General features: G+C 38.4%; 54 protein-coding genes and 1 riboswitch (1 of these 55 only partly in view). Of the genes, 28 read left to right on the forward strand and 26 right to left on the reverse strand.

The genetic code is table 11. The annotated features are described in order from the left end of the window. Positions 1-7: 7 nt before the first annotated feature. Together can and asnS are read right to left on the reverse strand one after the other, a co-directional pair. A complete protein-coding gene (can, locus tag HMPREF3263_RS00170) occupies positions 8-700 on the reverse strand; it encodes a carbonate dehydratase (protein WP_049366615.1) in 693 nt (230 codons plus the stop codon). Positions 701-827: 127 nt separating this feature from the next. Continuing rightward, complete coding sequence (gene asnS / locus HMPREF3263_RS00175; RefSeq protein WP_070852787.1) at positions 828-2,231, reverse strand: asparagine--tRNA ligase; 1,404 nt, start codon at positions 2,229-2,231, stop codon at positions 828-830. A gap of 141 nt (positions 2,232-2,372) precedes the next feature. Here asnS and sohB point away from each other — a divergent pair, with 141 nt between their 5' ends. Continuing rightward, positions 2,373-3,428, forward strand: coding sequence for a protease SohB (gene sohB, locus HMPREF3263_RS00180; protein WP_005697501.1), 1,056 nt, complete (start codon positions 2,373-2,375; stop codon positions 3,426-3,428). A gap of 201 nt (positions 3,429-3,629) precedes the next feature. Beyond that, positions 3,630-4,487: an OmpA family protein gene (locus tag HMPREF3263_RS00185; RefSeq protein WP_005697507.1), complete on the forward strand. Its 858-nt coding sequence runs from the start codon at positions 3,630-3,632 to the stop codon at positions 4,485-4,487. Between the two features lie 62 nt (positions 4,488-4,549). Here HMPREF3263_RS00185 and HMPREF3263_RS00190 read toward each other — a convergent pair whose 3' ends face one another. Then, the gene (locus tag HMPREF3263_RS00190) at positions 4,550-5,413 is read right to left on the reverse strand and encodes a fructosamine kinase family protein (RefSeq protein WP_005697503.1); all 864 of its coding nucleotides are present in this window, start codon (positions 5,411-5,413) and stop codon (positions 4,550-4,552) included. Positions 5,414-5,613: 200 nt separating this feature from the next. On the opposite strand from HMPREF3263_RS00190, the gene pheS reads away from it, so the two are divergent. The 4 genes from pheS (at position 5,614) to HMPREF3263_RS00210 (ending at position 9,915) form a co-directional block, all read left to right on the forward strand. Further along, complete coding sequence (gene pheS, locus HMPREF3263_RS00195) at positions 5,614-6,603, forward strand: phenylalanine--tRNA ligase subunit alpha (protein WP_005697515.1); 990 nt, start codon at positions 5,614-5,616, stop codon at positions 6,601-6,603. Between the two features lie 75 nt (positions 6,604-6,678). After that, positions 6,679-9,069 (forward strand): phenylalanine--tRNA ligase subunit beta, encoded by a 2,391-nt coding sequence (pheT, locus tag HMPREF3263_RS00200; RefSeq protein ID WP_005697474.1) that lies wholly within the window; start codon positions 6,679-6,681, stop codon positions 9,067-9,069. A 13-nt stretch (positions 9,070-9,082) separates the two neighbouring features. Beyond that, positions 9,083-9,382 (forward strand): integration host factor subunit alpha, encoded by a 300-nt coding sequence (locus tag HMPREF3263_RS00205; RefSeq protein ID WP_005697518.1) that lies wholly within the window; start codon positions 9,083-9,085, stop codon positions 9,380-9,382. Between the two features lie 47 nt (positions 9,383-9,429). After that, positions 9,430-9,915 (forward strand): C40 family peptidase, encoded by a 486-nt coding sequence (locus HMPREF3263_RS00210; protein WP_005696176.1) that lies wholly within the window; start codon positions 9,430-9,432, stop codon positions 9,913-9,915. 41 nt (positions 9,916-9,956) lie between these two features. Here the strand turns inward: HMPREF3263_RS00210 and metF are convergent, their stop codons facing one another. Then, positions 9,957-10,847 carry a methylenetetrahydrofolate reductase gene (gene metF, locus HMPREF3263_RS00215; protein WP_005697527.1) on the reverse strand — a complete coding sequence of 297 codons (891 nt, stop codon included), beginning with the start codon at positions 10,845-10,847 and terminating at the stop codon, positions 9,957-9,959. Between the two features lie 329 nt (positions 10,848-11,176). Between metF and rplM the strand changes: the two genes are divergently transcribed. The 4 genes from rplM to HMPREF3263_RS00235 all read left to right on the forward strand — a co-directional run bounded on the left by rplM (position 11,177) and on the right by HMPREF3263_RS00235 (position 13,329). Further along, entirely contained in the window at positions 11,177-11,605 is a 429-nt protein-coding gene (gene rplM, locus HMPREF3263_RS00220; protein WP_005628896.1) for a 50S ribosomal protein L13, read from the forward strand. A gap of 16 nt (positions 11,606-11,621) precedes the next feature. Beyond that, the gene (gene rpsI, locus HMPREF3263_RS00225) at positions 11,622-12,014 is read left to right on the forward strand and encodes a 30S ribosomal protein S9 (protein WP_005696173.1); all 393 of its coding nucleotides are present in this window, start codon (positions 11,622-11,624) and stop codon (positions 12,012-12,014) included. Positions 12,015-12,244: 230 nt separating this feature from the next. Then, on the forward strand, positions 12,245-12,883 hold the full coding sequence (gene sspA, locus HMPREF3263_RS00230; protein WP_005696172.1) for a stringent starvation protein SspA: 639 nt from the start codon (positions 12,245-12,247) through the stop codon (positions 12,881-12,883). Next, positions 12,883-13,329 (forward strand): ClpXP protease specificity-enhancing factor, encoded by a 447-nt coding sequence (locus tag HMPREF3263_RS00235; RefSeq protein ID WP_005697472.1) that lies wholly within the window; start codon positions 12,883-12,885, stop codon positions 13,327-13,329. The genes sspA and HMPREF3263_RS00235 overlap by 1 nt, the downstream gene beginning before the upstream one ends. A gap of 49 nt (positions 13,330-13,378) precedes the next feature. Here the strand turns inward: HMPREF3263_RS00235 and trpA are convergent, their stop codons facing one another. The 9 genes from trpA to HMPREF3263_RS00280 all read right to left on the reverse strand — a co-directional run bounded on the left by trpA (position 13,379) and on the right by HMPREF3263_RS00280 (position 21,995). Continuing rightward, a complete protein-coding gene (trpA, locus tag HMPREF3263_RS00240) occupies positions 13,379-14,185 on the reverse strand; it encodes a tryptophan synthase subunit alpha (protein ID WP_005697481.1) in 807 nt (268 codons plus the stop codon). Beyond that, the gene (trpB, locus tag HMPREF3263_RS00245) at positions 14,185-15,381 is read right to left on the reverse strand and encodes a tryptophan synthase subunit beta (protein ID WP_005697557.1); all 1,197 of its coding nucleotides are present in this window, start codon (positions 15,379-15,381) and stop codon (positions 14,185-14,187) included. Before trpB ends, trpA begins: the two co-directional genes overlap by 1 nt. 12 nt (positions 15,382-15,393) lie before the next feature. Continuing rightward, on the reverse strand, positions 15,394-16,152 hold the full coding sequence (locus HMPREF3263_RS00250) for an SDR family oxidoreductase (protein WP_005697555.1): 759 nt from the start codon (positions 16,150-16,152) through the stop codon (positions 15,394-15,396). Positions 16,153-16,175: 23 nt separating this feature from the next. Next, positions 16,176-17,612, reverse strand: a complete 1,437-nt coding sequence (gene trpCF / locus HMPREF3263_RS00255) for a bifunctional indole-3-glycerol-phosphate synthase TrpC/phosphoribosylanthranilate isomerase TrpF (RefSeq protein WP_005697508.1) — start codon at positions 17,610-17,612, stop codon at positions 16,176-16,178. Positions 17,613-17,653: 41 nt separating this feature from the next. Then, positions 17,654-18,655 carry an anthranilate phosphoribosyltransferase gene (trpD, locus tag HMPREF3263_RS00260; RefSeq protein WP_005697509.1) on the reverse strand — a complete coding sequence of 334 codons (1,002 nt, stop codon included), beginning with the start codon at positions 18,653-18,655 and terminating at the stop codon, positions 17,654-17,656. An 11-nt stretch (positions 18,656-18,666) separates the two neighbouring features. Then, entirely contained in the window at positions 18,667-19,053 is a 387-nt protein-coding gene (locus tag HMPREF3263_RS00265) for a tautomerase family protein (RefSeq protein ID WP_005629316.1), read from the reverse strand. 9 nt (positions 19,054-19,062) lie between these two features. Next, complete coding sequence (locus HMPREF3263_RS00270; protein WP_005697516.1) at positions 19,063-19,647, reverse strand: aminodeoxychorismate/anthranilate synthase component II; 585 nt, start codon at positions 19,645-19,647, stop codon at positions 19,063-19,065. A gap of 12 nt (positions 19,648-19,659) precedes the next feature. Continuing rightward, positions 19,660-21,210 carry an anthranilate synthase component I gene (gene trpE, locus HMPREF3263_RS00275; RefSeq protein WP_005697493.1) on the reverse strand — a complete coding sequence of 517 codons (1,551 nt, stop codon included), beginning with the start codon at positions 21,208-21,210 and terminating at the stop codon, positions 19,660-19,662. Positions 21,211-21,413: 203 nt separating this feature from the next. Further along, positions 21,414-21,995, reverse strand: a complete 582-nt coding sequence (locus tag HMPREF3263_RS00280) for an FMN-dependent NADH-azoreductase (RefSeq protein WP_005697480.1) — start codon at positions 21,993-21,995, stop codon at positions 21,414-21,416. 260 nt (positions 21,996-22,255) lie between these two features. Here HMPREF3263_RS00280 and thrS point away from each other — a divergent pair, with 260 nt between their 5' ends. From thrS to infC, 3 genes are all read left to right on the forward strand, one after another. Then, the gene (gene thrS, locus HMPREF3263_RS00285) at positions 22,256-24,187 is read left to right on the forward strand and encodes a threonine--tRNA ligase (RefSeq protein WP_005697543.1); all 1,932 of its coding nucleotides are present in this window, start codon (positions 22,256-22,258) and stop codon (positions 24,185-24,187) included. Positions 24,188-24,313: 126 nt separating this feature from the next. Then, positions 24,314-25,132: a D-hexose-6-phosphate mutarotase gene (locus HMPREF3263_RS00290; protein WP_005697500.1), complete on the forward strand. Its 819-nt coding sequence runs from the start codon at positions 24,314-24,316 to the stop codon at positions 25,130-25,132. 144 nt (positions 25,133-25,276) lie between these two features. Then, positions 25,277-25,819, forward strand: coding sequence for a translation initiation factor IF-3 (infC, locus tag HMPREF3263_RS00295; RefSeq protein ID WP_080351268.1), 543 nt, complete (start codon positions 25,277-25,279; stop codon positions 25,817-25,819). Positions 25,820-25,879: 60 nt separating this feature from the next. On the opposite strand, the gene HMPREF3263_RS00300 is transcribed toward infC, so the two are convergent. Further along, entirely contained in the window at positions 25,880-27,226 is a 1,347-nt protein-coding gene (locus HMPREF3263_RS00300) for a tetratricopeptide repeat protein (RefSeq protein WP_005697542.1), read from the reverse strand. A gap of 246 nt (positions 27,227-27,472) precedes the next feature. On the opposite strand from HMPREF3263_RS00300, the gene rpmI reads away from it, so the two are divergent. Both rpmI and rplT read left to right on the forward strand, forming a co-directional pair. Next, entirely contained in the window at positions 27,473-27,670 is a 198-nt protein-coding gene (gene rpmI / locus HMPREF3263_RS00305) for a 50S ribosomal protein L35 (RefSeq protein ID WP_005697478.1), read from the forward strand. Between the two features lie 66 nt (positions 27,671-27,736). Further along, positions 27,737-28,090, forward strand: coding sequence for a 50S ribosomal protein L20 (gene rplT, locus HMPREF3263_RS00310; protein ID WP_005596075.1), 354 nt, complete (start codon positions 27,737-27,739; stop codon positions 28,088-28,090). Between the two features lie 243 nt (positions 28,091-28,333). Here rplT and dxs read toward each other — a convergent pair whose 3' ends face one another. From dxs to xseB, 3 genes are all read right to left on the reverse strand, one after another. Further along, the gene (gene dxs / locus HMPREF3263_RS00315) at positions 28,334-30,187 is read right to left on the reverse strand and encodes a 1-deoxy-D-xylulose-5-phosphate synthase (RefSeq protein ID WP_005697482.1); all 1,854 of its coding nucleotides are present in this window, start codon (positions 30,185-30,187) and stop codon (positions 28,334-28,336) included. Between the two features lie 69 nt (positions 30,188-30,256). After that, positions 30,257-31,150, reverse strand: a complete 894-nt coding sequence (gene ispA / locus HMPREF3263_RS00320; protein ID WP_049380819.1) for a (2E,6E)-farnesyl diphosphate synthase — start codon at positions 31,148-31,150, stop codon at positions 30,257-30,259. Between the two features lie 3 nt (positions 31,151-31,153). Further along, entirely contained in the window at positions 31,154-31,396 is a 243-nt protein-coding gene (gene xseB, locus HMPREF3263_RS00325; RefSeq protein ID WP_005696153.1) for an exodeoxyribonuclease VII small subunit, read from the reverse strand. 167 nt (positions 31,397-31,563) lie between these two features. Between xseB and thiI the strand changes: the two genes are divergently transcribed. Continuing rightward, entirely contained in the window at positions 31,564-33,015 is a 1,452-nt protein-coding gene (thiI, locus tag HMPREF3263_RS00330) for a tRNA uracil 4-sulfurtransferase ThiI (protein WP_070852788.1), read from the forward strand. 34 nt (positions 33,016-33,049) lie between these two features. On the opposite strand, the gene yvcK is transcribed toward thiI, so the two are convergent. Continuing rightward, positions 33,050-33,994 carry a gluconeogenesis factor YvcK family protein gene (gene yvcK, locus HMPREF3263_RS00335; protein ID WP_070852789.1) on the reverse strand — a complete coding sequence of 315 codons (945 nt, stop codon included), beginning with the start codon at positions 33,992-33,994 and terminating at the stop codon, positions 33,050-33,052. Between the two features lie 157 nt (positions 33,995-34,151). Beyond that, a riboswitch (molybdenum cofactor riboswitch) is annotated at positions 34,152-34,293 on the forward strand. On the opposite strand from yvcK, the gene moaA reads away from it, so the two are divergent. The 4 genes from moaA (at position 34,282) to moaE (ending at position 36,565) form a co-directional block, all read left to right on the forward strand. After that, positions 34,282-35,295: a GTP 3',8-cyclase MoaA gene (moaA, locus tag HMPREF3263_RS00340; protein WP_005697539.1), complete on the forward strand. Its 1,014-nt coding sequence runs from the start codon at positions 34,282-34,284 to the stop codon at positions 35,293-35,295. (Overlaps the previous riboswitch by 12 nt.) Before the next feature lie 87 nt (positions 35,296-35,382). Beyond that, positions 35,383-35,865: a cyclic pyranopterin monophosphate synthase MoaC gene (gene moaC / locus HMPREF3263_RS00345; RefSeq protein WP_009499888.1), complete on the forward strand. Its 483-nt coding sequence runs from the start codon at positions 35,383-35,385 to the stop codon at positions 35,863-35,865. A gap of 1 nt (position 35,866) precedes the next feature. Beyond that, positions 35,867-36,112 (forward strand): molybdopterin synthase sulfur carrier subunit, encoded by a 246-nt coding sequence (gene moaD / locus HMPREF3263_RS00350; RefSeq protein WP_005697530.1) that lies wholly within the window; start codon positions 35,867-35,869, stop codon positions 36,110-36,112. Continuing rightward, on the forward strand, positions 36,113-36,565 hold the full coding sequence (gene moaE, locus HMPREF3263_RS00355) for a molybdopterin synthase catalytic subunit MoaE (protein ID WP_005631888.1): 453 nt from the start codon (positions 36,113-36,115) through the stop codon (positions 36,563-36,565). Between the two features lie 44 nt (positions 36,566-36,609). Here moaE and HMPREF3263_RS00360 read toward each other — a convergent pair whose 3' ends face one another. The 3 genes from HMPREF3263_RS00360 to purE form a co-directional block, all read right to left on the reverse strand. Then, positions 36,610-37,800, reverse strand: a complete 1,191-nt coding sequence (locus HMPREF3263_RS00360) for an amino acid aminotransferase (RefSeq protein ID WP_005697519.1) — start codon at positions 37,798-37,800, stop codon at positions 36,610-36,612. Positions 37,801-37,938: 138 nt separating this feature from the next. Further along, entirely contained in the window at positions 37,939-39,027 is a 1,089-nt protein-coding gene (gene purK / locus HMPREF3263_RS00365) for a 5-(carboxyamino)imidazole ribonucleotide synthase (RefSeq protein ID WP_005697549.1), read from the reverse strand. Between the two features lie 70 nt (positions 39,028-39,097). After that, on the reverse strand, positions 39,098-39,592 hold the full coding sequence (purE, locus tag HMPREF3263_RS00370; protein ID WP_032803953.1) for a 5-(carboxyamino)imidazole ribonucleotide mutase: 495 nt from the start codon (positions 39,590-39,592) through the stop codon (positions 39,098-39,100). A 162-nt stretch (positions 39,593-39,754) separates the two neighbouring features. Here purE and pepN point away from each other — a divergent pair, with 162 nt between their 5' ends. From pepN to HMPREF3263_RS00390, 4 genes are all read left to right on the forward strand, one after another. After that, positions 39,755-42,364 (forward strand): aminopeptidase N, encoded by a 2,610-nt coding sequence (gene pepN, locus HMPREF3263_RS00375; protein WP_005697536.1) that lies wholly within the window; start codon positions 39,755-39,757, stop codon positions 42,362-42,364. Between the two features lie 150 nt (positions 42,365-42,514). Beyond that, a complete protein-coding gene (locus HMPREF3263_RS00380) occupies positions 42,515-44,125 on the forward strand; it encodes an ABC transporter substrate-binding protein (RefSeq protein ID WP_005697537.1) in 1,611 nt (536 codons plus the stop codon). A 131-nt stretch (positions 44,126-44,256) separates the two neighbouring features. Further along, positions 44,257-45,276: a quinone-dependent dihydroorotate dehydrogenase gene (pyrD, locus tag HMPREF3263_RS00385; protein ID WP_070852790.1), complete on the forward strand. Its 1,020-nt coding sequence runs from the start codon at positions 44,257-44,259 to the stop codon at positions 45,274-45,276. Beyond that, positions 45,277-46,104: an RNase RNM gene (locus tag HMPREF3263_RS00390; protein WP_070852791.1), complete on the forward strand. Its 828-nt coding sequence runs from the start codon at positions 45,277-45,279 to the stop codon at positions 46,102-46,104. Positions 46,105-46,133: 29 nt separating this feature from the next. Here HMPREF3263_RS00390 and HMPREF3263_RS00395 read toward each other — a convergent pair whose 3' ends face one another. Next, positions 46,134-47,033, reverse strand: coding sequence for a LysR family transcriptional regulator (locus HMPREF3263_RS00395; RefSeq protein WP_005697553.1), 900 nt, complete (start codon positions 47,031-47,033; stop codon positions 46,134-46,136). 97 nt (positions 47,034-47,130) lie between these two features. Between HMPREF3263_RS00395 and topA the strand changes: the two genes are divergently transcribed. Further along, the gene (topA, locus tag HMPREF3263_RS00400; RefSeq protein ID WP_005697517.1) at positions 47,131-49,737 is read left to right on the forward strand and encodes a type I DNA topoisomerase; all 2,607 of its coding nucleotides are present in this window, start codon (positions 47,131-47,133) and stop codon (positions 49,735-49,737) included. Position 49,738: 1 nt separating this feature from the next. Continuing rightward, on the forward strand, positions 49,739-50,299 hold the full coding sequence (locus tag HMPREF3263_RS00405) for an LOG family protein (RefSeq protein ID WP_005697559.1): 561 nt from the start codon (positions 49,739-49,741) through the stop codon (positions 50,297-50,299). A gap of 37 nt (positions 50,300-50,336) precedes the next feature. On the opposite strand, the gene HMPREF3263_RS00410 is transcribed toward HMPREF3263_RS00405, so the two are convergent. The 4 genes from HMPREF3263_RS00410 to HMPREF3263_RS00425 form a co-directional block, all read right to left on the reverse strand. Then, positions 50,337-51,173, reverse strand: coding sequence for a DUF4198 domain-containing protein (locus tag HMPREF3263_RS00410; protein WP_005697486.1), 837 nt, complete (start codon positions 51,171-51,173; stop codon positions 50,337-50,339). 198 nt (positions 51,174-51,371) lie between these two features. Beyond that, positions 51,372-52,295, reverse strand: coding sequence for a universal stress protein UspE (gene uspE, locus HMPREF3263_RS00415; protein ID WP_005697484.1), 924 nt, complete (start codon positions 52,293-52,295; stop codon positions 51,372-51,374). Between the two features lie 136 nt (positions 52,296-52,431). Continuing rightward, the gene (locus HMPREF3263_RS00420) at positions 52,432-53,205 is read right to left on the reverse strand and encodes an FNR family transcription factor (RefSeq protein ID WP_005697545.1); all 774 of its coding nucleotides are present in this window, start codon (positions 53,203-53,205) and stop codon (positions 52,432-52,434) included. 277 nt (positions 53,206-53,482) lie between these two features. Next, positions 53,483-55,660, reverse strand: coding sequence for a YadA family autotransporter adhesin (locus HMPREF3263_RS00425; protein WP_005697531.1), 2,178 nt, complete (start codon positions 55,658-55,660; stop codon positions 53,483-53,485). A 448-nt stretch (positions 55,661-56,108) separates the two neighbouring features. Here HMPREF3263_RS00425 and mukF point away from each other — a divergent pair, with 448 nt between their 5' ends. After that, complete coding sequence (mukF, locus tag HMPREF3263_RS00430; RefSeq protein WP_005697524.1) at positions 56,109-57,443, forward strand: chromosome partition protein MukF; 1,335 nt, start codon at positions 56,109-56,111, stop codon at positions 57,441-57,443. Positions 57,444-57,489: 46 nt separating this feature from the next. Beyond that, positions 57,490-57,671 carry the beginning of a chromosome partition protein MukE gene (gene mukE, locus HMPREF3263_RS00435; RefSeq protein WP_005697499.1) on the forward strand. It continues 571 nt past the right edge of the window, so only the first 182 of its 753 coding nucleotides appear in the window; it begins with the start codon at positions 57,490-57,492; the stop codon falls past the right edge of the window.

The raw sequence follows: 57,671 nt of genomic DNA on the forward strand, positions 1-57,671 counted from the left end.
TTTTTTTTTATTCTTCGTTTTCTGGAAGTTCTTTTTTCAGGATATCTTCTTCCGCGAGGCTAGATAGGCGAGCAATCGCATTACGGTAAGAGATTTCAAGAGTTTCCCGACTGGTTGCAATAACACCTTGATCTACTAAGAATCCATCATTTACATCATATACCCAGCCATGTAGGGAGAGTTTTTGTCCACGTTCCCAAGCACTTTTTACAATAGATGTACGTCCTAGGTTATAAACTTGTTCCGCAACATTTAATTTAGTGAGCATATCTGAGCGTTTTTCGGCTGAAAGATTGCCTAATAGGTGCCCGTGTTTAAACCAAATATCACGAATATGGAGTAACCAGTTATTGATCAATCCAAGATCGTGATCTTGCATCGCTGCTTTGATACCACCACAATTGGTGTGGCCGCAAATAATAATATGTTCAATTTTGAGTACATCAACGGCATATTGCACAACTGAAAGGCAGTTAAAATCTGTATGAATAACTTGATTGGCTACATTACGATGTACAAATAACTCGCCTGGTTCAAGATTTGTTAATTTTTCAGCTGGAACACGGCTATCAGAGCAGCCAATCCAGAGGTAATGAGGTGTTTGGTGATCGGCAAGTTCTTTAAAATAAGTGGAATTTTCTTCCTTCATTCTTTGCGCCCAACTGTAGTTATTAGCAAAGAGTTGTTTAATTTTGTCCATTTTTACTTTCCTCAATACGATGTGCTAAAAGCTTGTTTTAAGCACAATAAATGAAATAGGGGATAAAATTATCGCCTAAAATGATAACCGCACTTTAAAGAAAGTGCGGTCAATTTAAACAATATATTTAGAAATTTGCATTTCTTGGTGCGCGAGGGAATGGAATCACATCGCGAATATTTTGTACGCCTGTTACATAAACAATTAAGCGTTCAAAACCAAGACCAAAGCCTGAATGTGGTACAGTACCATATTTACGAAGATCACGATACCACCAGTAATCTTCAGGGTTTAAGCCCATTTCTTCCATACGTTTATCTAAAATTTCTAAACGTTCTTCACGTTGAGAACCACCGATGATTTCACCAATTCCTGGGGCGAGAACATCCATTGCCGCAACGGTTTTACCATCGTCATTTAAACGCATATAGAAGGCTTTGATATCTTTCGGATAGTTTTTCACGACAACAGGTGATTTGAAATATTCTTCTGCTAAGAAACGTTCATGTTCAGAAGACAAATCGATCCCCCAAGAAACAGGGAATTCGAATTTCTTACCTGATTTTAATAACACGTCGATCGCATCGGTATAGTCGATTTGAGCAAAATCAGAGTTTACAAAGTTTTCTAAACGAGTAATAACATCTTTATCTACATGTTTTTCAAAGAATTTCAAGTCATCTTTACGTTCAGCAAGCACGGCGCGGAAAACGTATTTCAACATGTCTTCTGCTAATTTCGCATTATCAGCAAGTGTTGCAAATGCAACTTCAGGTTCAACCATCCAGAATTCTGCAAGGTGACGAGTTGTATTTGAATTTTCAGCACGAAATGTTGGACCGAAAGTATAGATTTTGCTTAATGCACACGCGTAAGTCTCACCGTTTAATTGGCCAGAAACCGTTAAAAATGATTCTTTCCCGAAGAAGTCTTGGCTGAAATCGACTTTACCATCTTCACCACGAGGAAGATTTTCTAAATCAAGTGTTGAAACACGGAACATTTCGCCCGCACCTTCAGTATCAGATGCCGTAATTAATGGAGTAGCAACCCAATAGAAGCCTTGTTCATGGAAGAAACGATGAATAGCTTGTGCTAAGCAGTGACGAACACGCGCCACGGCACCGATAATATTGGTACGAGGACGTAAGTGAGCTACTTCACGTAAGTATTCAATTGAGTGACGTTTTGCTGCCATTGGATAAGTATCAGGATCTTCTACAAACCCTGTCACTTCTACTTTTTCAGCTTGAAGTTCAACAGTTTGACCTTCAGCAGGTGACTCAACAATGATACCGGTTACGATAACAGAACAACCCGTTGTTAAGCGTAAGACTTCACTCTCATAATTTTCAATATCGTTATTAACAATTGCTTGAATAGGGTCAAAGCAAGAGCCGTCATAAACTGCAAGGAAAGAAAGACCAGCTTTAGAATCACGACGGGTACGAACCCAGCCACGTACGGTAACTTTTTCGCCAATAGCGACTTTACCTTGTAACACATCGACAACGGATGTAACTTTAGACATATTAAACCTCAGTAATTCATTATAAATTAGGCAATAAAACTGCGTTAGTTTACCTTAAATCGCAAAATTTTCCATAAAAAGTTAGTGTAAATCGGGCTTGCACAGTAAAATAACGCCTTCACTTTATTTTAGGAGGAAACTATGTGGTCTGATATTTTGACCGGTTATGGCATTTTTATTTTGGAGATTTTAACGATTTTACTTGTGATTGCGGCTATTGTTGCAATGATTATTTCAGCAAAACAGCGTAATGCAACACATCATGGTGAATTGGTCGTGACAGATCTCTCAGAAGAATTTAAGGAAACGGTAAAGCATTTACGCGATTTCCAGATTTCAGAAGAAGAACTTAAACAAGCAGAAAAAGCGGAGAAGAAAGCGAAAAAGCAAGAGGCAAAGGCGTTAAAAGAGAAGTTAAAAAATGGTGAGAAAGAAACGCCTAAACCTTGTGTTTATGTGCTCGATTTTAAAGGTGATATTTCTGCATCCGAAACGACCGCACTTCGAGAGGAAATTTCGGCGATTATTAATGTAGCAAAAGCCGATGATGAGGTCTTACTACGTTTAGAAAGCCCTGGTGGTGTTGTTCATGGTTATGGTCTGGCGGCCTCGCAGTTAGCTCGTTTAAAACAAAAAGGGATTAAATCAACTGTTGCAGTCGATAAGGTTGCTGCAAGTGGTGGGTATATGATGGCTTGTGTGGCAGATAGAATTGTTTCTGCGCCTTTTGCGATAATAGGTTCTATTGGTGTGGTTGCACAAATTCCCAATATTCATCGTTTGTTAAAAAAACATGATGTCGATGTTGATGTGATGACAGCAGGAGAATTTAAGCGCACGGTCACAGTATTAGGTGAAAATACTGAAAAAGGAAAACAAAAATTCCAAGCAGAACTTGAAGAAACACATCAATTATTTAAACAATTTGTGGCTCAAAATCGACCGCATTTAGATGTGGATAAAGTTGCAACTGGTGAGCATTGGTTTGGTCAGCAAGCTCTAGAGCTTAAGCTAGTCGATGAGTTAGCAACCAGTGATGATATTATTCTCGAAAAAATGAAAGATAAATCGGTTATCTCTGTGAAATATAAAGTGAAAAAGCCACTTTTACAAAAAATAGGTAAACAAGCTGAAGAGAGTATTGAGGGAATTATTCATCGATATTTAGCAAAAAATACACAAGATTTTGTGCAGTAGGGGAAATTTGTATATAGAACAACTCTTTACATTAATTTACAAAAAAGTTCCGTAAAAACAACAATTTTTATGTTTTTTTTATTTACAATTAAGTCATTTATGACTACCATACGTCGCGAAGCTTTTATAGTTTTATTTGGAAATTGATAAGGTTTAGTTGTGTTGTTTTTGTATAACAACGTCTTAACAAAAGGTAACAAAATGAAATTATCTCGTATTTTATTATCTGCAGTTGCTGTGGCAACAGTTTCTGCATGTGGTAACTTAAGTAAAGTTACCGAAGCTGGTACACCAGAATATAAAGAAGTAGATGGTCAGCAAGTGCCACAATTGGTATGGCCAAAAGTTGATAAGGCAGGCTTTAATCACGATGGTAGCCAGTTTGGTTCATGGCCAAATTGGGATAATGTACGAATGATTGAGCGTGGAATGAATAAAGACCAATTATATAATCTAATTGGTCGTCCGCACTTCTCTGAAGGTTTATTTGGTGTTGAAGAATGGGATTATGTGTTCAACTATCGTGAGAATGGTGTTCACAAAATCTGTCAATACAAAGTATTATTTGACAAAAACCATAATGCTCAAAGTTTCTTCTGGTATCCAAATGGCTGTAATGGGAATTCATCATTTGCGTTAAGCGGTGATTTCTTATTTGATTTCGATAAAGATACGCTAACAGCACGTGGTAAAGAAGTTGTTGACAGTGTGGCTGCGCAATTAAAAGAAACAGGCGCTAAAGATGTAAAAGTCGCAGGTTATACCGACCGTTTAGGTTCTGACGCTTATAACTTAGATTTGTCTCAACGTCGTGCAAACCGTGTTAAAGCTCGTTTGCTTCAAGATGGGGTGACATCAGAAATCACAGCTATTGGTTATGGTAAAAATCCACAAGTTAAAGCTTGTGACGGCTATAAACATGGAAGTAAAGCAGAAAAAGATTGTTTACGACCTAATCGCCGTGTAGAAATAAATGCTTCTGGTTCAGTTTTAAAATTGCAAGAAGGTAGCCAGGCTAATGGTGGTACTCAAGGTCCAGCAGTTCTTTATCAAAAATAATGTATAAACCTAAAAAGAGCGTAATATGATTACGCTCTTTTTTATTTTTGATTTTTAAGAAATTATTCAAGTAAAAGTTCTTCAATTAGCTTAGTGGTTAAGTTGATATAACTTCCATTGAAGCGATGGCTAAAATTTAATAGATAATAAAGTTGGTAAAGATGTTTTCTTTCTTCAAAACCTTCTTTATCAAGTGGAAAAGTGCACTCATAAAGTTCATAGAATTCAGCTGAGAAAGGTTGGAAAAGCTCACTGAATGCTAAATCACATTCTCTATCCCCCCAGTAGCATGCAGGATCATAAGTAAAGGTTTGATTACCTACGATAGCGGTATTCTCAACCCATAAGTTACCATGTAACAAAGAAGGTTTAGGATTATGTTTTGAAAGTTTGTGTTTAACCTTTTCAATAATTAAATCAATGTCGCCAAAGTCTAAACCTTTATCTTTACAAAGTTGTAATTGCCATCCAATACGTTGTTCTGCAAAAAATTTTGCCCAACTTCCATTCCATTTATTCGGTTGATACTCAGGACCAAGCCAAGTATCAAAGTCTAAGCCATAGTTTTTAGTGCCAGATACTTGATGGAGTTTTGCTAATTCTTCAGCAAAATGTGGCGTTGCATTGGTTTGTTGAGTAATAGGAAGCGCTTCTAATAATAAGAAACTATGGTTTTGGGAACAGCCTACGCCATACACTTGTGGAAGTCTGATAGTATTGGTTTTGCCCAGTAGGTTTAATTGATCAGCCTCAGCACGAAACATTGAACGATAAGATCGTTCATTTACTTTAACAAAGACAGGTTGGATTCCATCCGTAATAAGCCAAGTTTCATTTACTTCGCCACCAGGTACTTTGTTTTTTTCTTTGATGTTATAGTAAGCACCAAATTGATCAGCTAAGACTTGAGAAATTGATTTCCACATAATACGCCTCCTAGACATGCTCGATTCTTCTTCATTCTATCCAAAATGTTAAAAATTACTGTGATATATCTCAAAAAATAGCAAAAATCTTTGTCATTTTTCACCTGAAACATCAATTCACTAATAAACGCGTGATTTTTTAATGAGTTAGTATTATCATTAAGCGTATTTTTAGTTAGAAAAGATAATCAGGGGAAACTATGCAACATCTGAAAGATCTTGTTGAGAAAGCAAAATCAGCGATTGAACAAATCGAAAATAAAAGTTTAGCCACATTAGATGAAATTCGTGTGGAATATTTTGGTAAAAAAGGGCATTTCACCCAACTTATGCAGGAATTGCGTAATGTTGCTGCAGAAGAGCGTCCAGCAATGGGCGCTAAAATCAATGAGGCAAAACAAGCTGCGTTAGATTTTTTAAATGCTAAAAAAGCAGAATGGGAGCAAGCTGAACTCAATGCGAAATTAGAAAAAGAACGTATTGATGTGAGCCTTCCTGGTCGTAAAACAGAAGCGGGTGGTTTACACCCCGTTACCATTACCATCAATCGCGTAACAAAATTCTTTTCAGAGTTAGGTTTTTCTGTGGAAACTGGTCCCGAAATTGAAAGTGATTATTACAATTTCGATGCATTAAATATCCCTAAACATCACCCAGCACGTGCTGATCACGATACATTCTGGTTTAATCCTGAATTATTACTTCGTACACAAACCTCCGGTGTGCAAATTCGTACCATGGAAAAAATGCAGCCGCCTATTCGTATTATGGCGCCAGGTCGTGTATATCGTAACGACTACGATCAAACACATACACCAATGTTCCATCAAATTGAATTGCTTTATGTAGATAAAAAAGCAAACTTCACCGAGTTAAAAGGTTTATTACACGATTTCTTACGTGCATTTTTTGAAGAAGATTTACAAGTTCGCTTCCGTCCTTCTTATTTCCCATTCACCGAACCTTCTGCAGAAGTAGATGTAATGGGCAAAAACGGTAAATGGTTAGAAGTATTAGGTTGTGGTATGGTGCATCCTAATGTGTTACGTAACGTAGGTATTGATCCAAATGAATATTCTGGCTTCGCAGTAGGTATGGGGGTTGAGCGTTTAACCATGTTACGCTACAACGTCACAGATTTACGTTCATTCTTTGAAAACGACTTACGTTTTTTAAAACAATTTAAGTAATTAACCGCTGGGTTAAATTGACGATAATGATTAATTTAGAACGTAACACGTTCATCAATAAAGGATATAGAGATAATGAAATTTAGCGAAAATTGGGTGAGAGAATGGGTTAATCCATCAATTTCAACAGAGCAGTTATGTGATCAAATCACTATGCTTGGTTTAGAAGTTGACGGCGTTGAAAAAGTAGCTGGCGACTTTACCGGTGTGGTTGTAGGTGAAGTTGTTGAATGTGCACAACACCCAGATGCAGACAAATTACGAGTCACTAAAGTAAATGTTGGTGGCGACCGTTTATTAGATATCGTTTGTGGTGCACCAAATTGCCGTCAAGGTTTAAAAGTGGCATGTGCAACTGAAGGTGCTGTATTACCTGGTGATTTTAAAATTAAAAAAACTAAATTACGCGGTCAACCTTCAGAAGGGATGCTTTGCTCATTCTCTGAATTAGGCATTGATGTGGATGCAGATGGTATTATTGAGCTACCGTTAGATGCACCAGTAGGCAAAAATCTACGTGAATATTTAGATTTAGATGATAAAGCCATTGAAATTAGCTTAACGCCAAACCGTGCAGATTGTTTAAGCATTGCAGGTATTGCGCGTGAAGTTGGCGTGATTAATAAACAAGTTGTTAATCAACCGCACTTTGATGCTGTGCCTGCAACAATTTCAGATAAAGTTCAAATTGAATTAAAAGCGCCAGAAGCATGCCCACGTTATTTATTACGCGTGGTGAAAAATGTGAATGTTAAAGCGCCATCACCAATTTGGTTGCAAGAAAAATTACGTCGTTGTGGTATTCGTTCTATCGATCCTATTGTGGACATTACCAACTATGTTTTACTTGAATTAGGTCAACCAATGCATGCTTTTGATGCATCAAAAGTGACTCAACCTGTTCAAGTACGTTTAGCCAATAACGGCGAAGAACTTGTTCTATTAGATGGTACAACGGCAAAATTACAACCGAATACTTTAGTGATTGCAGACCAAACCGGTCCACTAGCAATGGCGGGTATCTTTGGTGGCCAAGCAAGCGGTGTTGATGCTGAAACAACAAAAGATGTAATTCTAGAAGCCGCATTCTTTGCACCACTAGCGATTGCGGGACGTGCAAGACAATACGGTTTACACACCGATTCTTCACATCGTTTTGAACGTGGTGTTGATTTTACGCTACAACGTCACGCAATGGAACGTGCAACAGCATTGCTACTTGACATTTGCGGTGGTGAAGCAGGCGAAATTTGTGAAGTGGTGAGCGAGCAATATTTACCAAAAGTCAATGAAGTCACTTTACGTCGTGAAAAATTAGATAGCTTATTAGGTCATCATATCGAAACTGAAACCGTGAACGAGATTTTTGAGCGTTTAGGTTTTGCGGTGAAATATGCTAATGATGTTTGGACCGTGACTTCAGCAAGCTGGCGTTTTGATATTGAAATCGAAGAAGATTTAATTGAAGAAATGGCACGTATTTATGGCTATAACAGCATTCCAAATAACGCACCATTAGCGCATCTTCGTATGCGTGAGCATAAAGAAGCCGATTTAGAATTGAGCCGAATTAAGACCGCACTTGTTGATGCAGATTATCAAGAAGCGATTACTTATAGCTTCGTTGATCCAAAAGTACAGACTTTACTTCATCCAGAAATTGAAGCGCTTGTATTGCCAAATCCAATTTCAGTTGAAATGTCAGCAATGCGCGTTTCGTTATTAAGTGGATTACTCGGTGCGGTGCTATACAACCAAAATCGCCAACAAAATCGCGTGCGTTTATTTGAAACGGGATTACGTTTTATTCCTGATGCCAATGCAGAATTTGGTGTACGCCAAGAATTTGTGCTTGCAGGTGTGATTACCGGTACAGCAAAATCAGAATGTTGGACAGGTAAAGCAGAAACGGTTGATTTCTTTGACCTTAAAGGTGATTTAGAAAGTATTCTTTCTCTCACCGAAGTGGGTAATCGAGTTAGATTCATGGCAAAAGCATACAGTGCCTTACACCCAGGTCAATCTGCAGCAATTGAATTAGATGGAAAAGAAATTGGTTTTATTGGAACTATTCATCCACTTATTGCTCAAAAACTAGGATTAAATGGCAAAGCGGTTGTTTTTGAAATTTTATGGGATGCCATTGCAAATCGTCGTGTGGTTCAAGCCAAAGAGATTTCAAAATTCCCAGCGAACCGTCGTGACTTAGCTTTAGTCGTTGCCGATAGTGTGCCAGCAGGCGATATTATCGAAGCATGTAAGCAAGCCGGCGGAGAAAAATTAACACAAGTCAATTTATTCGATGTATATCAAGGCATTGGCGTTGCTAGCGGACATAAGAGCTTAGCAATCAGTTTAACCATTCAAGATAATGAAAAAACGCTTGAAGATGATGAGATTAATGCGGTAATCTCTGCTGTATTAAACGAAGTTAAACAACGCTTTAATGCAGAGCTTAGAGACTAAACAGGAGACTAACATGGCAACGATTACAAAAATTGATATTACTGAATACTTATTAGATAAGTATCAATTACAAAAAGCTGAAGCTAAGGCATTAGTGGAAGACTTTTTTGAGGAAATTCGTTTATCGTTAGAATCTGGTGGCGAAGTGAAATTATCCGGTTTTGGTAATTTTGAACTTCGTAATAAAGCTTCCCGTCCAGGGCGTAATCCAAAAACAGGTGAAAGTATTCCTGTTTCTGCTCGCCGTGTAGTGGCATTCAAGCCAGGGCAAAAATTACGTGCTCGTGTGGAAAACACCAAGCCAAAACAATAATAAGAAAAGTGCGGTCGTTTTTGACCGCACTTTTGTCAGGATTGAACATGAATAAGATTAAATGTGCTTTTTTAGTCGCAGGAAGTTTTTTACTTTTTGCTTGTTCAAGTGGTGTTCGTGAAGAGTATGCCATGAACTATAAAGGTCAGATTGGTGATCCGATTATAGCCATTGCCATGTTAAGTGAACAACAATATGAATGGGCGGGGACTCCATATGTTTTAGGTGGGCAGTCTCGTGGTGGTATTGATTGTTCTGGTTTTGTGCAAAAGACCTTTATTGATCGTTTTAATATCAACCTTCCTCGAACAACGAAAGATCAAGCGGGTTACGGAAAACTTGTTCGTAAAGAAGATATCCAAACAGGCGATCTAATTTTCTTTAAAACCGGACGCGGACCAAATGGCTATCATGTTGGGATTTATGTGAAAGAAGATAAATTTTTACATGCTTCAACCAAAGGTGGCGTGATTTATTCTTCGATGAACAGTCCATATTGGAAGAAAGCTTTTTGGCAAGTTAGACGAGTATAGTGAAATAAAAAAGTGCGGTTAATTTTAACCGCACTTTTTCTTTATGGATTTGTTGTAGGGCGAATGCCTAATGTGTGGCAAATCGCATAAGTGAGTTCACTACGATTTAATGTGTAGAAGTGGAAGTCATTCACGCCTTCACGAGAAAGGATTTTTACCATATCCATTGCCACACTCGCCGCGACAAGATTACGAGTAGTTGGATCATCATCTAATCCTTCATATGCTTTAGCCAACCATGCTGGAATTTTTACATTCGTAAATGATGCCATTTTTTGAAGTTGTTTGAAGTTAGTGACAGGTAGAATACCCGGAACAATTTCAGCCTCAATACCAATGGATGCACAGCGGTCACGGAAGCGAAGATAACTATCAATATCAAAGAAGAATTGAGTAATGACATGATTAGCACCTGCGTCAATTTTACGTTTCAAATTGATTAAATCGGCTTGTGCTGATTTTGCTTCAGGATGAACCTCAGGGTATGCTGCAACCGAGATATCAAAATCAGCTACGGAGCGGAGCAGTTCAACTAAATCAGCCGCATAGAAAGGTTTTTTCGCATAGCCTTTTGGCTCATCACCGCGTAATGCCACAATGCGACGAATACCGCTATCCCAATAATCTTTTGCAATTTCTTTTAATTCTTCAGGTGTGGCATCAATACCTGTTAAATGTGGTGCAGCTTCTATGCCTGTTTCTGCTTTAATGGCTTTCACGATGCTATGCGTACGATCACGTTCGCCAGAGTTTGCGCCATAAGTGACGGAAACAAATTTAGGATTTAATACTTTTAAGCGGTGGATAGAATCCCAAAGCATGCTTTCCATTTTTTCATTTTTAGGAGGAAAGAACTCAAAGGAGACATTAATTTTTTTGTTAGTATCAGCAAGATGTTGATTTAATGTGTTAATTTCGTTTGCGTAGCTCATAGCATGCCTTCTTACATTTTTTATTAGAATGCGCTTATCATAAGATAAGAAGTAATATGCGTCAATTTCAATGATTTCATCAAAATAATGAATGAAATTAATGATTGTTTGTTGTGCGTTGTATTTTAAAAGAAAATCAATTTATTTGCACAAAAAGTTAGCATTTTTTCTAAAAATAGGTATAATACGCCGACCCTGTAAATGCACGGATTCCCACCGTGCATTATTTTATCGAGATCACACTCGAAGGGGTGGAGATTAAGATTAATGGTTGTGTTTCAATCAATATGGAACACTGGGTATCAAACTTATATTTTGGTAATTAATTAATGAAAACTTTTGTAGCAAAACCGGAAACAGTAAAACGTGACTGGTATGTGGTAGATGCGACAGGTAAAACTTTAGGTCGTTTAGCTACTGAATTAGCACGCCGTCTTCGTGGTAAACACAAGGCTGAGTACACTCCACACGTAGATACTGGTGATTACATCATCGTTATCAACGCAGACAAAGTGGCAGTAACTGGTCGTAAAGAAACAGATAAACTTTACTACTGGCACACTGGCTATGTAGGTGGTATCAAACAAGCGACTTTCAAAGAAATGATCGCTCGCCGTCCTGAAGCGGTGATTGAAATTGCGGTTAAAGGTATGTTGCCAAAAGGTCCATTAGGCCGTGCAATGTTCCGTAAATTAAAAGTGTATGCGGGTGCAGAACACCAACACGCAGCACAACAACCACAAGTATTAGACATTTAATCACGAGGTTTAGGAAATGGCAGAGAATCAAAACTACGGCACTGGTCGCCGCAAAAGCTCTTCAGCTCGTGTATTTATCAAACCGGGCAGTGGTAAAATCACTATCAACCAACGTGAATTAGACGTATATTTCGGTCGCGAAACAGCTCGTATGATCGTACGTCAACCGTTAGAATTAGTGGAATTAACTGATAAATTAGACCTATACATCACTGTTAAAGGTGGTGGTATTTCTGGTCAAGCGGGTGCAATCCGTCACGGTATCACTCGTGCATTAATGGAATATGATGAGACTTTACGTCCTGCTCTTCGTGCAGCTGGCTTCGTTACTCGTGACGCACGTCGCGTTGAACGTAAAAAAGTTGGTTTACACAAAGCACGTCGTCGTCCACAATACTCCAAACGTTAATTTTTTTATTATCGTTTCAAGAAAGCAGAGAGCAATCTCTGCTTTTTTTATGTCTGTAAAAACAAATTAATTAAAAATTGCCGTTCTTTGATTTCTTATTATACGTTTGTAATTATTTGATTTTAAAGTAAAAATAAGAAATTATTAGCAATTTAACTACTGGTTATGTTAAAATAATCGCCCATTTTTAGTAGAAGTATATAAGTTAGTTTGGATCTTCGGAGGAATAAATGTCCAATGCATCAAGTAAACGTTCAGTAATGACTCTTTTTTCAAATAAAAATGACATTTACTGCCATCAGGTAAAAATTGTTTTAGCTGAAAAAGGTGTCGCTTACGAAAACGAAGAAGTTGATCTGCAAGCATTATCAGAAGATTTAATGGAATTAAATCCTTACGGCACATTACCAACATTGGTGGATCGTGATTTAGTATTATTCAGCTCACGCATTATTATGGAATATCTTGATGAGCGTTTTCCACATCCTCCACTTATGCCAGTTTATCCCGTTTCTCGTGCAAAAAGCCGCCTTTTAATGTTACGTATCGAACAAGATTGGTACCCAACATTAGAGATTGCGGAGAAAGGCACAGAAGTTGAACGTGAAGAAGCATTAAAGCAGTTAAAAGAAGAATTGTTAGCGGTATCGGTTATCTTCCAACAAACCCCTTATTTTATGAGCGAAGAGTTTGGCTTGGTTGATTGCTATGTTGCACCATTATTATGGAAACTACGTAATATGGGCGTGGAATTCAGCGGTACAGGAAGCAAAGCAATCAAAGGCTATATGGATCGAGTATTTAGCCGTGATTCATTCTTACAATCTGTAGGTGAAGCTGCACCTAAAAATTTAATGGATGATAAATAATGACCCATACACCTTCTCCCAAACGCCCTTATTTACTAAGAGCCTATTATGATTGGCTAGTGGATAACGATTTTACCCCATATTTGGTGGTGGATGCCAATTATTATGGTACCAATGTACCTGTGGAATACGTGAAAGATGGGCAAATCGTCTTAAATCTTTCTGCTGGGGCGACAGGGAATTTGCAATTAACGAATGATTTTATTCAGTTTAATGCACGTTTCAAAGGTGTGGCTCGTGAGTTATATATTCCGATGGGCGCAGCTTTAGCTATTTATGCTCGTGAAAATGGTGATGGCGTGATGTTTGAGCCAGAAGATATTTACGATGACTTAAATCGTGAGCCAACATCAGAACAGCCATTAAGTTTTGCAGAAGCGGTAGATAAGCCTAAAGCTGAAAAGAAACCACAGAAATCAGCATCTCATTTACGAATTGTGGATTAATGAAAGAAAAACAAAAGTGCGGTTAATTTTAACCGCACTTTTTTATTTATTATTTTGTTGCTGCTTTCATATTGCGAACAAACTCGGTAAGTTCAGATAAGCATTGAGCCTGATTATCTAAGTTTCGCTCAATGATTTTTACTGTCGCGGATCCTGAAATTGCGCCTGCTGCACCCAGTTGAAGCGCTTCTTTCACTTGAGCAGGTTGAGCAATACCAAAACCTTGTAGAATTGGTGGAGCCTTATGGGCTTTAAGTTGTTCTACGAGTGTATCTAAGTTCGCAGCGTGAGCTTGGTTTTCCGCACTTGTTACACCTGCACGAGAAACTAAATAGGTATAACCTTCGCTATTTTCAGCAACGCCTTGTACCGTTTTGGCATCAGCATTTGGTGGGCAAATAAAGACAGGTTGAATGCCATGCTTTTTAGCGGCTTGAATATAGTCTTCTTTTGCCAATAGTGGAATATCTGCCACTAAAACCGCATCTACACCGACTTCTGCACAACGTTGATAGAAATTATCTAAGCCTTTTGCAAAAATTAAATTCGCACAAAGGAGTAAGCTAATCGGAATTTCTGGATATTTTGACCGCACTTTAGCGAGTAATTTAAAGCTGTCTTCAGTGCTATGGCCAGCATTGAGTGCACGGTTATTAGCTGCCTGGATAACGGGACCGTCTAATAGTGGATCAGAAAATGGAAAACCTAATTCCAACGCATCTGCGCCATTTTCGACTAACGTGCAAATAATCTCAAAAGAGCGATCAAATGTTGGATCGCATAATGTGACGAAAGGTACAAAAGCCCCTTCTTTTTTCGCTGCAAGTTCTGCAAATTTAGTTTCAAAACGGCTCATTATTGCATTCCTTTTTCTTTTAAAACTTTATCAACGGTGAAAATATCTTTATCACCACGACCAGAGAGATTCACCACTAAAATTTGTTCTTTATTCGGTTCTTGATGAATCATTTTTAATGCGTGTGCTAATGCATGTGAACTTTCCAATGCAGGAATAATCCCTTCATGTTTTGCTAATTCTTGGAAAGCGTTTAACGCTTCATCATCTGTAATACTTGGGTATTCGGCACGACCAATGCTTTGTAAATAAGCATGTTGAGGCCCTACAGAAGGGAAGTCTAATCCAGCAGAAATAGAGTAAGATTCTTCTACTTGGCCATCTTCAGTTTGCATTAAAGGTGATTTCATACCGAAATAAATACCGACTTTTGCATGACCTAATGGTGCACCATGTTCACCACTTTCAATGCCATGACCTGCAGGTTCCACACCAATTAAGCGTACACCTTTTTCATCAATAAAATCAGTAAACATACCAATCGCATTCGAACCACCACCGACTGCAGCAATGACAGCATCCGGTAGGCGCCCTTCTTTTTCTAAAATTTGACGTTTAGTTTCTTCACCAATCATTTTTTGGAATTCACGCACAATGGTTGGGAATGGATGAGGACCTGCCGCCGTACCCAATAAATAATGGGTGTTTTCATAATTGGCTGACCAATCACGCATTGCTTCACAACACGCATCTTTTAATGAGCAAGAACCTTTCTGTACAGGAATTACCTCTGCCCCCATCAAACGCATACGGAATACGTTTGGTGATTGACGTTCTACGTCTTTTGCGCCCATATAAACGCGGCAAGGCATATCTAGCATTGCACAAGCAAGGGCGGTCGCAACACCATGTTGGCCCGCACCGGTTTCGGCGATAATACGTGTTTTACCCATGCGTTTTGCTAATAAAATTTGACCTAACACTTGGTTGGTTTTATGGGCACCACCGTGAAGTAAATCTTCACGTTTTAAATAAATTTTTGCTTTAGTGCCTTTGGTCAAATTACGGCAAAGGGTAAGTGCAGTTGGTCTGCCCGCATAATTTTTAAGTAAATCTTGAAATTCACGTTGGAATTCAGGATCGTCTTTTGCTTCAACAAAGGCTTTTTCTAGCTGTTGTAGTACCAGTACGAGAATTTCCGGTACGTACATTCCGCCAAATTCACCGAAATAAGGATTTAAAAGGGTTTCTGACATAATATTTCCTTGTTATTTTTGAATTCTTGCGACATTAAGTGGTGCAAAGGTTTGTGCAGTAGGCATCACTTCAATGCGATTAATATTGACATGTTCAGGTTGTTGATTGAGCCATAGAACAATATTAGCAATATCTTGTGGACTGACATATTCCACATTTTCATAGAGTTTTTCTGCTCGGGCATCGTCACCTTTAAAGCGAACATTCGAAAATTCAGTTCCACCACAAAGACCTGGCTCAACATTGGTCACGCGAATCTGTGTGCCTGCAAGATCGGCTCGAAGATTTAAACTAAATTGTTTGATAAAAGCTTTAGTACCACCGTATATATTGCCACCAGGATAAGGATAAGTGCCTGCAATTGAGCCTAAATTAATAATGTGACCTGAATTGCGTTCTACCATTTGTGGTAACACAAGACGAGTGATGGTGACGAGACCTTTAATATTGGTATCAATCATTTGCATCCAATCGTCTAAATTCGCTTTATCTGCACTTTCTAAGCCTAATGCTAATCCTGCATTATTCACCAATAAATCAATGGATTGCCAACTAGCGGGAAGGGAATGGAATGCATCTTCTGTTGCCTGGCGATCTGAAATATCAAAGGCAAGAAAATGGAAATTTTCACCTAATTCTTGCTGTAATTGTTCTAAACGAGCTACACGGCGACCCGTGCCAATTACACGATAACCATTTTCAATGAGTGTGTGACAAATTGCCGCACCAAATCCGGCAGTTGCGCCGGTTAGTAATGCTGTTCTTTGCATAATGCTTCCCCTTAGCAATCAGATTAATTTGACAAAATCGTCTTAAAAACTGACCGCACTTTTTCGCTATCTTTCACGCCAGCGGCAGTTTCTACACCAGAATTGAGATCAACCCCTAAGCAACCTTGCTTAATAGCTTGTTCAATATTATCGGGTGAAATGCCACCAGCTAAAATAATTTTGTGTTTCAAGTTTTCAGGAATGAGTGACCAATTAAAGGCTTTTCCTGTACCACCTTGTTGATTAGCAGATTGGCTATCGAAAATATAGCGAGCAATATTTAAATTATCAGTAAAATCAACTGCACTTTGTGCCTCAGTACTCACCGAAATGGCTTTCCAAATTTGTATTTCTTCAGGCAGTTGGTGACGAAGTGCGGTAATAAATTCAGCGGTTTCTGAACCGTGTAGCTGAACAGCATAAAGCTGCAATTGTTTAGCGATTTTTACAATAAAATCAATTTCTTGATTCTGGAATACGCCCACAAAACGAAGTGGTGATGCTGTCACTAATTCTTGGGCTTGACGTAGGCTCACACAGCGTTTTGAATGTTCGACGAAAATTAAACCACCGTATAATGCCCCGTTTGCGTAAACCTCTTTGACATCTTGCGTGCGAGTTAAACCGCATACTTTATTTTCTCCAAAAATCACTTCACGCACAGCATTATTTAAATCTGCACTGCCCATTAGGCTACTGCCGATTAAAAAGCCATGTGCCACTTTTTGCAAATCACGAATTTGGCTGTGATTATAAATCCCTGATTCGCTGATAATACGTGCATCAGTAGGAATGCGATCGGCATATTTTTGTGTGAGTTCTACTACGCGGTTTAAATCAACAGTGAGATCGTGAAGATTACGATTGTTAACACCGATGATTTTTGCACCTAATGCAAGGGCTCGCTCAAACTCTTCTTCGTTGCTGGTTTCCGTCAATACGCCCATGCCAAGAGAATGCGCCAGATCAGCTAGTACTCGATAGGTTTCATCATTCACTACTGAAAGCATCAATAAAATAGCATCCGCTTGATAGTAGCGCGCAAGATAAACCTGATATTCGCTGATCATAAAATCTTTGCACAATACAGGTTGTGAGACAACGTCACGTACTTGCGGCAAATAGTCAAATTTACCTTGGAAGTATTTCTCATCCGTTAGCACAGAAACAGCTGATGCATAATGTTTATACACATTGGCGATTTCGTCTAAATTAAATTCATCACGAATTAATCCTTTAGAAGGGGACGCTTTCTTACATTCCAAAATATAAGCGGGCTTTTGATGTGTGCCTTTAGCCAACGCATCATAAAAAGAGCGGTCAGATTTTTGAATGTTTTCTTTAAATTGTGAAAGCGGAAATTCAGCTTCCTTTGCCTTAACCCATTGTGCTTTGTCTAAGACGATTTTTTGCAGTACTGTAGCAGAGTCAATTGGTTTAGTGAAATCTTGCGTGATCATAATCTTTCTTCTTATTATGGCTTATCAAATCAGCCTTTATCTTAATATCTTGTTAAATGTTGTAATGTCTCAAACGCTTTGCCTGATGCAAGATGAGCTAACACATTTTGAACATTTTGTTTTAAGTCATCATGACCAAATAATTTCAGCAATAATGCCACATTCGCCGCTACCGCATTAGCATGTTCCGCTTTGCCTTGACCTTGTAAAAGTGCGGTCAGATATTGGGCATTTTCTTGCGGTTCTCCACCACGTAAACTTTCTAAAGATTGTGTTTTTAAACCAAAATCTTCTGGGGTTAAAGTGAAGTAGTCAATTTTGCCGTTTTTAATTTCAGCGACTTGGGTTTCACCATGTAAGGCGACTTCATCTAGACCCGCACCATGCACAACAAAAGTATGTTGATGACCTAATGCAACAGCAGTTTCTGCATAGGTTTTCACTAATTCAGGGGCATACACGCCAAGCAAATGATAAGTTGGGCGAGCTGGATTGATTAATGGACCTAAAATATTAAAAAGCGTACGTGTTTTTAATGCCGCACGAACAGGGGCAACATGTTTAAAACCACTGTGGTATTGCTGAGCAAATAAGAAACATACCCCAATATCGTCAAGCGCTTGACGAGCTTGTTCTGGCGTGACATTCACATTTACACCGAGAGCAGTTAATACATCACTGGCACCTGATTTGCTTGATACGCTGCGATTACCATGTTTGGCTACTTTGGCTCCCATCGAGGCTGCAACAATAGCACTCGCCGTAGAAATATTAATTGTGTTTTGACCATCACCGCCTGTACCCACAATATCCGCAAAAGGGTAGTCAGGGCGAGGGAATGATTTGGCATTTTTCAAAGACGCAGATACCGCACCACTTAATTCATCAATAGTGGCACCACGTACTTTTAACGCAATCAGCATGGCAGCGATTTGTTCGTTATTCAGTTCGCCTTGCATAATAGCGTTAAAAATGACCGCACTTTCTTCTTTATTAAGTGTTTTTCCGCTGTAAAGTTGTTCTAATAATTGAGCCGTTTGCATAATCTCGTCCTTTATACGTAAATATCGTAATCTAAATCGCGTGCTTCATCGCCAGTCATACCACGGAAACCCCAACAATGCGCCGGTTGTTCTTTAATCGTAATTTCAACGTTGTGAGATTTAATCCCAATTTTGTATTCGAGTTCGCTGAAGAGCATTTTGATTAAACGTTTTTTTGTACCTTCCATACGACCTTGCATGAGGTTAATCTCAATAACGGTGTAATCATCGTTACGATCGATAGGATAAAGAAAATCTTCTTTATCTAAACATAAAAAACGAATTGCATGTTTTCCGCGAGGAATGTCTAAACCAAGGTTTAAACAGTTATAAATTACTTCAGCAATATCTTGACGACGAGGTGCAAGCACTTCTTTTAATCCATATACGGTAATCATTTTTCTTCCTTAATCTCTGTTTAATAACCATTCCACAGATTGTTGTAATAATTTCGAACCTTGTACAGTAAGAATGCTTTCTGGGTGGAATTGGAAAGCACAAATTGGCAAGGTTTTATGGCGAATCGCCATCACAATACCATTGTAATCTGCATTGACAATAAATTCGTCAGGTAGATTTTTACCCATTAAAGAGTGATAACGTGCCACAGGCATTGGGTTGGCAATATCTTTAAACATGGCTTGGTTATCGTGTTGAATGCGTGATACTTTACCATGTAATACTTCGCCTGCATGTACAACCTCTCCACCAAAGGCTTGAATAAGTGCTTGATGGCCCAAGCAAATCCCGATAATTGGCACATCATTTTTTAAACGTTCAATGAGCGGGAGTAAGATGCCAGCTTCTGCCGGAGTACCTGGTCCTGGAGAGAGCGCAAGAATCGTATCCGGTGTATTTAATGCCTCTTGCACCACTTGCTCTAAATTGGTGTCATTACGATAAATTTTTACGTTATGCCCAAGCACACGGAATTGATCCACTAAGTTATAAGTGAATGAATCAAAATTATCTAAAAAGAGAATATTAGCCATAATTTATCGTCCTTATTTTGCTTGGGTATTGATTTGTTTGATTGCTTTAAGCACCGCAGCCGCTTTATGGCGAGTTTCATCTGCTTCCATTTGAGGATCTGAATCTAATACTTCACCACAACCTGCTTGAATATGCGCAATGCCATTTTGTACAAAGGCAGAACGAATCACGATACAGGTATCAAAACGACCGTCAGAGGTGAGATAACCGACCGCACCACCGTAGCTATGACGTTTTTGTTGTTCAAATTGATAAATTAACTGCATCGCTTTAATTTTAGGCGCACCAGTTAAAGTGCCCATATTCATACAAGCTTGATAAGCGTGTAAGGCATCAAGTTCAGGACGAAGTTTACCCACCACGCGAGAAACCAAATGCATGATGTGCGAATAGCGATCCACTTGCATTAATTCGGCGACTTTACGTGTACCGCTTTGGCAAACACGAGCAATGTCATTACGTGCTAAATCTACCAACATTAAATGTTCAGCTTGTTCTTTATGATCAAGACGTAATTCTAATTCCAAGCGTGCATCCAATTCTGGGTCAATATTACCATGCGCATCAAAACCACGTGGGCGAGAACCTGCAATTGGGTAAATTTCTAATTGGCGATTGTCTGGCGCATATTTCAACGCACTTTCTGGTGATGCACCGAATAAAATGAAATCCTCATCGTTCATGTAGAACATATAAGGGCTTGGATTGTTATGTTTTAATTGTGCATAGCTCGCAAGGGTATTCGGGCAAGTTAATGAAAAACGGCGGGATGGCACGATTTGGAACACATCACCAATATTAATGTGATGTTTTAACGCTTTAACGATACCTGTAAATTCAGGATCTTCAAAGTTGGTACTGACATCATCACTTGCTGCTTTAATGGAAAGTACGCCATCAATATTTTTTAATTTTTGTGCAATAGAAAGTGCCGTTTTCGCGACTTCCACTTGTTCTTCTTGACTAAAACAGAAGCTTTTTAATGTGGCTTGTTGGCTTTGGTGATCGATGGTAATTAAGTTTTCCGCGAGATAGAAACTGTAATCCGGGCAGTGAATACCATCATCTTTTAATTCAACACCTTGCATTGGAATAAAATTTGCCACCAAATCATAAGCAAATAAACCACCTAAAAAGACTGGCGTACTGCTATGTTGATAATGGTTAGAAATTACACGAAGACCATCAAAGATTGTTGCAGATTGTAATTTACTGTCTTCATCTAATTGATTATCGAGCGGCGCAAATTGTACAGAAAATTCATTCTCAAAATTGACCGCACTTACAGTGCCGAGTTGGCTTAATACGGGATGAATTTCGTTTAACACTTGTTTTCCGTTCGAATTCAGTGCTCTAAAGGTCACCTGATTGCCTAAGCAAGTAATTTTAACGGCTGCATTAATTAGAATAAGACTTTGTAAGCTATTTTTGCTACCAATTTCTGCAGAGTCGAGGAGGAGAGAATTTGAGTTCTGTTGGCATAATGTATTAAAAATTGCGGTAGTATCGGCATGGTAGGGAACCGGTTGAGAGGTCACCGCAATAAATGGGGTGTTTTTCATAATGAATCCTTTATTCTGAACTTTTGCACTATTAAACTAGTACATAATGCATAAGTCAAGAAAATAATCAAAAAATTGGCGTAATTTTACAATATTTTTTTAATTTTTAACCAATAAGATTAGAAATAGAGATTTTCAATCAGAAAAAAAGCCATTTCGAGGCATATCTCAAAATGGCTTAATAGAGGGAGCTGATTCAGGAATTAGAGAGAAGCAACGATTTCATCAATTTTATTTCTTGCTGAACGTTGTGCGTTTTCAATTGCCTCAGCGCCTAATCCGATACCTTTTGCATAAGCAAACTGAACATCGGTAATACCAATAAAACCTAAAATCGCTTTTAAGTAATTTGTCACATTGTTATTTTCATCATACATGCCACCAAAGCTCGCTAATACAATCGCTTTTTTTCCTTGAAGTAAACCTTTAGGGCCATTTGCAGTGTATTGGAATGTCACACGAGGGCGAGCGATAAAATCAAAATAGGATTTAAGTTGTGTTGGGATGCCTAGGTTATACATTGGCGCACCAATGACGATGATATCTGCTGCTTTTAATTCAGCCACTAACTCATCTGATAAGGCTAAAAGCGCATTTTCTTCTGCTGTTTTAGGTTCGCCACGTACCGCAGTTGCTGCCGTTGCATCAAAATGGGGAAGGGGTTGTGCTGCTAAATCACGTACCACAATGTTGTGACCTTTTAATTTTTCAATGGTGTAATCGGCTAATTTATTGCTTTGAGAGTTATCTGCAAGGATGCTGGATTTTAATACTAATACGTTCATAGAGTTTCCTTTAATTTGTGTTTATCAAAAGTGCGGTCATTTTATCGGAAATTTTGAATCGATAAAGTAGTTATCAGGAAAATCATTGTTTACTCATTGGAAAGAATTCAGTGAGATATTAACAAGCGTGGTGGAAAGTGCTAAAATTCTCCGCCGCACTTGGTTTGCTCGATAGTGGGAGTGAATGAAAGTGCGGTTTGTTTTTAATCATTATTTGCATGTTGCCTTTCGTATGGGCGACCACTGTATAAGGAAAAATTATGCCTATTATTACTTTACCGGACGGTTCTAAACGTGAATTTGATCGTCCAGTTTCTGTGTTAGAAGTGGCTCAAGATATCGGAGCCGGTCTTGCCAAAGCAACTATCGCGGGCCGTGTAAACGGCGTACGTCATGATGCTTGTGACATCATCAATGAAGATGCCAACCTTGAAATTATTACAGCAAAAGATGAAGACGGTTTAGAAATTATTCGTCACTCTTGCGCACACTTGCTTGGTCACGCAATCAAACAATTATTCCCCGATGTCAAAATGGCAATCGGTCCAACGATTGAAAATGGCTTCTATTATGACGTGGATTTAGACCGTTCTTTAACGCAAGAAGACATTGATGCTATCGAAAAACGTATGCTTGAATTGGCGAAAACCAATTATGACGTCATCAAAACTCCGGTAAGCTGGCAAGAAGCAAGAGATACTTTTGAAAAACGCGGCGAGCCATACAAAATGGCTATCTTAGATGAAAATATCGAACGTACCGCAACGCCTGCGCTTTATCATCACGAAGAATACATTGATATGTGTCGTGGACCACATGTGCCAAATATGCGTTTCTGCCACAACTTCAAATTAATGAAAGTTGCAGGTGCTTACTGGCGTGGTGATAGCAAAAATAAAATGTTACAACGTATCTATGGTACGGCTTGGGCAGATAAAAAACAATTAGCGGAATACTTAACTCGCTTAGAAGAAGCAGCAAAACGTGACCACCGTAAAATCGGTAAAGCGTTAGATTTATATCATATGCAAGAAGAAGCACCTGGTATGGTGTTCTGGCATAACGATGGTTGGACAATTTTCCGTGAATTGGAAACCTTCGTTCGTACTAAATTAAAAGAATACGATTATCAAGAAGTGAAAGGTCCGTTTATGATGGACCGTGTGTTATGGGAAAAAACAGGTCACTGGCAAAACTACGGCGATTTGATGTTTACTACACAATCAGAAAACCGTGAATATGCGATTAAACCAATGAACTGTCCAGGTCACGTTCAAATCTTTAACCAAGGTTTAAAATCTTACCGTGATTTACCAATCCGCATGGCGGAATTTGGTTCTTGTCACCGTAATGAACCATCGGGTTCTTTACACGGTTTAATGCGTGTACGTGGTTTCACTCAAGATGATGCCCACATTTTCTGTACTGAAGATCAAATTGAAAGTGAAGTAACCAGCTGTATCAAAATGGTTTACGACATTTACAGCACTTTCGGTTTCCAAAATATTCAGGTGAAATTATCTACTCGTCCTGAAAAACGTATCGGTGCTGATGATATGTGGGATCGTGCAGAAGCAGGTCTTGCAGCAGCATTAGCGCATAACGGTCTTGAATATGAAATCCAAGAAGGTGAAGGTGCATTCTATGGTCCGAAAATTGAGTTTGCATTACGCGACTGTTTAGATCGTGAATGGCAATGCGGTACCATCCAATTAGACTTTGCATTACCAGGTCGTCTAAATGCGTCTTATGTGGCGGAAGACAATGATCGTCGTACACCGGTTATGATTCACCGTGCGATTTTAGGTTCGATTGAGCGTTTCATCGGTATTATTACTGAAGAATATGCGGGTTTCTTCCCAGCATGGTTAGCGCCAGTTCAAGCGGTTGTGATGAATATTACAGATAGCCAAGCAGACTACGTGCAAAAAGTCGTGAAACAACTTTCTGATGCTGGATTACGTGTTAAAGCAGATTTACGTAATGAGAAAGTCGGCTTTAAGATCCGCGAACACACCTTACGTCGCGTACCTTATATGCTCGTTTGCGGTGATAAAGAAATCGCAGAAGGAAAAGTGGCTGTACGTACTCGTAAAGGTGCAGATTTAGGTACTTTCACGATTGAAGAATTTGCTGAAATCTTAAAATCTCAAGTAAGACAACGTGAGTTGAAATTATTGGGTGAAGAGTAATTGACTCTTTAAAATCTTAATTAAAAATGACCGCACTTTGATGTGCGGTTTTTTATATTCACGGCATAAAAATAAACTCAAATATCCCTTTCTTCTATATAATAGCCTTATCACAAGGAGGCGAATATGACAGCTCAAATTCAACAATTAACATCAGAATTAACTTTAGAACGTATCAATGAAATCCCTGTTTTAACCTTAAATCACCCTGTGGGTTCAGCTCGAATTGCATTACAAGGGGCACAGCTATTAAATTGGCAGCCTAAAGGGGCTGAGCAGGATATCTTTTGGCTAAGTGAGATTGAACCTTTTACACAAGGTGTCGCGATTCGTGGCGGTGTACCGCTTTGTTACCCTTGGTTTGGTGGCGTAAAACAACCTTCACACGGTACAGCGCGTTTACGTTTGTGGAAATTGAGTGATTATGATCTGCAAGCGAATGAAGTGCGGTTAGAATTTTCGCTCTTTTCTGAATATGGTGTGATTGAAGCCAAAATGAAAATGGAATTTACCGATAAATGCACAATGACTTTAACGCATTTAGGCCAAGAACCAGCTCAAGCAGCATTACACAGTTATTTTAATATTGGTGATATTTCACAAATTGAAGTCCAACATTTACCAAACCATTGTTATGACTCATTACAAGGTAAACATACTGATGTTCCTTCAACTCGTAAAATTGAGCAGGGCGTCGATTGTATTTATACATTAGAGGAAGATAAAACATTCTTGGTTGATAAAGCATTTAATCGACGTATTCAAATTACCCATCATCATGCCGATTCAATAGTGCTATGGAATCCTTGGGAAAAAACACCAAGTGCAATGAAAGCGGATGGATATCGAAATATGGTGTGTATTGAAACTGCGAGATTAGAGAAATTACTTCAATTTGGTGAAAGTATTTCTGCTGAAATTAGTGCTTTATCCGCTGATATTTAAAGGAATAGAAATCCTTGTTGCATAAACGTGGCAAATACTATAAAATTTTGCCCGTTTTTTGTTTGTTTTTATAGCAAATGATTTAATAAATCTTCTGTTTGAAGACAGTCGATTTTTTCTTAAATAAATAGAAGGAATAACATTATCAAAACCGTAAAAAAAGCTCCGGCAGCTAACCGCCCGAATCGCATTAACGATGAAATTCGAGTAAAAGAAGTTCGTTTGATTGACCAAGATGGTGAACAAGCGGGGATTGTATCAATTCAACAAGCCTTAGACATGGCAGAACAAGCAGCGCTTGATTTAGTTGAGATCAGTCCGAATGCCGAACCACCGGTTTGTCGTATTATGAACTACGGCAAGTTCCTCTATGAGAAGAGCAAAACTGCAAAAGAACAGAAGAAAAAACAAAAAGTCGTACAAGTGAAGGAAATTAAATTCCGTCCAGGTACAGACGAAGGTGACTACCAAGTTAAATTACGTAGCTTAATCCGTTTCTTAGAAGATGGCGATAAAGCGAAAATTACCGTACGTTTCCGTGGTCGTGAAATGGCTCACCAAGATATCGGTTTAGACGTATTAGAACGCGTTAAAAACGATTTGGCTGATATTTCTGTGGTGGAATCAGCACCAGGTAAATTAGAGGGTCGCCAAGCAGTAATGGTGTTAGCACCAAAGAAGAAATAATAAACAATAAAAAAGCAACCTGAAGGTTGCTTTTTTTACGTTTTTTACTTGGCTATGTCTTTATTTTAGCTTTTTTAATGCCTCACAGCCTTCTTTCCTTCCCCATTCACAAGCTTTTTGATAATAAAATTTGGCTTTTTTATGATTATTTTCATCTTCATAAATTGCGCCTAAATTATAAGCCGCTACCGGGTGCTTATATTCAATTGCTTTTAAATACCATTCTTTTGCTTTAGCAACATTTTGTGGAACCTGATCACTTTCATAATAAATTAGTCCAGCCATAACTTGGCTATCGGTATCTCCTGCCTTGGCTAATTTTTCAAAGAGTTCTAAGGCTTTTTGATGTTCACCGTTATTAAAGTATTTTTCGGCGACACTAAAATACTGGTTAATATGTATTTGGTCAGAGGAATATGGCATTCTATATTTTTCTTCATAGAGTTTACGATAAAGTGCTTCTGCCTCTTCTGATTTTCGTTTTGTCTCCTGTTTTGTATCCATCATAATATGTAAGATTTCTAGTGCCATATCATGATCTTTTACTACGCCCTTGCCTTGATAATACATTAAGCCATAATAATAGGTTGCTTTGCCATATAATTCTTCAAACCCGACGATATCTCGAGAATTTTGTTGATGTGCGTTATCCAGTAAATACTTCGCTTTTTCCCAATTTTGTGTTGTTCCTTTGCCCTCTGCATATAGTATCCCCAGTAAAGGAGAAACCACTCTATAAAAATTATTTTTTGCTCCCTGTACTTCGTAGGATCTTCTTGCCCATTCAAAGGCTTTTTTATCATTTTTAGTGGTTAGTTTGCCATCATAATAGGCTTTGGCAAGTAAAAATTGTGCATAATATGAATCTGTTTGTTCAGCTGTTTGTTGCAACACTTGGAAGCTTGGGTAATCATACTCTGTCCTATAATACCAAGATTGACGCTCTAATGGATTTTGAGGTGCCCAATATTTTACATCCAGCCCACCATTCGTATTTTTCTCACCATAAAAATAGACTTTCTCACCTTCAACGGGAAGAGGACTTACACCACAATATACATCATTACTAAGTTGCACTTGGAGCACATCTTTCTTATCTTTTAAAAAAAACTCATCCATAATAAAGTGTTCGACTATTCCTGCTTCTCTGTAGGACGCCTCACCAGCCACCTTTAATTTTGTTCCTTTAGGAGATGATTTTGCTTGGTTAATAGTGGAAGTGGATAAATTAACATAAGGTGCTTTAACCTCCATCGCATTAAATTTTTCATCAGCAAAGCTACATTTTGCTTTGTTTATTGTGCCTATTGCGACACCAGCGCCCATCAAAATACCTGCACGAATAGGATCTGCTTGACTTGGTAGTGCAAATAATAGCCCCGCTACAATCATAAATTTAGTTTTCATAAACTGTACTCTCTATAAAGAAGAATCATCAAAATTATATTGAAAAAAAAAAACAACAAAGTATAATTTCACAGTTTTTCTTTGTAAATAAGAAAAACTAAAGCAAACAGGCAAACTCAGCAGCCTGAGTTGCTTTTTTAGATTGCGATGTAAATCGCAAAGTAGTGTAATCAGTGCTAGCAAGTAATTCGCAAGAATTCGCCTGATTATTCATTTAAACCAAAAACAATGCGGAGTTTTTTAACAATGCCTAAAATTAAAACAGTACGTGGTGCTGCTAAGCGTTTCAAAAAAACAGCTTCTGGCGGTTTCAAACGTAAACAATCTCACTTACGTCATATTTTGACTAAAAAGACAACTAAACGTAAACGTCATTTACGTCATAAATCAATGGTTGCGAAAGCTGACCAAATTTTAGTAGTAGCTTGCTTACCATACGCATAAGCCGTTATTTAAGCAAAACGTACGATTAGTTAAATTAGTTAAAAATATTACATAGGAGATTAAATAATGGCTCGTGTAAAACGTGGTGTTATTGCAAGAGCACGCCATAAGAAAGTTCTTAAGGCTGCTAAAGGTTATTATGGTGCACGTTCACGCGTGTATCGCGTTGCTTTCCAAGCGGTGATCAAAGCTGGTCAATACGCATATCGTGACCGTCGTCAACGTAAACGTCAATTCCGTCAATTATGGATTGCACGTATCAACGCTGCGGCTCGTCAAAATGGTTTATCTTACAGCAAATTCATCAACGGCTTGAAAAAAGCGTCTGTTGAAATCGACCGTAAGATCCTTGCTGATATCGCTGTATTCGACAAAGTGGCGTTCGCTGCATTAGTTGAAAAAGCAAAATCTGCACTTTAATTTTTTAAAGTTTAGATTCAAAAAATTAGGACGCTAAAAAGCGTCCTTTTTTATTACCACTAAAAAAGAAAAAACCGCTATTCAAAGCTTGAATAGCGGGGAGGTCTTAATTTATAAGAAACTTCAAAAGATAACTGCAATATGCAGTGCACTAGCAATGTATCAGACTGTGTATTTTTGAAATAGTTCGATATTTTTGAAAAAAATTTTAAAAATATCAAAATTAAACGAAAATGAATGAATTTAGCCCTTTATAAAGGCAATAATTTGCTCTTCAATCCCTTTTTCATCTAATTGAATTTCTGCAAGCGCTTCTTGTTGTGTGCCTTGAGGAATAAAAAAATCAGGTAAACCAAGTTGTAAAAGTGCAGTTGTTTTTCCATGAGAATTTAGTACTTCTGAAACCGCTGAACCTGCACCACCATGAATCGCATTTTCTTCTAATGTCACAATGACATCATGTGTATCCGCCATTTCAAGAATGCGAGCTTCATCAATTGGTTTCACAAAGCGCATATCGACAACAGTTGCATTGAGTTTTTCTGCCACAGATAAAGCGGCTGGTAAGAGTGTGCCAAAATTCAGAATCGCGACTTTTTCACCTTGACGAACCATTTTGGAACGGCCAATTTCTAATTCAGCAAGTGGGGTTAATTCTACGCCGATTGCATTTCCACGCGGATAACGTACCGCAGCCGGTTTACCACATTTATAACCAGTGTAAAGCATTTGGCGGCATTCATTTTCATCACTTGGTGTCATAATGATCATATTTGGAATGCAGCGCATAAAACTTAAATCAAAAGCACCTTGGTGAGTTTGACCATCAGCACCTACGATGCCAGCACGATCGATGGCAAAGAGAACAGGTAAGTTTTGAATAGCGACATCGTGAATAAGTTGATCATAAGCACGTTGTAAGAAGGTAGAGTAAATTGCCACAACCGGTTTATAACCGCCAATTGCAAGACCGGCTGCAAAGGTGACCGCATGTTGCTCAGCGATTGCCACATCAAAATATTGTTGCGGGAATCGTTCTGAAAATTCTACCATGCCAGAACCTTCACGCATTGCGGGAGTAATACCCACTAATTTATCGTCTTGTTCCGCCATTTCACATAACCAATCACCAAAGATTTTTGAATAGGTTGGTTTGGCGTTTGATTTAGGCAGTTGTCCACTGATTGGGTCAAATTTGGGTACACCATGGAAACCAATTGGGTCTTTTTCTGCAGGTTCGTAACCTTTTCCTTTCTTCGTTTTGATGTGTAAGAATTGCGGTCCTTTGAGATCACGCATATTGCTTAAGGTGGCAATTAATTCATCAATATTATGCCCGTCAATTGGTCCAATATAGTTAAAACCGAGTTCTTCAAACAGCGTACTTTCTGGCGAGAATATCACACCTTTCATGTGCTCTTCAGTTTTCTTCATAAAGTTTTTAACGGTCGGTACTTTATCTAAGATTTTTTTACTGCCGTCACGAACGGTTGAATATAATGAGCCCGAGAAAATACGCGCAAGGTGATTATTTAATGCTCCCACATTTTCAGAAATAGACATTTCATTATCATTTAAAATAACCAACATATCAGTATGCAAAGAACCCGCATGGTTTAAAGCTTCAAATGCCATACCCGCAGTGATTGCACCATCACCAATTACACAAACGGTTTTACGACCCGCATTTTCACGTTCAGCCGCAACAGCAATACCGAGCCCCGCACTGATAGAAGTAGAAGAGTGGCCAACACTTAATACATCAAATTCACTTTCTTCACGCCAAGGGAAAGGATGGATTCCGCCTTTTTGGCGAATGGTGGACATTTGATCGCGACGACCCGTCAAAATTTTGTGTGGGTAAGCTTGATGTCCCACATCCCAAATTAATTGATCAAAAGGAGTTTTAAAAATGTAGTGTAGCGCAACAGTCAATTCAACGGTACCAAGACCAGATGCCAAATGGCCACTGGTTTGACTAACGGATTCCAACAGATAACTTCGCAATTCCTGACAAAGTTGCGGGAGCTGATCTTTATTTAAAAGACGCAAATCTTCCGGCGAATTAATTAAGGATAAAAGAGGATAATTGTTCATATATTCCTTAGTCCTAAAATTTAAAAAAGTGACCGCACTTTGATAAATTAAAAATAAGCGGTGTTACCATTAACTTTTACGATTGACAATAAATTCAGCTAACTTGCGTAATGCGGTGGTATCAAAAGGTAAATTGTCTAATTCGTGTAAGGCGATTTGATAGAGTTCTTGTGTTTTTTGTTTCGCGCCCTCTAATCCTAACAGCTTTGGATAAGTGCTTTTATCTAAATCCAAATCAGATCCCACAGGTTTACCGATTTCCGCACTGTCGCCTTCAATATCTAAAATGTCATCTTGCACTTGGAAAGCTAGACCGATAGCTTGTGAATAACGTTCTAGTTGTTGCTCTAATTCTTTGTTTTCAAAGTGAGGAGAGCAGATAAAACCTAGTTTTAATGCAGCCGTTAGCAACGCACCAGTTTTATTGCGATGAATAAGTTCTAATTCATCTAAATTAACTTGTTTATGCTCAGAAATTAAATCTAAGCTTTGCCCTAAACACATGCCTTGTACGCCAGATGCTTGAGCCAATACTTTCACTAATTGCAATTTTTGTTCTGTAGAAAGAGAAGGAGCTTCAGTAAGAATTTCAAAGGCAAACGCTTGTAATGCATCACCAGCTAAAATAGCCGTCGCTTCATCAAAAGCGATATGACAAGTTGGTTGACCGCGACGAAGTTCATCGTTATCCATTGCAGGCAAATCATCATGAATTAAAGAATAAGCATGAATAGCTTCAATGGCTGCAGCCGCGTAATCTAAAGCAGTTGTTTCTGCACCCAGCATTTTACCCGTTGCATAGACAAGGAAAGGGCGAACGCGTTTGCCGCCTAGTAATAAGCCATATTTCATGGCATCACGCAAAGGGGCATTATAAGAGTCAATTTCTTCAAATTGATTGGCTAAAAACTGATTAATGCGATCTTGAACTTGTTTGAGTTCAGTGCCGAATTGATAACTCATGGATTATTCGTCCCCTTGATAATCACTTAATGGGGCAGTTTCGCTTTTTTGTAACAAAATTTGAATACGTTGTTCTGCTTGTTGTAAGCGTTCTTGGCCAAGTTGAGCCAATTTAATGCCATTTTCAAATTCTTTCAGCGCATCTTCCAATGGTAATTCACCACTTTCAAGTTTTGTCACAATGGTTTCTAATTGTGCAAGTGTTGTTTCAAAATCAGGTTCAGCATTTGCTGGTTTACGCGCCATTAAATTATCCTTTTCAGATGAATAAATTGCTCCGTATTGTACTTGATTTTTATAGGGATGTTAAAAACTTATTTCAAAGTGCGGTCAGTTTTTCGTGAGAATTTGAACTTTGTGGGATCTGGAATTTAGCGTACAATACGGCCATTTTTTATTATTCACAGATTATTATGAAATTTATCGTTAAACTTTTTCCTGAAATTATGATTAAAAGCGAAACCGTGCGTAAGCGTTTCGCGAAAATTTTGACCTCTAATATCCGCAATATTTTACAGAAGTATGATGAAGAAACAGCGGTTCTTCGTCATTGGGATTACATCGAAGTGCGCTCAAAAAATGAAGCCAATCGTGAAGAGTTGATTGCGCTTTTACAACGCATTCCAGGGATTCATCATTTTTTAGAAGTAGAAGAAAAACCGTTTACCGATTTACATCATATCTTTGAGTTGACTTTAGCGGATGTTGCTACTCAACTTGAAAACAAAACCTTTTGCGTGCGTGTAAAACGTAAAGGTAAACATGATTTCAGTTCCATTGAAGCAGAACGCTATATCGGTGGTGGCTTAAATCAGCATATTGAAAGTGCAAAAGTACGTTTAAAAAATCCTGATGTGACCGTTCGTATTGATATTGAAGATGACAAAATGATGCTGGTGAAAGCCCGTCATGTTGGCCTTGGTGGTTATCCAATTGGGACACAAGAAGACGTGCTTTCATTGATTTCAGGGGGCTTTGACTCTGGCGTATCCAGTTATATGCTTATTCGTCGTGGTTCACGTGTGCATTATTGTTTCTTCAATTTAGGTGGGGCAGCCCATGAAATTGGCGTGAAACAAATGGCTTACCATATTTGGAGCCGTTATAGCTCATCTCATAAAGTCCGCTTTATTGCCATTCCTTTTGAAGGCGTAGTGGGCGAGATTTTAGAGAAAGTTGATAATGGCCAAATGGGCGTCGTATTAAAACGAATGATGGTGCGCGCAGCAAGTAAAGTCGCACAACGTTTTGATATTCAAGCTATTGTTACGGGTGAGGCACTCGGGCAAGTATCTAGCCAAACTTTAACCAATTTACGTTTAATTGATGAAGCATCCGATGCATTAGTCTTACGTCCACTCATTACTCATGACAAAGAACAGATTATCGCGATGGCGAAAGAGATCGGTACGGATGATATTGCTAAATCAATGCCAGAGTTCTGTGGGGTGATTTCTAAAAATCCAACGATTAAAGCGGTACGTGAAAAAATTCTTGAAGAAGAAAATCACTTTGATTTTGATGTGTTAGAAAGTGCGGTTGAAAATGCACAATATTTAGATATTCGCCAAATTGCAGAAGAAACTGAGAAAGAAGTGGTAGAAGTAGATACCATTTCAGTGCTTGGTGAAAACGATATTATTTTAGATATTCGTAGCCCTGAAGAGACAGATGAAAATCCTTTTGAATCAGACGAGCATCAAGTGATGCAATTACCATTTTACAAATTATCTTCGCAATTCGGTTCATTAGATCAAAGTAAAAATTATGTGCTTTATTGTGAGCGAGGCGTGATGAGTAAACTGCAAGCGCTTTATTTAAAAGAAAATGGTTTCACGAATGTGAGAGTTTTCGGGAAAAAATAAGCAAAAAATGACCGCACTTTAACGTGCGGTTTTTTTATTCGTAATCTAATTCACCCACTAATTCATCGATAGCTTTGGCAAGTAATGTTCGGTCATGACGATAGCTGATATCATCTGCATTCAAGCGTTTAGCTAAGATTTTAACAGAAGAAATGGCAGACAAATCGACCGCACTTTTTTCACGATAAGGGGTAATGACACCGTCAATGACGGGTTCGCCAACAATTTCATGAATTTTCTGAATGCGATCAGACAAGGAAAGCTGAGAGGCAGCGCCAATTTCTACCCCTAAATTATCAATAAAAATCACTTTCGCTTTGCTATTACGCAGGGCAGTCGCTAATTCAGGTAGCAATAGCGGCGGCATAATGCTCGTCATGAAACTTCCTGGACCAAGTAAAATGACTTCTGCTTGCTCCAATGCTTGGATGGCTTCTTGTGCGGCTTTAACCATGGGCACTAAGAAAAGTGATTGAGGTAATTCTGTTAAATTATCAATGCTCACTTCACCTACAATACTGGAGCCTGAGCCTAAACTCGCGGCAAGATGAACTGGTTCTTCTGACATGGGGATAATGTGAGATTTTACTTTGAGTAATTCACGAATTAAGTTAATGGCTTCAATAGGGCGAATATGCATATCTTCTAAGGCTTTTAGCATTAAATTGCCTAAATTATGCCCAGAAAGTTCACCTTCGCCAGTAAAGCGGTATTCAAATAATGCGGAGGCCGTGCTTGGCTCAATGATGATCTGGTTTAAGCAATTACGTAGATCTCCCCATGCAATACCACCTTGTTCTTGACGGATTCGACCCGTTGAACCGCCGTTATCTGTGGTGGTGACAATACCGGTTAAACGCTCTTTCATAAAACTAAGTGCCGATAATACACGCCCTAATCCATGACCACCACCAATGGCAACAATATGTTTGATTTCGTCTAAATGTTCATGACGGCTGTGACGAGATAAATCAGACATTTTCCTTCCTTTTTTACCTATAAATAATTATAAAAAATAATGCTATATATTTTTTTATATAAGTTAGTGCTGTTATTTTTATCAATATAGTCGGGTTATTTTACCAAATTATTGCTATTAACCGCTTGCTTTTATTACAATACCAACACAATTTATTTTTAACGCATAACTCCGAGCTTGTTTAGCCTAAGTTTCACAAGAAATATGGTGGCAAGCCAATAACGCGGTACGTTATTCAGGGATACGCTGGAAACGGTTTATCCTCTCCATATTTAGAAAGGTGTAAAATGCAATCCATTCCTATCAAGAACGTAGGAGAGTCTCGCTTAGTCGATCCTTTCCAACGCCAATATTACTATCTACGACTGTCGATTACCGATCAGTGTAATTTTCGTTGTACCTATTGCTTGCCTGATGGTTATCAACCTGAAGCTAACAAGCCAAGTTTCTTAACGTTAAAAGAAATTACCCATCTTGCTCAAGCGTTTGCTGAAATGGGCACAGAAAAAATCCGTTTAACGGGTGGCGAACCGACTTTACGCAAAGATTTTATTTCTATTGCAGAAAGCATCGCTAACATTGATGGCATTCGTCAATTAGCTGTTACAACAAACGGTTATCGCATGGCAAAAGATGTGGCTGATTGGAAAAAAGCAGGGATTACATCTATTAACGTCAGTGTTGATAGCTTAGATCCGAAAATGTTCCATCAAATTACAGGCATCAATAAATTTGATGACGTGATGCGTGGTATCGATCGTGCATTTGAAGTAGGCTACAACAAAGTTAAAGTCAATTCAGTTTTGATGAAAAATTTGAATGACAAAGAGTTTGAGCAATTCCTTGTTTGGGTGAAAGATCGCCCAATTCAAATGCGCTTTATCGAACTCATGCAAACGGGCGAAATGGATAGTTTCTTTGATAAATTCCATCTTTCAGGACTGGTATTAGCGGATAAATTGCTGCAAAACGGTTGGCAATTACAACACAAATCTCATACTGATGGTCCGGCTAAAGTATTCACGCATCCTGATTATGCTGGCGAAATTGGCTTAATTATGCCTTATGAGAAGAATTTCTGCGCAAGCTGTAATCGCCTCAGAGTGTCAGCAAAGGGCAAACTTCATCTTTGCTTGTTCGGCGAAGAAGGCATTGAATTACGTGATTTATTACAATCCCACGAACAGCAAGATATTTTGCAAGCCCGTATTTTCGCTGCACTTCAAGGTAAACGTGAACATCATTATTTACATATCGGTGATAGTGGCGTAAGAAATCATTTGGCCTCTATAGGTGGCTAAAAGTAAATAAGTGAATAAACTATTCACTTATTTTGCTTTTGTCACACATGTAAAACATTCAATATTTTAACCGCACTTTATTTTATTATGACTACATTTACGCATATCAATTCTCAAGGCGAAGCCAATATGGTGGATGTTTCTGCAAAGGCAGAAACTGTTCGTGAAGCTCGAGCTGAAGCCATTGTGACTATGTCAAAAGAAACGCTTTCCATGATCGTGGAAGGCAAACATCACAAAGGCGATGTATTTGCTACAGCACGTATTGCAGGTATTCAGGCCGCGAAACGTACTTGGGAACTTATCCCGCTTTGTCATCCCTTATTACTTTCTAAAGTGGAAGTAAATTTAGAACCGTTACTTGAAACCAATCAAGTTCGTATTCAATCCCTTTGTAAATTAACCGGAAAAACCGGCGTAGAAATGGAAGCATTAACTGCAGCAAGCGTAGCAGCCTTAACCATTTACGATATGTGTAAAGCCGTACAAAAAGACATGGTGATTGAGCACGTTCGCCTGTTAGAAAAGAGCGGTGGAAAATCTGGTCATTTTATTGCGGAGGAAAAATAAGATGTTAAATATTTTATTTTTTGCTCAAACTCGCGAATTAATTGGGGAAGATTCTATTCAGCTTGAAGGCGATTTTGCGACAGCAGAAGCGGTGCGTGAACATCTTGCTCAAAAAGGTGATAGATGGGCGTTAGCGTTAGAAAAAGGGAAGCTTTTAGTCGCTATCAATCAAACTTTGATGCCATTAGAAAGTGCGGTCAAAAATGGTGATGAAATTGCGTTTTTCCCACCAGTAACAGGGGGCTAAATGACGGATATTCAGATTTCAGTACAAGAACAGCCTTTCGATCAAAATGCCGTTTACCAATGGCTTTCCGAACAACATTCAGTTGGTGCAACGGTAATTTTTGTGGGTAAAGTGCGCGATCTTAATTTAGGCGATGAGGTATCCAGCTTATACTTAGAACATTATCCCGCCATGACAGAAAAAGCCTTACGTGAAATTGTAGAACAGGCGAAAGCCCGTTGGGATATCCAACGAGTGTCGGTGATTCATCGTGTGGGACTTTTACATACTGGCGATGAAATTGTTTTAGTCGGCATCAGTTCTGCTCACCGAGGTGATGCCTATCATGCCAATGAATTTATTATGGACTTCTTAAAATCCAAAGCGCCGTTCTGGAAAAAAGAACAAACCAATCAAGGTGAACGTTGGATTGAAGCAAGAGAGAGCGATAAAGAAGCGTTAGAGAAGTGGTAATAAAAAGTGCGGTCAAATTTAACCGCACTTTTGCTTTTTATGAATTAAAGTACTTTCACAATACTTTCACACAAATAACGAATATTATCTTCAGTGATACCGGCCACATTGATACGACCAGAACGAACAGCGTAAATCGCAAATTCTTCTTTTAAGCGGTCAACTTGTTCAGGCGATAAGCCGCTGAAAGAGAACATACCGTTTTGTTCCATGATAAAGCTGAAATCTTGCTCTGCACCGTATTCTTTTAATAACTGAACAAATAAATGACGCATTTTTTTGATGCGTTCACGCATTTCAGTTAATTCATTTTCCCATTCTTGACGAAGTTGAGGATCATTTAACACCGTTGCTACGGTCGCCCCACCGTGAGATGCTGGGTTAGAGTAGAGGGTACGAATAATTGATTTTACTTGTGTTAATGCGGTTGAAGCAATTTCCGCATTTTCAGCTACAAGGGTAAAGGCACCTACACGCTCATTGTATAAACCAAAGTTTTTAGAGAATGAACTCGCCACTAATAATTCCTTATGATTTGCCGCAAATGCACGTAAACCGTAAGCATCTTGCTCTAAGCCATTTGCTAAGCCTTGATAAGCAAAGTCAAAGAGTGGTAACCAGCCATTTTTCGCTGAAAGTGCGGCTAATTCTTGCCATTGTTCAGGGGTTGGGTCAATACCAGTGGGATTATGGCAGCAACCGTGTAACAGCACCACATCCCCTTCGTTTGCTTGGCTTAAATCTTCAAGTAAATGTTCCCAGTCAAGGGCTTTGAGTTCAGCATCATAATAACGATATTCACGAATCGTCATGCCTACCGCATTGAAAATTGCATTGTGGTTTGGCCATGTTGGCGTACTGATCCACACATTTTGAGCCTTGGTTTGGCGTTTAATGAATTCCGCAGCAATGCGTAATGCACCTGTGCCGCCTAAGCTTTGTACCGTTCTTGCACGATTCGCTTTAATGACTTCTGAATCTTTACCGAAAAGGAGTTCTTTTGTACGTTCGTTATAATCAGCAATACCATCGATAGTGAGATAGTTTTTCGTTTTTTCGTTATCAAATAAGCGTTTTTCGGCTTCTTTTACCGCACGCATAATTGGCGTTGTACCTTGTGCATCTTTATAAACGCCAATACCTAAGTTGATTTTATTTTCACGCGTTTCAGATTTGAATGCTTCGCCTAAGCCTAAGATAGGATCGGCCGGAGCAGCTTTGATATGTTCAAACATAGCTTTTCCTTATGTATGTGTTGTGAGATGAGTAATTTTATACTTCAGTCGATGGATTTTATCAAGAAGAACCTAATAAAAATCAACCGCACTTTGATGTTTTTAGATATTCATCAAAAAGTACGGTTGTTTTTTCAATTATTTTAATTTTTCAATCGCCCAATTTAAACCAGATTGATAGTCTTCAGGGAGTTCGTGACGAAGTTTTTCGAGCTGTTGAATAATGACCGTTTTATCAGGATGCGTAATATTGATATGACCTAATTTCCGACCTGGACGAACTTCCTTACCATACCAATGTAACTGGGAGAAAGGCGTATTCAACCATTGCGGATTATGTTCTGTACCAATTAAATTAACCATGACACTTGGTGCAATAGGTTGCAATGACGGTGTGGGTAAATCTAATAAAGCACGTAGATGCAATTCAAATTGACTAATGGCACAACCTAGTTGTGTCCAATGGCCACTGTTATGCACACGAGGGGCAAGTTCATTAATTAATAATTTATCGCCCACCACAAAGCATTCCATTGCCATTACACCCACATATTCAAGTTTATCCATGATTTTCCCAAGCATAGATTCAGCCTGAATTTGTTGGCTTTCTTGTTGTGGAAATGAAATGTCTGTCACACTGTAACGTAAAATGCCATTTTGCTGTAGGTTATGTGTCACCGGATAGAAACGTTTTTCACCGTTTTTAAATCTTGCGCCTACGATAGACACTTCATAATCAAAAGGAATGAATTTCTCTGCGATAACTTCACCGAATAAATCGTCTGTAATATCATTTTGATTACTTTCAGTGATAATCCATTGGCCGCGACCGTCATAACCACCAGTACGACGTTTTACCACGACTTTTTCACCTACGTTTTTAAATACTTCAGTCCACTGATTCTTATCTTTCAATAAACACCATGGCGAGGTAGAGAGATTAAGTTCATCCAGTAAAGATTTTTGGGTAAAACGATCAGCCAATAAGCCAAAAACATTCTGATTAACGAAATTTTTATGATGACCTAATAATTCGGTTAAAGGTGTTTTTTCCCAACGTTCAATTTCTGCGGTGATGATGGCATCTTTAGGTAAATCAAATACAGGCGCATTAAACTCAAGCGGTTGAACATGAATGTCTAATGGTGCACCAGCGTAACGTAACATTCTGCCGAGTTGACCATTACCGAGTACATAAACAGTAGGATATAGGGTAGAGTTTTGCATAAAATTTCTCATCAAATCTAGCTAAAAAAACAACCGCACTTTGAAAAGTGCGGTCAAATTTTAAGGTATTTTATGTACGTGGATCAGGATTATCCAATACCATATTAGTTTGATTTTCGCGGAATACTTGTAGGCGAGCGAATAACGCATCATCCCAACCAGCAAGAATTTGTGCGGCGAGTAATCCTGCATTCGCTGCGCCAGCAGGGCCAATTGCTAAGGTACCAACAGGAATACCTTTAGGCATTTGTACGATAGAATAGAGACTATCTACACCGCTTAATATAGAGCTTTTAACAGGTACCCCAAGTACTGGCACAAGTGTTTTGGCTGCAATCATACCCGGTAAATGCGCTGCACCACCGGCACCCGCAATAATTACTTTATAACCATTCTTTTGTGCATTTTCGGCAAATTCAAACAGTTTGTCGGGGGTTCGATGTGCGGAAACCACTTCAACGTGATATGCCACATTGAGTTCATCTAAAATTTGAGTTGCTTCTTGCATGGTTGCCCAATCGCTTTTTGAGCCCATAACAATGGCAATTTGTGCGGTATTTGACATATTTTCAAAAAATTTATCTGATAAAAAACGATGCGTAGAATAGCATATTTGCATACTTTTAGGCAATCGTTTGCTATATGGTAAAGACTGAAAATTACATTGCAAGTTTTGTCATAAAATTTTATCCTAATAGAAGTTTTTTTCTTAGAAATAGAGCAGATTATGTTAGCTAAAGCGAAATATAGAAAAGATTACAAACAACCTGATTTTACAGTTACGGATATTTTCCTTGATTTTCAATTAGATCCTAACTATACCGTTGTCACTGCAAAAACAACCTTCCAACGTTTAAACGACGAAGCAACACACCTACGATTAGATGGTCATGGTTTCCAATTTGCTTCCATCAAATTTAATGGCGAAGATTTTAAACATTATCATCAAGACCACGAAAGTTTAACGTTAGATTTAACCAATCAAAGTGCGGTCAATTTTGAACTTGAAATTGTGACGAATCTAGAGCCTGCACAAAACACCTCTTTACAAGGGCTTTATCAATCTGGTGAGGGTATTTGTACACAATGTGAAGCAGAAGGTTTCCGTCAAATCACCTATATGCTTGATCGTCCAGATGTATTGGCGCGCTATACAACCAAAATTACTGCAGATAAAACTAAATATCCTTACTTGCTTTCTAATGGTAACCGCATTGCAAGTGGCGAGTTAGAGGACGGTCGTCATTGGGTTGAATGGAATGACCCATTCCCGAAACCAAGCTATTTATTTGCTTTAGTGGCTGGTGATTTTGATTTATTACAAGATACCTTTACGACAAAAAGTGGTCGTGAAGTGACTTTAGAGCTTTATGTTGACCGTGGCAATCTTGATCGTGCCTCTTGGGCAATGGAAAGTCTGAAAAAAGCGATGAAATGGGATGAAGAGCGTTTCAATTTAGAATATGACTTAGATATTTACATGATTGTTGCTGTGGACTTCTTCAATATGGGTGCCATGGAAAATAAAGGGTTGAATATTTTTAACTCTAAATTTGTGTTGGCAAATCCACAAACAGCAACCGATGATGATTATCTCGCCATTGAAAGCGTGATTGCACACGAATATTTCCATAACTGGACAGGAAACCGTGTAACTTGCCGAGATTGGTTCCAATTAAGTTTGAAAGAAGGTTTAACGGTTTTCCGTGATCAAGAATTTTCATCTGATACGGGTTCTCGAGCTGTCAATCGTATTAATAACGTGAAATTCTTACGTACGGTACAATTTGCCGAAGATGCAAGCCCAATGTCACACCCAATTCGCCCTGAAAAAGTTATTGAAATGAATAACTTCTATACCGTGACTGTATATGAAAAAGGGGCAGAAGTGATTCGTATGTTGCACACCTTATTAGGTGAACAAGGTTTCCAAAAAGGGATGCAACTTTATATTGCAGAAAATGACGGTAAAGCAGCAACTTGTGAAGATTTTGTGTCTGCAATGGAATGTGCAAATGACGTTGATTTAGCACAATTCCGTCGTTGGTATAGCCAATCAGGTACACCAGAATTATTGATTAGTGATGCCTATGATGAACAAACTCATACTTATTGTTTAACCGTTTCGCAATCTACACCGCCAACTGCGGACCAAATGGAAAAAGTAAACTTACATATTCCATTAAAAATTGCGCTTTATGATGCTAAAGGCACCAAACAAATGTTACAGCATAACGGTGAATTGTTAAGTGATGTGTTAAATGTAACAGAAAAAGACCAAGTGTTTGAGTTCCACGGCATTTATGGTCGCCCAATTCCTGCATTATTATGTGATTTCTCTGCGCCGGTGAAACTCGATTATGATTACACTACAGAGCAGTTATTGGGTTTACTTAAATTTGCAGATAATCAATTTGCTCGTTGGGATGCAGCACAAATGCTGTTTACTCAAGAGTTGCGTCGTAATGTGGCTCATTTCCAACAAGGTGAAGCTTTTGAAATTTCACCTGATGTTTTAACCGCACTTGCGTATATATTGGAAAATTACGAACAAGATATCGAATTATCCACATTAATTCTGACTTTGCCAAAAGACATTGAGTTTGCAGAAAGCTTTAAAACGATTGATCCAGATGGCATTGCAGCCACAAGAGAATTTATGTTGGTGCAAATTGCAGAATACTTGAAAGAAGATTTATTGCGTATTTATACCCATATTCGTCTTGAAGATTATCGAGTGACGCAAGAAGATATTGCCTTACGAGCAATGCGTAATCTTTGTTTAAGTTATTTGGCTTACACCAATCTAGGCAACAATGTTGTTCAAAAACATTACAATAATGCCAATAATATGACAGATACGTTGGCTGCATTAAATATGGCAACCAAAGCGGCATTACCTTGTCGTGATGCTTTGTTAGCGGATTTTGAACAAAAATGGCAACATGATGGCTTGGTCATGGATAAATGGTTTGCTTTACAAGCAACCCGTCCAGATGAAAACGTATTGGAAATTGTACAAGTATTAATGGATCACCCAAGTTTTAACTTCAACAATCCAAACCGTTTACGTTCATTAGTGGGTAGCTTTGCAAATCACAACTTAAAAGCATTCCATCATATTAGTGGTTCTGGCTATCGTTTCTTAACGGACGTCTTAATTCGTTTAAACGAAAGCAATCCACAAGTGGCTGCACGTTTAATTGAGCCATTAATTCGTTTCTCTCGTTTTGATGCGCAACGTCAAACGCTAATGAAACGCGCCTTAGAACGTTTAAGTGCAGTTGAAGATCTCTCAAAAGATTTATTTGAGAAGATTGAAAAAGCCTTGCAATAATCGCGATACAAATACTTTATAAATTCAATACGGGATGTCTAAGACATTCCGTATTTTTTTCAAATTTGTTAACTATATCAATCTTTTCTTTTATTGCCTTTGATAGAATGATTAATGGCATTTCGCCGTGTTAGTTAATAAGGATTTTATATGAAAACATACAAAACATCAGTGCTGGTCAGTATGATGCTTGGCATTTTTTCAACAACAGCATTTTCAGCCACTGTGCCTGCTGGTACAACACTTTCTGAAACACAGATTTTCCGTCAAAATACACATAGTGATCCCGGGTCACTTGATCCTCAATTGGTGCAAGAAAATACAGCTGCACAAATTGCGATTGATTTATTTGAAGGATTAATTTGGTTAGATGAAAATGGACAAGTACAGCCAGCGCAGGCAGAGAAATGGACAGTCTCTGACGATGGTAAGATTTATACTTTTTCATTACGTGATGCAAAATGGTCAGATGGTACACCGGTAACGGCTCAAGATTTCGTGCTAGGTTGGCAACGAGCAGTTGATCCTAAGTTTGGTAGTCCAAATGCCAGTTATTTGTCTAAAGCACATATTTTAAATGCAGAAGATGTGATGCAAGGTAAACAGCCTATAAGTGCGTTGGGCATTAAGGCGATTAATGATAAACAACTTGAAATCAAACTAACCCAAGCCACACCTTACTTCTTACAGCTACTAGCATATCCTACAACATTTCCTGTTCCCCATCATAAATTAGCGCAATTTGGCGATAAATGGACTACCCCTCAAAATATCGTGAGTAATGGTGCTTATAAATTAAAGCAATGGACAATTAACGAGAAAATTACAGCAGAACGTAACCCAGTCTATTGGAATAATAAAAATACGCGCATTAATACTTCAGAATATCTATTTCAAGAAGGTTTGTCTTCGGCATATCAACGTTACCAAGCTAAAGAATTGGATTTAACCTGGATACCAGTGGAGCAAATTCCGCACATTCAGAAAAATACACCGAATGCGCTAATTGTGGTGCCTAGACTAACGACTGAATTCTATACTTTTAATGTGGCGAAACCACCGTTTGATAACGAAAAGGTTCGAAAAGCGCTATATCTTACGTTAGATCGACCACTAATAGCAGAACATATTATTGGGTTACGTAAACCTGCAGCAACATTGACACCACCAGAAGTTGATGATTTTAGTGCACCGAACATCGCTGAATTAAATCGACCGTTAACGGATAGAGTGAAACAAGCTAAAAAATTATTAAATGATGCAGGATATAATAAAAAACATCCGCTCCAGTTTGAGATTTTTTATAACAAGTATGCAACACATGAAAAAGTTGCGTTAGCGTTAGCTTCAGAATGGAAAAAACAATTAGGTGCAGATGTGAAATTACGTACGATGGAATGGAAAACCTATTTGGGAGAACGTAATATAGGAAATTTCCAATTGTCACGTATGTCAATTGATGCGGAATATAATGAACCATCAGCATTTCTTAATTCATTAGTTTCAACATCTCCAGAAAATGTAGGGCATTGGAAGAATGAGAAATTTGATCAAATCATGAAAGAAGCACAAACTACTTTGAATGACAAGGCGCGTGCCGCATTATATCGACAAGCAGAGCTAATTATTGCGGAAGAAGCGCCTCTAATTCCAATATTTTATTCACCGTTGATTAAAGTTCTCAATCCTGCAGTAGGCGGATTCCCAATGCATAATCCACAGGATTATGTTTATACCAAGGAGCTTTATATTCGTAAGTAGAGTTATCTCTGTACCTTTCGTTGCATGTATTTTACTTTCATTTTAAAATGCAACATAACTTTTCAACAAAAGTGCGGTAAAATTAACCGCACTTTCCATTTACAGTGAACTATCCTGAGAGATAAAAGAGTATGTATTCTTTGATCCGTAAAGCCATCTTTTCCCTTGACCCTGAAACCGCTCATGATTTAGTGATTAAATCATTGCACGTAGCGGGTAAATCACCTTGTCAATTTTTATTGAAACAGCTCTTGGCTTGTCCACAAGGTACGCCTAAGCAAGTGATGGGCATTACCTTTAAAAATCCTATTGGGTTAGCAGCGGGCGCAGATAAAAATGCCGAAGCCATTGATGGATTTGGTGCGATGGGATTTGGTTTTATTGAGGTGGGGACGGTTACGCCTTTGGCGCAAGAGGGAAATGCGAAACCTCGTCAATTCCGTTTAGTGGAAGCGGAAGGGATTATTAACCGTAATGGATTCAATAATTATGGCATTGATTATGCGATTGAGAATGTTAAAAAGGCAAAATTTGATGGCGTAATTGGGATTAATATTGGCAAAAATAAAGTCACACCGCTTGAAAAGGGTAAAGATGATTACTTATTTTGCTTAAACAAAGCTTATAACTATGCGGATTATATTACGGTAAATATTTCATCACCGAATACTCCAGATTTACGCCAATTACAGTATGGTGATTACTTTGATGATTTATTGCAAAGTATAAAACAGCGTCAAGAAGTATTAGCTGAGCAATATAACAAATATGTACCGATTGCAGTAAAAATCGCACCTGATTTATCCGAGAGCGAGCTGGTTCAAATTGCAGATACCTTACTTCGTCATCAAATGGATGGGGTAATTGCGACTAATACGACGATTTCACGTGATAACGTCGCAGGTTTGAAAAATGCTGAGCAACAAGGTGGCTTAAGTGGAAAACCGTTACAGCATAAAAGCACAGAAATTATTCGAAGATTGCATCAAGAACTGAAAGGACAAATCCCGATTATTGGGAGTGGTGGTATTGATGGTGTACAAAATGCACAAGAGAAGATTGAGGCAGGGGCAGAATTGCTACAAGTTTATTCGGGTTTGATTTACCACGGTCCAAGCTTAGTTAAAGAATTAGTGAAAGCGATTAAATAAATGACAAAAAAATATGATTTACATTGCCATAGTACGGCTTCAGATGGTGTTTTAACGCCTACAGAGCTTGTGCAACGAGCTCATGAAAAAGGGGTTAATGTGCTTGCTTTATGTGATCACGACACCGTGATGGGCATTGATGAAGCTAAACACGAAGCAGATAAATTAGGTATTGAGCTGATTAATGGCGTGGAAATTTCAACGAATTGGGAAGGTCGTGGCATCCATATTGTTGGATTAAATTTTGATAAAACACATCCTAAAATGACCGCACTTTTAGCTGAACAAAAATCACTGAGAGAAAAAAGAGCGGTCGAAATTGGCCATAAATTAGAAAAAGCAGGCATTCCAAATGCCTATGAAGGCGCAAAAGCGTTAGCCAATGGGGAAGTAACTCGTGCTCATTATGCGCGCTATTTGGTACAAATCGGAAAGGTTTCAAATGATGGGCAAGCCTTTAAGTGTTATCTAGGCGGTGGCAAATCGTGTTTTGTCAAAGCTGAATGGGTGGATATTCCAACAGCGATTGATACGATTCATGCAGCAGGTGGAGTTGCTGTCATAGCTCATCCTATGCGTTATAACATGACAGGAAAATGGATTCGTCGATTAATTGTTGATTTCAAACAATGGGGTGGTGATGGTATGGAAGTCTCGGATAGTGGACAAACTAAAGATCAGCGTCAATATCTTGCGCGTTTAGCCAATGAATATGACTTAGCCGCCTCTTTAGGCTCGGATTTTCATTTTCCTTGCGGATGGATTGAATTAGGAAAGAATTTGTTTTTACCTGAAGAGGTTAAACCGATTTGGACGTTATTTGAATGATAAAGGGCGGTTAAATCCGCCCTTATTTTTTATATTTGGCTGTTTTCACACAAACCAAGACTCGCGAGAAATTCAATAAATGCGCGAACTTTTGCCGGTAAATGACGACGATTAGGGTAAACCACATAAATATCTAAAGGTTTTTGTTTATATTCAGACAAAATTTCAACTAATTCACCTGAAGCAAGCGCATCTTTTACAAAGAAATCCGGTGCATTACTGATGCCTAAACCCGCTTTCGTCATTTCTAACAACGCCATACCATTATTAGAAACCACTTTAGATTGAATCTTATAACGTTGAATTTGATTGGCTTTTGTTGATTGCCAATGCACTTGATTCAACGACGATTTATAAAGTAAACCTTGGTGATATTCTAAATCGTCAGGTGTAAGTGGTGTGCCTCGTGCTTCTAAATAACTTGAAGAAGCAACAAAATGCATAGGGGCGCTGCTAATTTTACGCGCAACAAGCGAGCTGTCTTGCATATAGCCAATCCGTAATGCTAAGTCGTAGCCCTCAGCAACAAGATCAACACGTTTATCTTCAAACTCAATTTCAACGTGTAAATTGGGATGAAGTTCAATAAATTTAGGTAAGTTAGGCGAGATATAAAGTAAGCCAAAATCACGTGGTACAGAGATTAATAAATTACCTTGTAAGCTGGTCGACATATTACTAATGCTAGAATCAGCCTCGCTTAAATCTAATAAAATAGCTTGGCAACGTTGATAATAAAGCATACCAGCTTCAGTTGGCACAATTTTTCGTGTTGTACGTTGTAATAATCGTGTTTTTAAATGTTCTTCTAATTGTGAAACTAGTTTACTCGCCATCGCCACAGAAATATTCTGTTGGTTTGCGGCTTGTGTAAAACTTTGCGTTTCGATTACTTTACAGAAAACCGAAATTGCATTGAGTTTATCCATTTATAAATCCTTTTTGAAAAAAAGCTTGATTTTATCGGCGTAAGTTTGCAGTATATCGCCAATTTTAAAGAATTCTAGTTATATTTTAGGTAAGCAAATGAGCAAATCTTTAGTGATTGTGGAGTCGCCAGCCAAAGCGAAAACCATCAATAAATATTTAGGTAGCCAGTATGTGGTGAAATCCAGCGTAGGGCATATTTGTGATTTGCCTACTGCAGGGAGTGGCACAGGCGAGAAGGCTAAACCAGTTTCCACTAAAGGATTAAGTGCGGAAGAAAAAAACAAAATTAAAGCAGAAAAAGACCGTGCGGCCTTAGTGAAACGTATGGGGATTGACCCCTATGACGATTGGAAAGCCAATTACCAAATTCTACCAGGTAAAGAAAAAGTGGTAGCCGAATTAAAATCTCTCGCTAAAAAATCAGATCATATTTATCTCGCCACCGACTTGGATAGAGAAGGAGAGGCTATCGCGTGGCATTTACGCGAAGTCATTGGTGGCGATGATAGTCGTTTTAGTCGCGTTGTATTTAATGAGATTACTAAAAAAGCGATTGAAAAAGCGTTTCAGCATCCTGCGCACATTAATATGGACCAGGTTAATGCTCAGCAAACCCGTCGTTTCTTAGACCGCGTGGTAGGCTTTATGGTGTCGCCATTATTATGGAAAAAAGTGGCGCGAGGTCTATCTGCCGGACGAGTGCAATCTGTTGCCGTGAAATTGGTGGTAGAGCGTGAACGTGAAATCAAAGCATTTCAACCGGAAGAATTTTGGGAAATTGAAGCGCTAACCCAAACGAGTAAGAAAGAAGACTTACGTTTGGATGTGGTGCAGTATAAAGGCAAGAAATTTGAGCCGAAAACTGAAAAAGAAGCACAAAGTGCGGTCGATTTCTTAAATAAATCACATTACGTTGTCACAGATTTAGAAACAAAACCAACAGGTTCTAAACCAAGAGCCCCATTTATTACTTCAACCTTACAACAAACTGCAAGCACGCGTTTAGGTTTTGGGGTGAAGAAAACCATGATGTTAGCACAACGTTTATATGAAGCCGGTTACATTACTTATATGCGTACTGACTCTACCAACTTGAGCCAAGATGCGTTAAATATGGCACGCTCTTATATCGAAAGCCATTTCGGTAAAGATTATTTGCCAGCTAAACCGAATTTCTACTCGAGTAAAGAAAACGCTCAAGAAGCGCACGAAGCGATTCGTCCTTCTGATGTAAAAACGCTCGCAGATCATTTAAGTGGCATGGATAAAGATGCTGTGCGCTTGTATGATTTAATCTGGCGTCAATTTGTAGCCTGCCAAATGCCGGCTGCACAATATGACAGCACAACGGTTACCGTAATGGCTGGCGATTATGAATTGAAAGCTAAAGGCCGTATTTTACGTTTTGATGGTTGGACAAAAGTGTTGCCACAAGTAGGTAAAAATCCGGAAGACCAAATTTTACCTGCTGTGAGTTTGAATGAAACATTGGCACTAAAAACGGTTTCGCCAAGCCAACACTTCACTAAACCGCCCGCTCGTTTTACCGAAGCTGCATTGGTTAAAGAATTGGAGAAACGTGGTATTGGTCGTCCTTCTACTTATGCGGCAATTATTTCAACTATCCAAGAACGTGGTTATGTGCGCATTGAAAATCGTCGTTTCTATGCCGAGAAAATGGGCGAAATAGTTACTGATCGCTTAAATCAATCCTTTACTGATTTGATGAGCTACGATTTCACTGCCAACATGGAAAACGTATTAGACCAAATAGCATCAGGTGAGAAAAATTGGAAGGCTGAGTTAAATCAATTCTTCAAAGATTTTTCTACTCAACTTTCTACGGCTGAATTGGATGAATTAGAAGGTGGAATGAAGCCGAATAGCCTTGTACTCACCAATATTGATTGTCCGACTTGTAGCCGAAAAATGGCCATTCGCACAGCAAGTACAGGTGTATTTCTTGGTTGTTCTGGTTATGCTTTACCACCGAAAGAGCGTTGTAAAACGACGATTAATCTCATTCCAGAAGCAGAATTACTTAATGTATTGGATGAGGCTTCTGAAACTAAAGCCTTAATGGATCGTAAACGTTGTCCGAAATGTGGTACAGCGATGGACAGTTACATCATTGACCCTCATCGTAAATTGCATATTTGTGGTAATAATCCAAATTGTGATGGTTATTTGGTTGAACAAGGCCAATTCAAAATTAAAGGCTATGACGGTCCGATTGTAGAATGCGACAAGTGTGGTGCTGATATGCACTTGAAACTCGGTCGTTTTGGGAAATACATGGGCTGTACCAATTGTGATAACACCCGTAAGATTTTGAAAAACGGCGAGGTTGCACCACCAAAAGAAGAGCCAGTTCATTTCCCTGAATTGAAATGTGAAAAATCTGATGCGTATTTTGTATTACGTGATGGTGCAAGTGGCGTGTTTATGTCAGCACATAACTTCCCTAAATCACGTGAAACACGACCGGCAAAAGTGGCTGAATTAGCGCTTTATCGTGATCGTTTACCAGAAAAATTACGTTATTTAGCCGATGCACCACAAAAAGACCCTGAGGGTAATGAAGCGATTATCCGTTTCAGCCGTAAAGAAAAACATCAATATGTGACATCTGAAAAGAATGGCAAAGCCACAAAATGGATTGTGGATTATATTGATGGGAAATGGGTTGAGCGGAAAAAGTAGGATGAACATCACGGTTTATTGCGGTGCGAGTTTAGGTAATGATTCTGCCTATCAGGCTGCCGCAAAAAAATTAGGAAAATGGATTTCGGATAGCCAACATACTTTAGTTTATGGTGGCGGAAAATTGGGATTAATGGGCGTGGTTGCTGATACTGTACTTGCTCATCAAAGCAAAGTAATTGGCATTATCCCTCAATTTTTACAAGACAGAGAAGTTTCACATCCTAATTTGACCAAGACCGTGATTGTTGAAAGCATGTCTGAGCGAAAAAATAAAATGGTTGAGCTTGGCGATGCTTATATTGCTTTGCCTGGCGGACCAGGCACTTTAGAAGAGATTACTGAAGTGATTTCTTGGGCTCGAATAGGGAAAAATAATAATCCTTGTATTTTGTTTAATGAAAAGGGGTATTTCGATTCATTAAAGTCCTTTTTTAGCCATATGGTGAAAGAAGGCTTCTTTACTCAAGGTGATTTTGAGAAGATTCTATTCTCGAATGATCTTCAAGAAATTGAAAACTTTATTGAGCATTATCAACCTCCAGCAGTAAGAACATATTAAAAAAGTGCGGTTAAATTTGACCGCACTTTTTTTATGATTAATGGTGATGATGTTCTGGTTTTGGTGGCAATTTAGCACGAGCTTTACCAACAGGTAGAATTAACGTTGCGTAATTTGCTGATTGTTGACACACCTTTTGATCTTCAAATGGTTCTTTGTGAATTACTTTAAGTTTCCAAACACCTTCAATTAATGGGATAAAGTTAACTTTACCTTCACTATCTGTTTTACCTGAAAACGCTTGCGGTTCACGGTGAGAAGTCGCCGCTTCCATATCTTTCACAACAAAGGTATCAGACGTTGCAATAATCGTTTCTCCCGCAAGCGGTTGGTCTTTATAGAAAATTTGAAGAGGGAAAGCTTCGCCTGCTTTAATTGTTTTTGGATCTTTAAGAGGCACAATTTCAAGTGGTAAACCAATGCGTGTCATCGCCATATCTGCACTCAATGGTTTCTTACCCACCACAGTAAAGGCTTTACCAAACATTTGAGTTTGTTCGCAATAAAATGCATTTGGTGTACCTTGTAAGTTATCCATTTTCCAACCTTCATTATTTTGTGACCAGAAAGTTGGTTTATAAGTCGCCGTTACCCAATATGAACCGTCTTTTAACGGTTTTTCTGATTGATATTGGTAGTTTTCACCTTTTTGTACTAAGGTTTGCATTTCGCCATCTTGATTGATAAGTTCCATCGGTGGAAAAATAGCGAGACGTTTTTCAGGAATTTTTTCAACGTAAGGGTAGTCACCATAAGCTAAATCAGCTTTTAAAACAGAATTGGAAGCAAGTTGTGCCGGTGTTGCAACCCAAACTTCATGAGCTTGCGCGAGCGCAGAGAAACCAAGTAGTGCTGCAATTAATGTTTTTTTCATTGTCTTTCCTTTTTAATCAATAAATCAATTTATAGAAAGTCTTCGATAGGGCGGATGAGTATAACGAAAAAGAAATGATGAGACGAATGGAAAAAGTTGATTTTGTGAGGAACTTCACATTTTCTTAACAAAAAAGTGCGGTCATTAAAACGATTGTTTTTTTGACCGCACTTATTTTAAATAAAAAGCTAAATAGGCTTATTTTTTAGAAGGTTTAATGGCTAATAGATTGCAGCTTAATTTACTAATTACATGCTCAGCCGTATTACCTAATAACGCTGCAGATAAACCCGTTCTACCCACTGTACCTAAAATCACTAATTCAGCTTCAATTTCTTTCGCCACTTCAGGGATCACTTCTTCAGGGAAACCTTCGCGTACGTGGGTATGATCTTCATCAATACCAAATTTTTGGCGTAAGGCTTTCATATTGATGAGGTGCTGGCCACGAATGCCATTTTCATAACCTGAAGTATTAAATTCAGGTAAATCAATCGCCATATTAATTGGCGCAACAGGGTAGGCGGCCACTAAATGTACATTACCACGGTTTAAATTTTCCGCTAAATTCATCCCTGTTGAAACTAATTCTTGGTTAAATTCATCTTGATATTCCTGTTCACCTGAAACATTCACTGCGACTAAAATACGGCGTTGGTGTTTCCAGTCACCATCACGCACCATTAATACTGGAATCGGACATTTACGTAATAATTGCCAATCTACTGGTGTGAAAATCAATGAAGTGAAACTTTCTTCATCTTTGGTGTATTTTACCACGAGGTCGTATTGATTTTTTTCGACTTCTTCACGAATTGCATCTGCTTCATTACTGCTCCACACAATGTGAGATTCGAATTCAATTTCCGGATCTGCATATTTATCTAAATAAAATTGGACGGCTTGACGTTGTTGCTCAATGGCTGTTTTATGCATTTGACTACGTTCTTCCGAAGAAAGAAGCGCAGACATTTCATAAGATAAGTCATAGACACTCAACAGAGTAGTGATTTTTACTTTTGTTTCATTTTGTTGTTCTTTAACAAGACGAACTGCACGAGCAAGCGCATATTGTTTTTCGTTATCAGGGTTAAGTACAACAAGAATATTGTTAAATTTCATAAAGCCTCCAAGATACGAGATATCAATAGGATAGAAAAGATTTTAAACGATGACAAGAACCGATTATCAAAAAGTGATCTCGTGCAAGTTTTTTTGTTTCAAATGTTAAAAAAGCGTGAAAACTCACGCTTTTAAATTATTCTGCTAATTGGATTTTGGTTTTATGTACACCAGTTAAATCAATCAAGGCATTAATATCATTAATAGTAATGTATTTACCTTGAACAGAGAGTACACCGAGTTTTTGGAAACGACCGAGCAAACGACTGATGGTCTCAACGGTTAGACCAAGATAGTTACCAATATCGCTACGAGTCATGGTTAAGCGGAATTCTTTCGCAGAGAAACCACGAGCAGAATAGCGTTTAGATAGGTTATGGATGAATGCGGCTAAACGTTCTTCAGCATTCATTTTAGACAGTAATAAAATCATTTCTTGATCGCTTTTGATTTCACTACTCATTAAACGCATAATTTGCTGGCGAAGCTTCGGCATTTTTCCAGATAAATCATCTAAGATATCAAACGGAATTTCACATACCATAGCGGTTTCCAATGCTTGTGCAAAACTAGGGTGTTGCATATTCGTAATTGCGTCGAAACCGACTAAATCGCCCGGTAAATGAAAAGAGGTAATTTGCTCTTCGCCCGTTTCACTAATAGTATAAGTTTTAATGGTGCCGGAACGAATCGCATAGATAGAATTAAGCGTATCACCCGCTTTAAAAAGGACTTGAGATTTTTGTATAGGCTTTTTACGCTCAATAATATTATCAAGCTGATCGAGCTCATGTTCGTTTAATGTGAAAGGAATACAAAGTTGACTAATGCTGCAATCCTGGCAATGAATCGCACAACCACCAGATTGAACTCTGCGCCCTGATTTAGTTTCTGAAACGAAATTATTCATTAGTTCCTCAAATCGATAAATATAGTGTAAAATTGATCTAACGCAATTATTCTACCACTAAATAGTAAATTAAAGAAGTTATCTACGAGTAAATAGGTATGGCAGCAGAAAAATTAACCAAAAAACGTTTAATACAAATTATTATTATGTTGATTATTTTAGTCAGTGCATTTGTTTGGCGATATATCTTGTAATAACTGCGGTCAAATTTTTCGTTGTTTTAGAGGATAAAAAAGAGCCACAATTTGTGGCTCTTTGTTTTTAAGTTTAAGTCAGATTACCATTCGTAACCAACACCAGCCCCAACAGTCCATTGACCTCGAGTATCTGCTGCACCATTTACATTTGATGACCAATGACCATTATCTGAATTGCGAGAGGCTTTGATTGCAATTGCGCTTTCGCCTCGGTGATGAGCAACACCTGTTGAAATCATACTCTTACCATCCTTACGAGCAGATGGAGCTGAAGCAATCGCTGCAACGCCAGCAATTCCAGCGCGAGATTTGCGATCAACATCATTTACTTTCTTATTTAAATTATTGATTGCTTTTGTATTGTTTGAAATAGCTTGAGTGTTATTTGTAATATTCGATTTCACTTTATTCAATTGTGATACATTCACAGCATCCGTTGCATTTGTTCCTTCCGCAACGTTGGTAATGTTCTTATTACCTGCATTAATTCCATTTTGATCAATTTTAATATTTGAATTGTTGACGCTATATGAATCTGCTTTAAGTTTTTTTGATGTACTTACTTTAAAGGTTTTTTGTGGATTAGTTGTGCTAGTCGTTTTTTCAACAATAATGTTATCGCCAGCTGTCACTTCAACATCTTTGCCATTTTGAGCACTTTGTTTAATGCTCTCAATAGCTTCATGTATTGTGTTTTTTCCAGTATTACCAATATTAGTTGCATTAATAGTACCGTTTGGATTAATAGTTGTATTTCCTCCGATAATATTTTTCATTGAGTTTGCGATATTACCAACGGTATCCGTAACGGAATAAAGTTGTGAGCCATTAATTGCATCTGTAGATGTTTTAGATATTTCACCAGCACCAACATTCACAATTTGACGAGTGTATTGTTCATTTTGTGTTGCGCCGACTGATACAGTGGCAGTTGCATCAGTTCCTGCAAAATTACCATAAGAAAGATTATTAATAGTTGCATTTTTTACACTTTTAGCTTGTTTGGTCTCTGAACCATTACCTAATGCTACACTTGAGCTATGTTCCGCTTTTGCTTTTGCACCGATAGCTAAACCATATCCTGCAGTTGCTTTTGATTGTTCACCAATAGCAACAGATCCTGTACTTGAAGCTACGGCGTTTGAACCGCTTGCTATAGAGGATAAACCAGAAGCTGATGTTCCGACACCTGTTGCAATGGAACCAATACCAGAAGCATTGCTTTTATAGCCGACAGAAATGCCTTGATGATATGCTGAAGCTTCTGCCCCAATAGAAATTCCTCGAACTGTTGAGCTTGTATTTGCACCGATAGCAATAGAATCATCTGACTGAGCCTTAGAATTTAAACCTGCAGCAAAACTACGTACACCAGAGGCCGTAGCGCTATCTCCAACAGCAGTTGCAAAAACTGCTGTTGCATTTGTGGATTCACCTAATGCAACAGAAGATTTAGCTGTTGCATTTGAATCATTACCAATTGCGACAGCAGAGTCCTGTTTGGCTTGGGCTCCTGTTCCGACGGCTAATGAGCTAGTTCCCAAAGCATTTGCTTGTGATCCAAATGCATTGCTATTTTGACCACTCGCTTTCGCTTTTTGGCCAATTGCAATGGTTTCATTAGCAGAAGCTTGAGATTCAGTGCCAATTACAATGGCATTAGTTGCATTTGCTGTTGAATTAAATCCAATAACAGTTGCATTTGTTGTTGAAGTATCTGTAATTTTATTCTCTTTGCCTAAAGTAAGGATATTGTTTCCAACCACTGTATTATTTAAACCAAATACAGAGGCTGAATTTGTATTTGTATCAGCTTCTCGTGTTGCTTTAGGCGATTTAGCATCAGACGGTTGTGTACCAATTTGATTCTTGATGCCATATCCAATAGATTCATTCGCATAAACTTTATTGCCGTCTCCAAAGCTTTGAGTTTGTTTACCATATGCATCATTACCATCGCCAAAAGCGTTAGCATGTTGACCTTTAATTGTATTTTGGTTACCGAATGCAGAACTAGATCCTTGATCTTCAGTTGGGTCATTTGATTCAGGCACTGAATAAATCAAATTACTTTGACCGATAGCTGTGTGGCTAGGTTCATCTACATTAGTTGCGTCTGCATGATTTAGGAATATTGAACCGCCCGAATATAGTACGTTTTGATTAGGCTCTGGATTTGTGGTTCTTGCCGCATGAGCTGTTGCTACATTTAATCCTACGACTAATGCTGTAATTGCATTGATTTTAAAGTTTTTCATTATTTCCTCGCTTTAAAAGAATGTTTTTTGACACAGCAATTGTGTAAAAACTAGAGTTGGGTAACTTGGTGAAATCTATAAAAAATAGATGGAAATGCAGCAAGCGAGTAATGAACTGATACTGATTAAGAAAATCATATTGGTAATAATATTCTTCATTTAAGAGAATAAGTGTGCGCTTGCGTGCTTCAGCATTGTAGTTTGTTTAGTTCTGGTAGTGAAGTAAATAGTTGACTTCTTTTGTAAAGATTTGTAATTAAATGTAAACTTATGTAAATTAATGTATGCTTTGTAAGTTTTTAGGATGGCTAAAATACGTTATAAATAAATTATCAAGCGGTATTAAAGACAAAAAGTGCGGTCAATTCATAAGAAGATTTTCAAGATTGACAAAAAATCCTGTATAATCTCAAAAATTTTTTGTTCAATTTTAAGCTTTTGTAACCGAATGATCGAAACTTCACAAACCATTCCTGAACTCGTCTCATGGGCGAAAGAGCGGGAATTTTCGTTAAATCTGCCGACAGAGCGTTTGGTGTTTTTATTGGCCATTGCCATTTATAACAACGAACGTTTAGATGGAGAAATGCTAGAAGCTGATTTAGTGGATATTTTCCGCCACACAACCAGTGCCTTTGACCAATCAACGGACGCGATTGCCACCCGTGCCAATAATGCTATCAATGAATTGGTGAAGCAGCGTTTTCTTAACCGTTTCAGCAGTGAATTTACTGAAGGGCTTTCCATTTATCGCCTCACTCCACTAGGTGTTGGCGTTTCAGATTATTATATTCGTCAGCGTGAATTTTCTGCGTTGCGTCTTTCCGTGCAGCTTTCTATTGTGGCTGATGAAATTCAGCGTGCATCCGATGCAGCAGAAGAAGGGGCAACAAAAGGGGAGAATGAGCACTTTTGGCGCCGGAATGTATTTGCACCATTAAAATATTCAGTCGCAGAGATTTTCGATAGTATCGATTTATCACAACGTGTGATGGATGAAAATCAGCAAAGCATTAAGGAAGAAATTGCGAATTTGCTTACCAAAGATTGGCAGGCGGCAATTTCCAGCTGTGAACGTCTATTAGATGAAACCTCCGGCAATTTACGCGAATTGCAAGATACCTTAAATGCCGCAGGTGATAAGTTACAGGCACAATTATTACGTATTCAAGATTGTGTGATAGGCCATGATGAGCTGTATTTTATTGAACAATTAATTACCGATTTACAATCTAAGCTCGACCGCATTATTAGCTGGGGGCAACAAGCCATCGATCTATGGATTGGTTATGACCGTCATGTGCATAAATTTATCCGTACTGCCATTGATATGGATAAAAACCGCGTATTCTCACAACGCTTACGTAATTCCATTCACAGTTATTTCGATCATTCTTGGTTCTTGTGGACCGCTCAAGCGGAACGCTTGGTCGATCTGCGTGATGAAGAAATGGTCTTGCGTGAAGATGATGCATTGGGCGAATTACCTGAAGAGTTGCAATATGAATCTTTGGCTGATTTACATGATCAAATCGTCGAACATATGCAAGGCTTATTAATTCAATATCGTGAAAATAATCGTCCGATTGATTTAAGTTTAGTCTTAAAAGAACAATTAGAAGCTTATCCACTTTCCCGTCATTTTGATGTGGCACGCATTATTGTGGATCAAGCAGTGCGTTTAGGTATGGCAAATGATGATTTAGCCGGTATTTATCCACAATGGCAGGAAATTAACGATTACGGCGCAGAAGTACAAGCGCATGTAATTGATAAATATTAATTTCGTGGCTTACCCAAAAACGAATTCATAAAATGAGAAATTAACCATGACAGATATGCAAGATGTAATTTCCCCGAAATTGGCAAATGCCATTGCGAATCCTATTTTTCCAACTGTAGACAGTTTATTGCGTTCAGGTCGCCATATCAGTACCGAGCAATTGGATAATCATGCTTTTTTGATGGATTTTCAAAATGAGTTAGATGGCTTTTACCGCCGTTACAACGT

It is taken from the genome of Haemophilus sp. HMSC61B11, assembly GCF_001838615.1.
GTDB classification, from domain to species: Bacteria; Pseudomonadota; Gammaproteobacteria; order Enterobacterales; family Pasteurellaceae; genus Haemophilus_D; species Haemophilus_D parainfluenzae_AD.

Coding starts and splice junctions, on each gene's coding strand:
- purK (WP_005697549.1), bottom strand. CDS start 39,027: ATGCAAAACTCTACCCTATATCCTACTGTTTATGTACTCGGTAATGGT.
- metF (WP_005697527.1), bottom strand. CDS start 10,847: ATGAGCTACGCAAACGAAATTAACACATTAAATCAACATCTTGCTGAT.
- HMPREF3263_RS00300 (WP_005697542.1), bottom strand. CDS start 27,226: ATGAAAACTAAATTTATGATTGTAGCGGGGCTATTATTTGCACTACCA.
- HMPREF3263_RS00405 (WP_005697559.1), top strand. CDS start 49,739: ATGAACATCACGGTTTATTGCGGTGCGAGTTTAGGTAATGATTCTGCC.
- sspA (WP_005696172.1), top strand. CDS start 12,245: ATGTCCAATGCATCAAGTAAACGTTCAGTAATGACTCTTTTTTCAAAT.
- HMPREF3263_RS00280 (WP_005697480.1), bottom strand. CDS start 21,995: ATGAACGTATTAGTATTAAAATCCAGCATCCTTGCAGATAACTCTCAA.
- HMPREF3263_RS00190 (WP_005697503.1), bottom strand. CDS start 5,413: ATGTGGAAATCAATTTCTCAAGTCTTAGCTGATCAATTTGGTGCTTAC.
- HMPREF3263_RS00290 (WP_005697500.1), top strand. CDS start 24,314: ATGACAGCTCAAATTCAACAATTAACATCAGAATTAACTTTAGAACGT.
- mukF (WP_005697524.1), top strand. CDS start 56,109: ATGATCGAAACTTCACAAACCATTCCTGAACTCGTCTCATGGGCGAAA.
- HMPREF3263_RS00425 (WP_005697531.1), bottom strand. CDS start 55,660: ATGAAAAACTTTAAAATCAATGCAATTACAGCATTAGTCGTAGGATTA.
- xseB (WP_005696153.1), bottom strand. CDS start 31,396: ATGGCGCGTAAACCAGCAAATGCTGAACCTGATTTTGAAACAACACTT.
- rplT (WP_005596075.1), top strand. CDS start 27,737: ATGGCTCGTGTAAAACGTGGTGTTATTGCAAGAGCACGCCATAAGAAA.
- HMPREF3263_RS00410 (WP_005697486.1), bottom strand. CDS start 51,173: ATGAAAAAAACATTAATTGCAGCACTACTTGGTTTCTCTGCGCTCGCG.
- HMPREF3263_RS00390 (WP_070852791.1), top strand. CDS start 45,277: ATGACAAAAAAATATGATTTACATTGCCATAGTACGGCTTCAGATGGT.
- sohB (WP_005697501.1), top strand. CDS start 2,373: ATGTGGTCTGATATTTTGACCGGTTATGGCATTTTTATTTTGGAGATT.
- HMPREF3263_RS00270 (WP_005697516.1), bottom strand. CDS start 19,647: ATGGCTAATATTCTCTTTTTAGATAATTTTGATTCATTCACTTATAAC.
- trpA (WP_005697481.1), bottom strand. CDS start 14,185: ATGAGCCGTTTTGAAACTAAATTTGCAGAACTTGCAGCGAAAAAAGAA.
- HMPREF3263_RS00185 (WP_005697507.1), top strand. CDS start 3,630: ATGAAATTATCTCGTATTTTATTATCTGCAGTTGCTGTGGCAACAGTT.
- HMPREF3263_RS00395 (WP_005697553.1), bottom strand. CDS start 47,033: ATGGATAAACTCAATGCAATTTCGGTTTTCTGTAAAGTAATCGAAACG.
- trpB (WP_005697557.1), bottom strand. CDS start 15,381: ATGTCAGAAACCCTTTTAAATCCTTATTTCGGTGAATTTGGCGGAATG.
- trpCF (WP_005697508.1), bottom strand. CDS start 17,612: ATGATCACGCAAGATTTCACTAAACCAATTGACTCTGCTACAGTACTG.
- purE (WP_032803953.1), bottom strand. CDS start 39,592: ATGTCAAATACCGCACAAATTGCCATTGTTATGGGCTCAAAAAGCGAT.
- trpE (WP_005697493.1), bottom strand. CDS start 21,210: ATGAAAAACACCCCATTTATTGCGGTGACCTCTCAACCGGTTCCCTAC.
- moaC (WP_009499888.1), top strand. CDS start 35,383: ATGACTACATTTACGCATATCAATTCTCAAGGCGAAGCCAATATGGTG.
- HMPREF3263_RS00235 (WP_005697472.1), top strand. CDS start 12,883: ATGACCCATACACCTTCTCCCAAACGCCCTTATTTACTAAGAGCCTAT.
- pepN (WP_005697536.1), top strand. CDS start 39,755: ATGTTAGCTAAAGCGAAATATAGAAAAGATTACAAACAACCTGATTTT.
- HMPREF3263_RS00265 (WP_005629316.1), bottom strand. CDS start 19,053: ATGATTACCGTATATGGATTAAAAGAAGTGCTTGCACCTCGTCGTCAA.
- moaA (WP_005697539.1), top strand. CDS start 34,282: ATGCAATCCATTCCTATCAAGAACGTAGGAGAGTCTCGCTTAGTCGAT.
- ispA (WP_049380819.1), bottom strand. CDS start 31,150: ATGAGTTATCAATTCGGCACTGAACTCAAACAAGTTCAAGATCGCATT.
- thiI (WP_070852788.1), top strand. CDS start 31,564: ATGAAATTTATCGTTAAACTTTTTCCTGAAATTATGATTAAAAGCGAA.
- asnS (WP_070852787.1), bottom strand. CDS start 2,231: ATGTCTAAAGTTACATCCGTTGTCGATGTGTTACAAGGTAAAGTCGCT.
- moaE (WP_005631888.1), top strand. CDS start 36,113: ATGACGGATATTCAGATTTCAGTACAAGAACAGCCTTTCGATCAAAAT.
- HMPREF3263_RS00250 (WP_005697555.1), bottom strand. CDS start 16,152: ATGCAAAGAACAGCATTACTAACCGGCGCAACTGCCGGATTTGGTGCG.
- trpD (WP_005697509.1), bottom strand. CDS start 18,655: ATGCAAACGGCTCAATTATTAGAACAACTTTACAGCGGAAAAACACTT.
- moaD (WP_005697530.1), top strand. CDS start 35,867: ATGTTAAATATTTTATTTTTTGCTCAAACTCGCGAATTAATTGGGGAA.
- topA (WP_005697517.1), top strand. CDS start 47,131: ATGAGCAAATCTTTAGTGATTGTGGAGTCGCCAGCCAAAGCGAAAACC.
- HMPREF3263_RS00420 (WP_005697545.1), bottom strand. CDS start 53,205: ATGAATAATTTCGTTTCAGAAACTAAATCAGGGCGCAGAGTTCAATCT.
- pheT (WP_005697474.1), top strand. CDS start 6,679: ATGAAATTTAGCGAAAATTGGGTGAGAGAATGGGTTAATCCATCAATT.
- yvcK (WP_070852789.1), bottom strand. CDS start 33,994: ATGTCTGATTTATCTCGTCACAGCCGTCATGAACATTTAGACGAAATC.
- HMPREF3263_RS00205 (WP_005697518.1), top strand. CDS start 9,083: ATGGCAACGATTACAAAAATTGATATTACTGAATACTTATTAGATAAG.
- pyrD (WP_070852790.1), top strand. CDS start 44,257: ATGTATTCTTTGATCCGTAAAGCCATCTTTTCCCTTGACCCTGAAACC.
- pheS (WP_005697515.1), top strand. CDS start 5,614: ATGCAACATCTGAAAGATCTTGTTGAGAAAGCAAAATCAGCGATTGAA.
- rpmI (WP_005697478.1), top strand. CDS start 27,473: ATGCCTAAAATTAAAACAGTACGTGGTGCTGCTAAGCGTTTCAAAAAA.
- can (WP_049366615.1), bottom strand. CDS start 700: ATGGACAAAATTAAACAACTCTTTGCTAATAACTACAGTTGGGCGCAA.
- uspE (WP_005697484.1), bottom strand. CDS start 52,295: ATGAAATTTAACAATATTCTTGTTGTACTTAACCCTGATAACGAAAAA.
- rpsI (WP_005696173.1), top strand. CDS start 11,622: ATGGCAGAGAATCAAAACTACGGCACTGGTCGCCGCAAAAGCTCTTCA.
- HMPREF3263_RS00210 (WP_005696176.1), top strand. CDS start 9,430: ATGAATAAGATTAAATGTGCTTTTTTAGTCGCAGGAAGTTTTTTACTT.
- rplM (WP_005628896.1), top strand. CDS start 11,177: ATGAAAACTTTTGTAGCAAAACCGGAAACAGTAAAACGTGACTGGTAT.
- dxs (WP_005697482.1), bottom strand. CDS start 30,187: ATGAACAATTATCCTCTTTTATCCTTAATTAATTCGCCGGAAGATTTG.
- HMPREF3263_RS00360 (WP_005697519.1), bottom strand. CDS start 37,800: ATGTTTGAACATATCAAAGCTGCTCCGGCCGATCCTATCTTAGGCTTA.
- thrS (WP_005697543.1), top strand. CDS start 22,256: ATGCCTATTATTACTTTACCGGACGGTTCTAAACGTGAATTTGATCGT.
- HMPREF3263_RS00380 (WP_005697537.1), top strand. CDS start 42,515: ATGAAAACATACAAAACATCAGTGCTGGTCAGTATGATGCTTGGCATT.